Origin of the sequence: Vreelandella maris (genome assembly GCF_013371085.1) — a bacterium.
Classification (GTDB): Bacteria; Pseudomonadota; Gammaproteobacteria; order Pseudomonadales; family Halomonadaceae; genus Vreelandella; species Vreelandella maris.
In genome coordinates, this window is sequence record NZ_JABWCV010000014.1 from 1 (window position 1) to 57,325 (window position 57,325).

General features: G+C 55.8%; 51 protein-coding genes, 2 pseudogenes and 1 riboswitch (1 of these 54 cut by a window edge). Of the genes and pseudogenes, 18 read left to right on the forward strand and 35 right to left on the reverse strand.

Annotated features, from left to right (window positions below; genetic code table 11):
- Window positions 1–112 (forward strand): annotated as a pseudogene (locus HUO07_RS13100) (IS630-like element ISHsp2 family transposase); the annotation flags it as partial.
- An 8-nt stretch (window positions 113–120) separates the two neighbouring features.
- Here HUO07_RS13100 and HUO07_RS13105 read toward each other — a convergent pair.
- Window positions 121–321, reverse strand: a complete 201-nt coding sequence (locus tag HUO07_RS13105) for a DUF1127 domain-containing protein (protein WP_176303946.1) — start codon at window positions 319–321, stop codon at window positions 121–123.
- A gap of 164 nt (window positions 322–485) precedes the next feature.
- On the opposite strand from HUO07_RS13105, the gene HUO07_RS13110 reads away from it, so the two are divergent.
- On the forward strand, window positions 486–1,928 hold the full coding sequence (locus tag HUO07_RS13110; protein WP_176303947.1) for an aminotransferase-like domain-containing protein: 1,443 nt from the start codon (window positions 486–488) through the stop codon (window positions 1,926–1,928).
- A 16-nt stretch (window positions 1,929–1,944) separates the two neighbouring features.
- Here HUO07_RS13110 and HUO07_RS13115 read toward each other — a convergent pair whose 3' ends face one another.
- The 3 genes and pseudogenes from HUO07_RS13115 to HUO07_RS13125 all read right to left on the reverse strand — a co-directional run bounded on the left by HUO07_RS13115 (window position 1,945) and on the right by HUO07_RS13125 (window position 4,088).
- Window positions 1,945–2,637, reverse strand: coding sequence for a uracil-DNA glycosylase family protein (locus HUO07_RS13115; protein WP_176303948.1), 693 nt, complete (start codon window positions 2,635–2,637; stop codon window positions 1,945–1,947).
- Between the two features lie 34 nt (window positions 2,638–2,671).
- The gene (gene pcsA / locus HUO07_RS13120) at window positions 2,672–3,397 is read right to left on the reverse strand and encodes a phosphatidylcholine synthase (protein WP_422822697.1); all 726 of its coding nucleotides are present in this window, start codon (window positions 3,395–3,397) and stop codon (window positions 2,672–2,674) included.
- A gap of 84 nt (window positions 3,398–3,481) precedes the next feature.
- A pseudogene (locus tag HUO07_RS13125) lies at window positions 3,482–4,088 on the reverse strand (DNA-3-methyladenine glycosylase I).
- Window positions 4,089–4,192: 104 nt separating this feature from the next.
- Between HUO07_RS13125 and HUO07_RS13130 the strand changes: the two are divergent.
- Complete coding sequence (locus HUO07_RS13130) at window positions 4,193–4,642, forward strand: GNAT family N-acetyltransferase (protein WP_176304034.1); 450 nt, start codon at window positions 4,193–4,195, stop codon at window positions 4,640–4,642.
- A 48-nt stretch (window positions 4,643–4,690) separates the two neighbouring features.
- Here HUO07_RS13130 and HUO07_RS13135 read toward each other — a convergent pair whose 3' ends face one another.
- The 4 genes from HUO07_RS13135 to HUO07_RS13150 all read right to left on the reverse strand — a co-directional run bounded on the left by HUO07_RS13135 (window position 4,691) and on the right by HUO07_RS13150 (window position 8,716).
- Window positions 4,691–5,188, reverse strand: coding sequence for a 6,7-dimethyl-8-ribityllumazine synthase (locus tag HUO07_RS13135; RefSeq protein WP_176303950.1), 498 nt, complete (start codon window positions 5,186–5,188; stop codon window positions 4,691–4,693).
- 105 nt (window positions 5,189–5,293) lie between these two features.
- Window positions 5,294–5,453: riboswitch (FMN riboswitch) on the reverse strand.
- 32 nt (window positions 5,454–5,485) lie between these two features.
- Window positions 5,486–6,742 (reverse strand): cytosine deaminase, encoded by a 1,257-nt coding sequence (gene codA, locus HUO07_RS13140; RefSeq protein ID WP_176303951.1) that lies wholly within the window; start codon window positions 6,740–6,742, stop codon window positions 5,486–5,488.
- 16 nt (window positions 6,743–6,758) lie between these two features.
- Entirely contained in the window at window positions 6,759–8,024 is a 1,266-nt protein-coding gene (codB, locus tag HUO07_RS13145) for a cytosine permease (RefSeq protein WP_176303952.1), read from the reverse strand.
- A gap of 62 nt (window positions 8,025–8,086) precedes the next feature.
- Window positions 8,087–8,716 (reverse strand): TetR family transcriptional regulator, encoded by a 630-nt coding sequence (locus tag HUO07_RS13150; protein WP_176303953.1) that lies wholly within the window; start codon window positions 8,714–8,716, stop codon window positions 8,087–8,089.
- Between the two features lie 177 nt (window positions 8,717–8,893).
- Between HUO07_RS13150 and HUO07_RS13155 the strand changes: the two genes are divergently transcribed.
- Together HUO07_RS13155 and HUO07_RS13160 are read left to right on the forward strand one after the other, a co-directional pair.
- Window positions 8,894–9,988 (forward strand): efflux RND transporter periplasmic adaptor subunit, encoded by a 1,095-nt coding sequence (locus HUO07_RS13155; protein ID WP_176303954.1) that lies wholly within the window; start codon window positions 8,894–8,896, stop codon window positions 9,986–9,988.
- A gap of 2 nt (window positions 9,989–9,990) precedes the next feature.
- Window positions 9,991–13,035 carry an efflux RND transporter permease subunit gene (locus HUO07_RS13160; RefSeq protein WP_176303955.1) on the forward strand — a complete coding sequence of 1,015 codons (3,045 nt, stop codon included), beginning with the start codon at window positions 9,991–9,993 and terminating at the stop codon, window positions 13,033–13,035.
- Between the two features lie 6 nt (window positions 13,036–13,041).
- On the opposite strand, the gene HUO07_RS13165 is transcribed toward HUO07_RS13160, so the two are convergent.
- From HUO07_RS13165 to HUO07_RS13185, 5 genes are all read right to left on the reverse strand, one after another.
- A complete protein-coding gene (locus HUO07_RS13165; protein WP_246286639.1) occupies window positions 13,042–13,923 on the reverse strand; it encodes an ABC transporter substrate-binding protein in 882 nt (293 codons plus the stop codon).
- A gap of 158 nt (window positions 13,924–14,081) precedes the next feature.
- Window positions 14,082–15,425, reverse strand: coding sequence for an NAD-dependent dihydropyrimidine dehydrogenase subunit PreA (gene preA, locus HUO07_RS13170; RefSeq protein ID WP_217908893.1), 1,344 nt, complete (start codon window positions 15,423–15,425; stop codon window positions 14,082–14,084).
- Window positions 15,422–16,801 (reverse strand): FAD-dependent oxidoreductase, encoded by a 1,380-nt coding sequence (locus HUO07_RS13175; RefSeq protein WP_176303956.1) that lies wholly within the window; start codon window positions 16,799–16,801, stop codon window positions 15,422–15,424. The genes preA and HUO07_RS13175 overlap by 4 nt, the downstream gene beginning before the upstream one ends.
- Before the next feature lie 40 nt (window positions 16,802–16,841).
- Entirely contained in the window at window positions 16,842–18,281 is a 1,440-nt protein-coding gene (gene hydA / locus HUO07_RS13180) for a dihydropyrimidinase (protein WP_176303957.1), read from the reverse strand.
- Window positions 18,282–18,312: 31 nt separating this feature from the next.
- Window positions 18,313–19,179, reverse strand: a complete 867-nt coding sequence (locus HUO07_RS13185; protein ID WP_176303958.1) for a nitrilase-related carbon-nitrogen hydrolase — start codon at window positions 19,177–19,179, stop codon at window positions 18,313–18,315.
- Window positions 19,180–19,799: 620 nt separating this feature from the next.
- Here HUO07_RS13185 and HUO07_RS13190 point away from each other — a divergent pair.
- Window positions 19,800–21,317: an NCS1 family nucleobase:cation symporter-1 gene (locus HUO07_RS13190; protein WP_058578183.1), complete on the forward strand. Its 1,518-nt coding sequence runs from the start codon at window positions 19,800–19,802 to the stop codon at window positions 21,315–21,317.
- A 61-nt stretch (window positions 21,318–21,378) separates the two neighbouring features.
- On the opposite strand, the gene HUO07_RS13195 is transcribed toward HUO07_RS13190, so the two are convergent.
- The gene (locus HUO07_RS13195; RefSeq protein WP_176303959.1) at window positions 21,379–22,284 is read right to left on the reverse strand and encodes a LysR family transcriptional regulator; all 906 of its coding nucleotides are present in this window, start codon (window positions 22,282–22,284) and stop codon (window positions 21,379–21,381) included.
- A 190-nt stretch (window positions 22,285–22,474) separates the two neighbouring features.
- Between HUO07_RS13195 and HUO07_RS13200 the strand changes: the two genes are divergently transcribed.
- Complete coding sequence (locus tag HUO07_RS13200) at window positions 22,475–25,525, forward strand: bifunctional diguanylate cyclase/phosphodiesterase (RefSeq protein WP_176303960.1); 3,051 nt, start codon at window positions 22,475–22,477, stop codon at window positions 25,523–25,525.
- On the opposite strand, the gene HUO07_RS13205 is transcribed toward HUO07_RS13200, so the two are convergent.
- From HUO07_RS13205 to HUO07_RS13225, 5 genes are read right to left on the reverse strand one after another with little or no spacing between them, the layout of a single operon-like run.
- A complete protein-coding gene (locus tag HUO07_RS13205; RefSeq protein ID WP_176303961.1) occupies window positions 25,505–26,533 on the reverse strand; it encodes a CobW family GTP-binding protein in 1,029 nt (342 codons plus the stop codon). The genes HUO07_RS13200 and HUO07_RS13205 overlap by 21 nt on opposite strands.
- Window positions 26,534–26,536: 3 nt before the next feature.
- Window positions 26,537–27,577 (reverse strand): GTP 3',8-cyclase MoaA, encoded by a 1,041-nt coding sequence (gene moaA, locus HUO07_RS13210; RefSeq protein ID WP_176303962.1) that lies wholly within the window; start codon window positions 27,575–27,577, stop codon window positions 26,537–26,539.
- Entirely contained in the window at window positions 27,574–28,845 is a 1,272-nt protein-coding gene (gene moeA / locus HUO07_RS13215) for a molybdopterin molybdotransferase MoeA (RefSeq protein ID WP_176303963.1), read from the reverse strand. Before moeA ends, moaA begins: the two co-directional genes overlap by 4 nt.
- Window positions 28,842–29,453 (reverse strand): molybdenum cofactor guanylyltransferase MobA, encoded by a 612-nt coding sequence (gene mobA / locus HUO07_RS13220; RefSeq protein WP_176303964.1) that lies wholly within the window; start codon window positions 29,451–29,453, stop codon window positions 28,842–28,844. Before mobA ends, moeA begins: the two co-directional genes overlap by 4 nt.
- A complete protein-coding gene (locus HUO07_RS13225) occupies window positions 29,450–30,319 on the reverse strand; it encodes a formate dehydrogenase accessory sulfurtransferase FdhD (RefSeq protein ID WP_176303965.1) in 870 nt (289 codons plus the stop codon). The genes mobA and HUO07_RS13225 overlap by 4 nt, the downstream gene beginning before the upstream one ends.
- A 176-nt stretch (window positions 30,320–30,495) precedes the next feature.
- On the opposite strand from HUO07_RS13225, the gene HUO07_RS13230 reads away from it, so the two are divergent.
- From HUO07_RS13230 to HUO07_RS13280, 11 genes are all read left to right on the forward strand, one after another.
- Window positions 30,496–30,933 (forward strand): DUF3305 domain-containing protein, encoded by a 438-nt coding sequence (locus tag HUO07_RS13230; protein WP_176303966.1) that lies wholly within the window; start codon window positions 30,496–30,498, stop codon window positions 30,931–30,933.
- Complete coding sequence (locus HUO07_RS13235) at window positions 30,933–31,559, forward strand: DUF3306 domain-containing protein (protein ID WP_176303967.1); 627 nt, start codon at window positions 30,933–30,935, stop codon at window positions 31,557–31,559. The genes HUO07_RS13230 and HUO07_RS13235 overlap by 1 nt, the downstream gene beginning before the upstream one ends.
- A 198-nt stretch (window positions 31,560–31,757) precedes the next feature.
- Entirely contained in the window at window positions 31,758–33,485 is a 1,728-nt protein-coding gene (locus HUO07_RS13240; protein WP_176303968.1) for a 4Fe-4S dicluster domain-containing protein, read from the forward strand.
- 4 nt (window positions 33,486–33,489) lie between these two features.
- Window positions 33,490–34,104: a TorD/DmsD family molecular chaperone gene (locus tag HUO07_RS13245; RefSeq protein ID WP_176303969.1), complete on the forward strand. Its 615-nt coding sequence runs from the start codon at window positions 33,490–33,492 to the stop codon at window positions 34,102–34,104.
- Between the two features lie 83 nt (window positions 34,105–34,187).
- Window positions 34,188–34,388, forward strand: a complete 201-nt coding sequence (locus HUO07_RS13250; protein ID WP_176303970.1) for a twin-arginine translocation signal domain-containing protein — start codon at window positions 34,188–34,190, stop codon at window positions 34,386–34,388.
- 24 nt (window positions 34,389–34,412) lie between these two features.
- A complete protein-coding gene (locus HUO07_RS13255) occupies window positions 34,413–37,265 on the forward strand; it encodes a molybdopterin-dependent oxidoreductase (protein WP_176303971.1) in 2,853 nt (950 codons plus the stop codon).
- Window positions 37,266–37,371: 106 nt separating this feature from the next.
- Window positions 37,372–37,986, forward strand: coding sequence for a formate dehydrogenase FDH3 subunit beta (gene fdh3B, locus HUO07_RS13260; protein WP_022521832.1), 615 nt, complete (start codon window positions 37,372–37,374; stop codon window positions 37,984–37,986).
- An 11-nt stretch (window positions 37,987–37,997) separates the two neighbouring features.
- Complete coding sequence (locus HUO07_RS13265) at window positions 37,998–39,098, forward strand: formate dehydrogenase subunit gamma (RefSeq protein ID WP_176303972.1); 1,101 nt, start codon at window positions 37,998–38,000, stop codon at window positions 39,096–39,098.
- 105 nt (window positions 39,099–39,203) lie between these two features.
- The gene (locus tag HUO07_RS13270; protein ID WP_176303973.1) at window positions 39,204–39,536 is read left to right on the forward strand and encodes a DUF1244 domain-containing protein; all 333 of its coding nucleotides are present in this window, start codon (window positions 39,204–39,206) and stop codon (window positions 39,534–39,536) included.
- A gap of 5 nt (window positions 39,537–39,541) precedes the next feature.
- On the forward strand, window positions 39,542–40,063 hold the full coding sequence (moaB, locus tag HUO07_RS13275) for a molybdenum cofactor biosynthesis protein B (RefSeq protein WP_176303974.1): 522 nt from the start codon (window positions 39,542–39,544) through the stop codon (window positions 40,061–40,063).
- Window positions 40,056–41,261 carry a molybdopterin molybdotransferase MoeA gene (locus HUO07_RS13280; protein ID WP_176303975.1) on the forward strand — a complete coding sequence of 402 codons (1,206 nt, stop codon included), beginning with the start codon at window positions 40,056–40,058 and terminating at the stop codon, window positions 41,259–41,261. Before moaB ends, HUO07_RS13280 begins: the two co-directional genes overlap by 8 nt.
- Here the strand turns inward: HUO07_RS13280 and HUO07_RS13285 are convergent.
- The 16 genes from HUO07_RS13285 to HUO07_RS13360 all read right to left on the reverse strand — a co-directional run.
- The gene (locus HUO07_RS13285; protein WP_340162500.1) at window positions 41,236–41,718 is read right to left on the reverse strand and encodes a hypothetical protein; all 483 of its coding nucleotides are present in this window, start codon (window positions 41,716–41,718) and stop codon (window positions 41,236–41,238) included. The genes HUO07_RS13280 and HUO07_RS13285 overlap by 26 nt on opposite strands.
- On the reverse strand, window positions 41,693–42,253 hold the full coding sequence (locus HUO07_RS13290) for a chemotaxis protein CheW (RefSeq protein WP_176303976.1): 561 nt from the start codon (window positions 42,251–42,253) through the stop codon (window positions 41,693–41,695). Before HUO07_RS13290 ends, HUO07_RS13285 begins: the two co-directional genes overlap by 26 nt.
- Window positions 42,243–43,916 (reverse strand): diguanylate cyclase, encoded by a 1,674-nt coding sequence (locus HUO07_RS13295; protein WP_176303977.1) that lies wholly within the window; start codon window positions 43,914–43,916, stop codon window positions 42,243–42,245. The genes HUO07_RS13290 and HUO07_RS13295 overlap by 11 nt, the downstream gene beginning before the upstream one ends.
- A gap of 69 nt (window positions 43,917–43,985) precedes the next feature.
- The gene (locus HUO07_RS13300) at window positions 43,986–44,342 is read right to left on the reverse strand and encodes a response regulator (RefSeq protein WP_176303978.1); all 357 of its coding nucleotides are present in this window, start codon (window positions 44,340–44,342) and stop codon (window positions 43,986–43,988) included.
- Window positions 44,343–44,384: 42 nt separating this feature from the next.
- A complete protein-coding gene (locus HUO07_RS13305) occupies window positions 44,385–46,490 on the reverse strand; it encodes a hybrid sensor histidine kinase/response regulator (RefSeq protein ID WP_176303979.1) in 2,106 nt (701 codons plus the stop codon).
- Between the two features lies 1 nt (window position 46,491).
- Window positions 46,492–47,913 carry a CheR family methyltransferase gene (locus HUO07_RS13310; protein WP_176303980.1) on the reverse strand — a complete coding sequence of 474 codons (1,422 nt, stop codon included), beginning with the start codon at window positions 47,911–47,913 and terminating at the stop codon, window positions 46,492–46,494.
- Complete coding sequence (gene cheB, locus HUO07_RS13315; RefSeq protein WP_176303981.1) at window positions 47,910–48,977, reverse strand: chemotaxis-specific protein-glutamate methyltransferase CheB; 1,068 nt, start codon at window positions 48,975–48,977, stop codon at window positions 47,910–47,912. Before cheB ends, HUO07_RS13310 begins: the two co-directional genes overlap by 4 nt.
- Window positions 48,978–49,000: 23 nt before the next feature.
- Window positions 49,001–51,037 (reverse strand): methyl-accepting chemotaxis protein, encoded by a 2,037-nt coding sequence (locus tag HUO07_RS13320; RefSeq protein ID WP_176303982.1) that lies wholly within the window; start codon window positions 51,035–51,037, stop codon window positions 49,001–49,003.
- A 229-nt stretch (window positions 51,038–51,266) separates the two neighbouring features.
- Window positions 51,267–52,433 (reverse strand): glutathionylspermidine synthase family protein, encoded by a 1,167-nt coding sequence (locus HUO07_RS13325; protein WP_176303983.1) that lies wholly within the window; start codon window positions 52,431–52,433, stop codon window positions 51,267–51,269.
- Between the two features lie 18 nt (window positions 52,434–52,451).
- Window positions 52,452–53,060 carry a DUF1190 domain-containing protein gene (locus tag HUO07_RS13330; RefSeq protein ID WP_101148104.1) on the reverse strand — a complete coding sequence of 203 codons (609 nt, stop codon included), beginning with the start codon at window positions 53,058–53,060 and terminating at the stop codon, window positions 52,452–52,454.
- Between the two features lie 26 nt (window positions 53,061–53,086).
- Window positions 53,087–53,500 carry a DUF350 domain-containing protein gene (locus HUO07_RS13335; protein ID WP_101148103.1) on the reverse strand — a complete coding sequence of 138 codons (414 nt, stop codon included), beginning with the start codon at window positions 53,498–53,500 and terminating at the stop codon, window positions 53,087–53,089.
- 20 nt (window positions 53,501–53,520) lie between these two features.
- A complete protein-coding gene (locus HUO07_RS13340; protein WP_176303984.1) occupies window positions 53,521–54,243 on the reverse strand; it encodes a DUF2491 family protein in 723 nt (240 codons plus the stop codon).
- 36 nt (window positions 54,244–54,279) lie between these two features.
- Complete coding sequence (locus HUO07_RS13345; protein ID WP_176303985.1) at window positions 54,280–54,975, reverse strand: PspA/IM30 family protein; 696 nt, start codon at window positions 54,973–54,975, stop codon at window positions 54,280–54,282.
- Between the two features lie 83 nt (window positions 54,976–55,058).
- Complete coding sequence (locus HUO07_RS13350) at window positions 55,059–55,517, reverse strand: DUF2170 family protein (protein WP_246286640.1); 459 nt, start codon at window positions 55,515–55,517, stop codon at window positions 55,059–55,061.
- Between the two features lie 143 nt (window positions 55,518–55,660).
- Entirely contained in the window at window positions 55,661–57,196 is a 1,536-nt protein-coding gene (locus HUO07_RS13355) for a malonate--CoA ligase (RefSeq protein ID WP_176303987.1), read from the reverse strand.
- Window positions 57,193–57,325, reverse strand: the final stretch of a protein-coding gene (locus tag HUO07_RS13360) for a malonyl-CoA decarboxylase (protein WP_176303988.1). It continues 1,244 nt past the right edge of the window; the window shows 133 of its 1,377 coding nt (coding positions 1,245–1,377); its start codon lies off the right edge, out of view — the gene reads right to left on this strand; it ends in the stop codon at window positions 57,193–57,195. Before HUO07_RS13360 ends, HUO07_RS13355 begins: the two co-directional genes overlap by 4 nt.

Sequence of the window (57,325 nt, forward strand, 5' to 3'; positions counted from 1 at the left end):
GAAGTACACCTGGCTGCCCTTGAGTGCCTATCTCTCGTTTGAACGTCTACATGAAGAGGTACACCGCTTACTCGGTGGTTACGGAACTGATCACGCGATTAATTTTGAATAGGCACTTATTCAGCGGCTTTCATCAGGCCCCCTTTTAAATGCTGTCTGTTGCCAAAATGATTTGCGGCCCTCTTTTAGCGCCTGTGTACGGCTGATACCGATATCTTCGAGTAGCCGATCCTCGAGCGCCAGCAACTGGCGGCGGCTACGGCGATACTGGCGGTAGCTTTGTAACTGAAAGCGAAGCTGGGTCAGGCTAAAGCGTGGCATGGCGAATCCTCCGTGTTAAGTGCCCCACCAGATTACTCAGTGCTACTCCTTCGATACAGATATAGATATTATTATTTTAAGGATACAGATTGCTGTGTTATATCTCTGTATGGTCGCTTAAGAGTTCATCTGTATTGCTTTCAGGCTGGGGGTGGGAGGGTGTCATGACGCGCTACGAAGAGGTTGCTACCATTTTGCGGGAGCGTATAGAGCACGGTATTTACCGTGTGGGTGATCGCCTGCCCTCTATTCGTGCGGTTTGTCAGGAACTAGACGTCAGCATTTCGACGGCTCAGGAGGCCTATCGGCAACTGATGGACGTTGCATTGATCGAGTCTCGACCAAAATCCGGCTACTTCGTACTGCCAAGCCGGGCACCAGCGGTGCTGCCCTCCGTCTCTCGGCCAGCGCAGCGCCCATTGGATGTTTCCCAATGGGATCAGGTGCTTGAACTCGTCGCCACCCAGCGAGATGACGAGCGGCTGCTGCTTGGGCGTGGTGTACCGAATTTTGAGTACGAAACGCTGCGGCCGTTGTCGAAAATCCTCGCTGGCCTGCATCGCAGTAATGACCTGCACGGGTTCAACTACGACAAGCTAAGCGGTAGCCCTGAGCTGCGACAGCAGGTGGCGCGATTGGCCATTGCCTCGGGCTGCCTGCTGCACCCGGATGACATTGTGATTACCACCGGTTGCCAAGAGGCGCTGGCCATTTCCCTGCGCACCCTTACTCAGCCCGGCGATGTGGTGGCCGTTGACTCGCCCAGCTTTTACGGCACCATGCAGATCCTTAAAGCCAACGGCTTGAAAGCGCTGGAAATTCCCACCGACCCACAAACCGGTATCAGCCTGGAAGCCCTGGAGTTGGCGCTTGAGCAGTGGCCGATCCGCGCGATACAAATCACGCCGACCTACAACAACCCACTGGGCTACACCATGAGTGAGGCACGTAAACGGGCGCTGTTTCAGCTTGCCCAGCGTTTTGACGTGGCGATTATTGAAGACGATATCTACGGCGACTTATCATTTAGCCTGCCCAGGCCGCGCACCGTTAAATCCTTCGATGACGATGGTCGGGTGATGCTGTGCAGCGGCTTTTCCAAAACGGTAGGGCCTGGTTTGCGGGTGGGCTGGCTGGCGCCGGGCCGCTATCGCGATCAGGCGCTGCATATGAAGTATGTCTCTACCGGCGCCTCAGCCACGCTGCCGCAGCTGGCAGTGGCGGAGTTCGTCGCCAAAGGGCACTACGAGCGCCACGTCCGTTACGCCACCCGCCAGTATCAGCGCCAGCGCGATATCATGATCAGTTGGGTACAGCGCTACTTCCCCAAGGGTGCGGGCATCAGCTATCCCCAAGGCAGCTTTTTACTGTGGGTAGAGTTACCCGCTGCGGTGGATTGCGTGCGGCTCAACCAGCGCTTGGCGCAGCGTGCGATTCATGTGGCACCGGGCTCGCTGTTTTCGGCCTCGGGTAAATTTCGCCAGTGCCTGCGCCTGAACTATGCGTTTACGCTAACCCCTGAGATCGAAGCGGCCGTGCGCACGGTGGGCGAGTTTGCCACTGAGATGGTGGAAGAAGCGCAGGCGCATGAAGCCGTGCTGGGATGAGGATCGGTCACAAGCCTTACAAGGCGAGGTTGTCCTTGCGCACATCCAATTGCTCTAAGCGCTGGTTCAGGAGACCCGGAAAGCGGGCATACCAAGTTTGATTGAGCGGAGAGGGGTGAGGCAGCGGATAGAGTTGAAAGGTTTGTGCTTCGCCCCGGTCATCCTCTAGCGTTACTTCGATACTACTTTCAAACCGATCCTCGCGCTGCCAGAACGCCTCCAGGCGTGCACGCTCCTCCTTTGAGCGGCCGATACCGAACCATAGGAAAGCTTCGCGACCCAAGGTGATTAGGGTTCGCCCTTCCCAGCGGGAGATCAGGACTTCGTTCATCAGGCCGTGAAAGTGGCGCTTAACCTTCATGGACCACGCTTTATTGCCGACGGGCTTGTAAGGCACGGTGTTGATCCAGAAAAAGTGCTCTCCCACGGCGCGGGAGGCCTCGAAGTCGGGCATTTTCTCATCATAAAGGTGCTCATACAGCGCCTTTCTGACCAACTGCCCGCCAGTGCCGATAAAGGGCTCCCCATGGCGAACCTCGTCGCGCCCAGGGTCGCGTCCAAAAAAGCCAATGCGCTGGTTAGGCTTGCCAAGGCCGATGATGGGCTCCAGTGGGTCGCGCTCGAAGCGCTGGTAAACCTCGACATCGATTCCTTCGATTTCTGCCGCTAGCGCCCTGAATTGTTCCTGTTGCTGCGGGGTCAGTGACATCGTCCATGCTCCTTGCTGCTGTCGTTTGGCTAGTTCAATCAAACCACTCTTGCGCCGTACGCCATAAGCACATACCACCGAAGTACACAGAGGCCACGCCCCACCCCCATACGGCCCAGGCGGTGTGTGCAGGGCTGGAAAGTATCAGTGACGTTGCACACACGCACCATAGCAGTGTGACGGCGATATTGAGTGGCATGAACAAACGCACGCGAAAGGGGTGCAGAAACTTCATTTTAGTCACGGTGAGAATGGCGAGAACAACGATAGTGGCAAAGGTAATAAAAGGAGGTAAATCAATAATGTAAAAATAGGCGGCGGTGATGTTCCAGGCGGCTGGAAAGCCAACGAAGTAGTTGTCCTGGCTTTTCATATCGACATTGCAAAAACAGAACATCGACGACAGCAGAATAATGAACACTGAGAGCAGTGCAAAATAGGGCGGCAGTTCAATAAAGTAGTAGATAAAGAGGGCAGGAATAAAGGCCCAGGTCAGGTAATCAATGACCATATCGAGCGTTGAGCCATCGAAGTTGGGCAGTATCGTCTTCACTTCATACTTACGCGCCAGAGTGCCATCGATACCATCAATCATCATCGCAGCACCCAGCCAGAGGAGGCAGGCGACGGGATTATTATCGACCAGTGCAAGCAGTGCCATGGTGCCGAGTAGTACACCGCTGGCGGTGAATATATGCACACTCCAAGCTTTATATCGTGAGGTGCGGGATTCTGTATGCGAAGAGAATGATTGAACCACGTTGACCCCATTGGGAACGTGTTGTCCCCTTGCTGTTCGGTTTATTGATAAGCGTGTCAAAAACCATACCCTATCACTGTTTTTTTATATCGGTCGCTTAAATTGCTGCCGCGCCTGTGCAACCTGCACGCGGGTGATGCAGTTTAGCGAGTGGTCATTGATCAGCCCCATCGCCTGCATAAAGGCAAAAGCGGTTGTTGGGCCAACGAATTTCCAACCGCGCTTTTTTAACGCTTTGGATAGAGCGATGGATTCAGGCGAGGTGACCTGGGTTTGCGGCGGGGGGGAGGGAGTCGGCGTCTGGCTCGAAACGCCAGAAGAACGCGGCTAACGAGCCTTCATGTTCGACCATTTCTTGCGCTCTTAAAGCATTATTAATGACCGCTTCGATTTTTCCGCGATGGCGAATAATGCCTGCGTTCTGCAGCAATTGCTGCACATCGTCTTCGCCAAACCGGGCAACCTGATGAAAATCGAAATGGTGAAAAGCGGTGCGGAAGTTCTCGCGTTTATTGAGAATGGTGCGCCAACTCAACCCCGACTGAAAGCTCTCCAGGCACAGCTTTTCGAACAGCCGCTGGTCGTTAGTTACTGGAAAGCCCCACTCATTGTCATGGTAAGGCAAAAACTCCGCCGCGCCCCCACACCATAGGCAGCGGGGATGACCATCAGGGGCGATAAAGTCGGACATAGAGCATTTCCTTAGCAGGTGATAAAAGCTGTTTTCAGTTAGCAATTAGGTGTTAACTCACTATAACGTTATTGGCGTGATAGCAAACGAGCCTGGAGATGAGTATGACATTTGTTCGCCCTGCCACGATTAATGATCTTGATACGCTAACGGAGCTGCTAGATGGTTATCGGCAGTTCTACGCCCAGCCTAGTAATGTGGAGGCCGCTCGTGCCTTTTTGCGCCAACGATTTGGGCAGGCGGATTCACGCATCCTCGTTAATGAGGGTGGGGATGGTCAACTGACTGGCTTTGTGCAGCTTTATCCGGGCGTTTCCACAGTGGGTTTAAATGCACGCTGGACGCTAAATGATCTGTTTGTGTTGCCAGAGTGTCGTGATAAAGGCACCGGTAGGGCGCTAATGGAGGCTGCCGCACAACTTGCCCACGAGCATGGCGTAGCACGCTTGATATTAATGACGCAGGTAGAGAACGAGCGTGCCCAGCACCTTTATGAGTCATTGGGCTGGCAGCGTAATACGGCGTTTTATGGTTACTTGCTTGATGTGAAGTGAGTTAAGCAGTTCAGGCTCGGCACCTAGCCGAGCCTGAACCGCAGTGCATCAAGCCTCGCTTAGCTTGCGCGCTCTATGCAGGTTTTCCATCGTGTTCAGGCACGCCTGGGCGGCTTCTTTCCCTTTGGTAACAAAGTGTTGGGTGTAGAAGTCGTGATGCGTGGCGTGCTCATGGAAGTGGTGCGGTGTTAATACTGCAGAGATCACCGGCACTTGCGTGTCTAGCTGCACCCGCATCAAGCCATCAATCACCGCATGGGCGACAAAGTCGTGGCGATAAATACCGCCATCGACCACAAAGCCAGCCCCTACAATGGCACCATAGCGGCCACTTTGAGCGAGGATCTTGGCTTGCAAGGGAATTTCGTAAGCACCTGAAACGGTGAAGGTGTCTACTTGTTCGGCGTTAAGCCCACAGCGTTCTACTTCAGCAATAAAGGCTTCATAGGCCTTCTCGACGATATCCTGATGCCAGTGGCCTTGAATAAACGCGATGCGTTGAGACGTGGTGTGGGTAGAAAGTGTCAGCGGAAATGTCTGATTCATGGTCATTCTCTTGGCTAAGGTGTACCAGAATCAGGGCACGCGGAACCGGTCGTCAGGCAGCCGTAACAGTTGGCATCAGCCACTGTTAACGTTGCGTGTCTAAGGTGCCGTTCTCTTTCATCCGGACTATCACCGTCGGCTTCGGTTTCTCACCGAATCTGCTGACCTCAAGCAATTGCTTGCTTGAGCGCTCGCGGGCTTAGCGGCCTGGTTCAAAGGCCGTATCACCGCCGGTGGGGACTTTCACCCCGCCCTGAGAACTTTGCTGAATATCAGCCCAACCATTTTACGCTTATTCTAAAAGCCGAGCCAAGGCGGTGTGGTTATTTTGGCGGGTTCACGCTGCATGATGATCTCGCCGTGGCGCACCGAAAGCAGCACCTCGCCTTGATTGCGCAGCACGCTGTAATCATCTTCCCCCTCCAGCAGGTTGAAGCTGGCCGGTTTGCCCACCTCAATGCCGTAGCGTTCTTCGATGTTAAGCGTGCGAGCGCTATTGTCAGTAATCAGCGAAAGCGCCTGACTGAAATCCTGATAACCCATCATTTGGCAGATATGCAGGCCGAAATCCAACGTGCGTAAGAGCTTGCCATTTCCCAACGAATACCAGGGATCAAAAATGGAGTCTTCAGCAAAGCAGACGTTGATACCCGCTTCGTTGAGTTCCTTTACCCGTGTGACGCCGCGCCGTTTGGGGTAGGTGTCGAAGCGCCCTTGCAAATGAATACTTTCGGTGGGGCAAGAAACGAAATTAATGCCCGAGCGCTTGAGCAGCAGAAACAGCTTGGAGCAGTAGGCGTTATCGTAAGAGTGCATCGCCGTGGTGTGGCTTGCGGTCACGCGGCTGCCCAAATCATTAAATAGCGCTTCACAGGCCAGTACTTCAAGAAAGCGCGAATTGGGGTCGTCGATCTCGTCGCAGTGCACATCCACCAAGCGGTCGTACTTGATCGCGAGTTCGATCACTCGCTTCATGGACGCCACGCCCAGTTCACGGGTGTATTCGAAATGGGGGATGCCGCCCACGACGTCGGCACCGAATTCCAGCGCCTCCTCCATTAGCTTTTCTCCGCCGGGGTAGGAGAGCAGGCCGTCTTGCGGAAAGGCGACTACTTGAATATCGATTTTATCCTTCAGTTCATCCCGCAAGGTACACAGCGTTTTAAGGCCAATCAGGCTTGGGTCGCTGGTGTCAGCGTGGGTGCGCACGAACTGAACGCCGTTGCCGATTAATAAATTAAGCGTTTTCAGAGCGCGCTCGCGAATATCGGCTTCGGTGAGCATGGGTTTGCGCTCACCCCAGCGCTCAATGCCTTCAAACAGCGTGCCGCTTTGGTTCCAACTGGGCTCGCCCGCGGTAAGCGCTGCGTCTAAATGAATATGGGGCTCGATAAACGGCGCGCAGACGAGCTTAGCGCCTGCATCAATCTGCCCCACGCTTGCGGTTTGTGGCGCATCTTGTGCGGTGATGGCGGTGAACGTGCCGTTCTCAATTTCCAGCCGATAAAGCTCTGGGCGCTGGCGTAGACGGGCGTTAATGATCTGCATGGACATATGAAAAAGGGCTCACTTATTGTTTAGCGGGTGAAGGAAGCGTATCGCTCAGCGTAGCGTGGTTTAAACGCAGCAGCATGGCATAGCTGCCTGCTGCCACCGCGACCCCTACCAATGGCGGCAGTAACGGGGAAACGTAGGCAGCCCCGGCGCCCAGCGCATAGGCAGCCAGCCCTCTGCGGTTGAAGTCAGGCAGTTGAGCGATATCCAAAGCGGGGTAACAGCCTTTATGCTTGAGCCAGAAGTCCGCCATGATGACCCCACCCATGGGCGGAATAAACGTGCCGAGCAGTACCAGGAACGGAATAAGCAGGTTGTACATGCCGCCTACCGCGAGCACCGTCCCAATGGCCGCACCTGCTACGGTGACCAAGCGGCGCTTTTCAGTACGCAGCAAATTGCAGCCCGCCACCGCGAAGTTGTAAATAGTGTTGTCCTGTGTAGTCCAGATATTGAGAAACAGCATGAGTACGGCGATGGTGACAAAGCCCTGGGCAATCAGCACATCGACAATATCCGCCTGCTGGTAAATCATGGTGCCAAGCGCACCAGTAAGCACCATTAAACCGTTACCCACAAAAAACGCTGCCAGGGTCGCAATAACAGCAATTTTCGGCGTTTTGGCGAAGCGGCTCCAGTTAGTGGCTTGGGTGCCGCCGCTGATAAACGTGCCGATGATGATAGTGATCGCTGCCGCCACGCCCATACTTTCCGTAGGCGTTTGCTGGCTTAGTCCTGTAAATCCGCGCACATCCACCAACCCAGTGAACAGGCTAATCAGAATAAACAGCATCATGGCGGGGACGGCAACGCGCGAAAGCCAGTCCATGCCCTTATAACCAATCATCGCGGTGATACAAAAACCAAAACCAAAAAGCACCATTAAGGGGATTTCCAGCCATTCAGGCATCCCCGTGGTGCGTACTAATACCAGCGCGATGGTCGCTGTGCCCCAGGCGTACCAGCCAATCTGTGTAAAACCGAGGATAAAATCAGAAAGTTTGCTGCCCTTCTCGCCAAAACAGAAGCGCCCCATCAGCACCGAATTAAGCCCACTTTTGCAGGCGATATAAGCAAGGGCTGCCGCATACGTTCCTAGCAACAGGTTACCAATTAGTATGATCCAGAGCAGTTGGCCAATCGGAAACGCTTGGCCTAGCGAGCCACCGGCCCACATGGTCGCGGTAAAAAAGGTAAAGCCGAGCAGTACGGCTGACGTGGAGAGTAACCCTTTGCGGGCACGGGTAGGGACTTCGCTGAGCGGGTAATCAGATTGGTTCATGGCAGGCTCCGGTTGAAAACGGTTCTCTTGAAAATATAAGCAACCGGCATGCCAAGTTTGCTTTATTTATTAGGACTGTTTTCCACTAACAACCCGCGCATTAACGTTTCGACGATAGCGTCGCACTCCTCTGCTAGTGAGTACTGCTGTGGGTCTTGCAGCCAGTCAAAGCAGACGCCAATCAAAAAGCCATGAAACTGGCGGCGCGCGCTGGTGGGGGAGAGCCCCGCACGCAATTGGCCTGCCAGTTGTGTTTGTTCAAACAGACGTTCTACCTGAACTTCAGCGTGCTCTGAAAGGCGGGTGATCATGCTGATGCGCGGGTGATCATCTTCCAGTTTCTCGCAGCGGTGCAGCACGATGGTGGCTGCCCGCTGCAGCGGCAGGTCATGGCAGATGCCTGCCAGCGAGCGCTGGGCAATCTCGCGTAAACAGGCCCCTGGCGTTGCACCAAGGCGCTGGGTTGTATCATCCACGATTTCATCTAAAGGGATGCGTACCCGCTCCAAGAGCGCATTGAATACCGCTGCTTTATCTTCAAAGTGCCAATAAATGGCGCCCCTCGTCACGCCCGCCGCCTCGGCAATATGGGCCAGGGTCGTGCGCGATACACCCTGGGCTAAGAAGGTGGTCTCAGCCGCATCCAGGATCGTTTCTCGAGTGCGTTCAGCGTCGGCCTTACGACGGGACATAGCGCCTCCTCTTAATAGATTGGCCGTATTTTGGCACTGATCGATAGCAAAGTCGCCGGATGGTGATTAGTATACATTTCACTGACATTCATGAATGTCAGTGAAATGTATACTACGCCCCTTATTGCTTGAATTCAGGTTTGCATCGCTGCATTGATCGTCCTCAAGGAGCCTGCCGTGCCCGTTACTCTTCTTCGTTTCCTGCCCGCCGCACTGGTGCTGCTTATGCTGATGGGCTGCGATCAACCCCAGGCGCAGTCCACCGACACGGCCAGGCCGGTGAAATTGATGACCTTACAGTCGGCCAATGCTACTGCCCTGCGGCAATTCCCGGCGCGGGTAGAAGCCACCACCCGCAGCAATTTGTCATTTCGTATGGCAGGCGAGTTGCTGGAGCTCAATGTCAGCCCCGGACAGCGGGTGAGCGAGGGCGAGGTACTCGCTCGAATTGACAACCGTAACGCGCAAAGCGAACTCGATAGCGCCCGCTCGCGCCTGGAGCTTGCCAAGGCCAACCTGGAGCGCATGCGCTATACCCTCGAACGCGGGGCGGTCAGCCAATCCCGGTTTGATGAAGCAGAAAGCGAATGGCGGGCAGCCCGCGCAACGTTTGAACAGGCCGAAGAGCAGGTAACGCACACGCAACTGCGCGCCCCCTATGATGGCGTGATCGCTCAAGTGCCGGTGGATAACCGCCAGATTGTTCAGGTGCAGGAAACGGTGGCAGTGATTCAGCAGCCGGGCCAATTAGATGTGGTGTTTCATCTGCCCGAGCAAATTGTTCAGCGTATGCCGCGCAGCAACGGCACCCCCTTTGGGGATGAATTAGCGTATGAAGTACGCTTCGGAAATAGCGACAAACCCTATCTCGCCCAGTTAGCGTCCTATACCACGCAAGCCAGCGCGCAGAGCTTGGCTTATGAAGTCACGCTGACACTCCCTCAGCCCGACGATATCACCCTACTGGATGGTATGAGTGCCAACGTGCGACTGGATTTAAGTGCGCTGCAATCCGACCACGCTTCGCCGGTTTGGCACCTGCCGCCTGAAGCCGTGAGCTATGCGGGCGAAGACGCTAATCAAGCCTTGGTATGGCGCTATACCGGCTCAGAACATGTAGAAGCAGTGCCGGTGAGTGTTGGGCCATTAACGTCGAATGGGTTGGAAGTTAGCGGCGATTTGGCGGCGGGCGATCGTATCGTGGCGGCCGGTGCTCACCGTATAACGGCGGATACCAAGGTCACGCCGTGGGAAAAAGAGCAGGGGCTATAAGCATGGTCGACTACTTTTTACGCCACCGGGCGGCTAGTTATTTAATGACCGTAGTGCTGCTGGCGGGCGGTGCACTATCTTTTCTAGGTATGGGCCAACTGGAGTTCCCCGAATTCACTATTCGTAATGCCCTCATCACCACGCAATATCCAGGCGCGACACCCGAAGAGGTCGAGCAGGAAGTGACCTCTACGCTAGAGCAATCTATCCAAGAGATGTCGTCGATTAAGCGAGTGAGCTCGGTGAGCTCCGATGGCCTTTCGCAAATAACCGTTGAGCTGGAGAGTACGGTTCAGAACGAAGAGCTGGAGCAGCTGTGGGATTCGCTACGCCGCAAAGTTCAGGATGCCCAGGCCGCATTGCCGCCGGGCGCCAGTCAATCCCACGTTAATGACGATTTTGGCGATGTCTTTGGCTTTATGGTCAACCTGACCGGCGAAGGTTACAGCATGCCTGATCTGGCCGATCATGCCGACTTTCTCAAGCGCGAGCTGACCCTGGTGGAAGGCGTCGAGAAAGTCTCGCTGGGCGGTGAGCATGAAGAGCGCATCTACATCGAAGTCGACCGTGAGCGCCTGCGAGCGTTGAATATTCCGCTCAGCCGGCTGCAGCAATTGCTGGATACCCAGAATGCCGTGGCCGATGCAGGGCATCTCAAGCAGGATGGTCGCCGTTTTCGTATTACCCCAACCGGCAGCGCGGCGAATATCGATGACCTGCGCGCGCTAATCGTCAGCGAAGGTGACGGCGAGCTGGTGCGGCTGAGTGATATTGCCGATGTAAGCCGAGAGCTGACGGAGCAGCCCCAGCAGCTCTATCGTGATATGGGCAGGCCGGCCATCTCGATGGGCGTCTCGTTTGAAAGCGGTGTGAATGTTGTGGCGGTCGGTCAACAACTGCAGCAACGTCTGGACGAGCTTCAAGCCCGTACGCCGCTGGGCATGGAGCTGAATATCGTCTACAACCAGCCCCAAGTCGTGGATGACGCGGTCTCCGGCTTTCTGGTGAGCCTGATCCAGGCGGTGGCCATCGTGATCGTGGTGTTGATGCTGTTTATGGGCTGGCGCAGTGGTCTGTTGATGGGATTCATCCTGCTGATCACCATTATCGGCACCTTTATGCTGATGCGCTTTCATGGTCTGCAGCTGGAAAAGATCTCCCTTGGGGCGCTGATTATCGCCCTCGGTATGTTGGTGGATAATGCCATCGTGGTGACTGAAGGGATGCTGGTGGGCCTAAAGCGTGGTAGCTCGATTCGTGATTCGGCCCATCAGGTAGTGCGGCAAAACGCCTGGCCGTTGCTGGCCGCCACGCTGATTGCGATTGCTGCCTTTGCACCGATTGGTTTATCGCCAGACACCACCGGTGAATTTATCGGTTCACTGTTTTTTGTCCTGCTCTATTCGCTGCTGCTGAGCTGGATTACCGCGCTGACGTTAACGCCCTTCTACTTCAAGCTGTTTTTCCGCAACGTGGCACCCGGCGACGGTCAGGATGACCCCTATAGAGGCGTTGTCTATCGAGCGGTAGGCCGCGTCATCACTGCTGGCATCCGCTGGCGCTGGGTAACGCTGGTCTTAGTAGTGGCAGTATTGGCGGGCGCAGTGGTCGGTTTTGGTTCGGTCAAGAACGCCTTCTTCCCAGCCTCGAATACGCCGATCTTTTTTGTCGATTACCGCACCCCGGAAGGCACGGATATTCTTGAGACCCAGCGCCGTGTCAGCGAGCTGGAAGAGAGCGTGATGGAGATGCCGGGCATTCGCCACCTGACCACCACCGTGGGCGGCGGGGCCCAGCGCTTTACCCTCACCTACTCGCCGGAAGACCGCTATGCCAGCTACGCACAGCTGATTATCGAAACCGACGATAAAACCACTCAGCGTGAACGCATGGCCGACGTGGAGAAAGTGCTCAAGCGCGATCACAGCGATATTGACTATAAAATTGCCCCGCTGGAAGTCGGCCCCGCGCCGAAAGCCAAGCTGGAAGCGCGTTTCTACGGCAGCGACCCGGAAGTACTGCGCCAGCTGGGCGATCAGGTGGAGGCCATGTTCCGCGAGACGGCCAACATGACCAGCGTGCGCACCAGCTGGCGAAACCGGGTACAGGCGATCGAACCGGTATTCATGGAGGACACCGCCCGCCGGTTGGGTGTTACCCGCGAAGGCCTGGCCGCTACGCTCGCACTGAGTACCAGCGGCAGCCAGGTAGGCGTTTATCGCGATGGCAGCGACCTGATTCCCATGGTGGCGCGAGCGATTCCCGAGCAGCGTCACGATGTGGATAACCTGGGCTCGCTCAATGTCTGGAGCGAAGAGCAGGGCCGCTATATCACCGCCGACCAGGTGATCAGCGATATCACCACCCGGGCCGCGGATCCGCTGATCATGCGTCGTAACCGGGAACGCATGCTGGCAGTGTACGGTGAGCCGGACCCGTTAAGCGGGGTGACCGCCGCTAGCGTATTGGCGGAGATTCGCCCTCAGGTAGAAGCGCTGGAGCTTCCCCCCGGCTATCGCCTGGAGTGGGGCGGCGAGTTCGAGACCGCTGGCGAAGCGCAAAGCGGGCTGTTTTCCTCGCTGCCGCTGGGCATCGTGATGATGTTCATCCTTACCGTGGTGCTGTTCAATAACTTCCGCCAACCGTTGGCGATTTGGTCGCTGGTACCGTTGACGATTATCGGTGTTGTCGGCGCGCTGCTGCTCACCGGCTTGCCGTTCTCGTTCATGGCCTTGCTGGGCACGCTGAGCTTGATCGGCATGGTGATCAAAAATGCCATCGTGCTGGTGGAGGAGATCAACGTGCAATTGCCGCTGCATCAGGATCGCTATCATGCGGTAGTGCGCGCAGCGGTGAGCCGTGTACGTCCGGTATCGATGGCGGCGCTGACCACCATGCTGGGGATGATTCCGCTGATCAGCGATGCGTTCTTTGCCAGCATGGCGGTTGCTCTGATTGGTGGTCTGGGCGTTGCCACGCTGTTAACGCTGGTGGTGCTGCCAGTGGTCTACTGCGTGCTCTACCGGATCAAGATTCATGCGGATTAACCAGGGTTAATTCAGCGCCGCGGCGATCTCTTCAATCTGCAGGCGCAGGCTCTGTAGACCGCCGCCGGAGAGGTACCACAGCGCGGGTGTTAGCATAACGACCCGCGCGTTTTCGGCACCGGCGTCTGAAAGCGTTTGGCTCAGGCTGTCAGCGTCGCCGGGTTCATCGCCAATAGCCGCGCTGCGGTCAACCACCAACACGAACTCTGGATCAATTTCGGCAATGGCATCAGCAGAAAGCGGCGTAAAGGTGCGGGTGCCGCGGGTTTCGCTCGTTACGCTATCCGGCATTTCGAGTGTGTCTACGCCCAGCACGTCGTGCACGACCGGGTGCTGATTGAGCATCAGGTTACCGCCGTTATGGGTCACGACTAGCGTGCGAGGCGCATCGCTTAGCGCTTCGCGCTGGGACTCAATCTCGGCGTGCAGGATTTCAAGCGCCTCTTCCGCTTGGCTATCCGCGTCTAATTGGCCGGCCAGTTCGCGCACATTGGCGTCAAAAGCGGCCAAGTAGTCGTCACCTTGCAGGCTGGTGTTAAGTAGTGGTGCGATGTCGCCAAGCTCGGCTTCCCAATCGCCCTGGCGACCGGTGTAGAGAATCAGGCTAGGCTCGCTTGCGCTTATGGCGTCCATATCCGGCGAGCGCAGGCCGCCAATATCGGTGTATGTCTCTGCTGCGTACTGTTCCAGGTAGTTCGGCAAGCTGGCTTTTGGCACGCCCACCACCTGTTCGCTAAGGCCAAACGCATCCAGGGTGTCCAGGCTGCCTAGATCGAAGGTGGCTATACGCTGGTCGGCAGCGGCGCTGACAGCTGAAAACAGCAGCGTAGCGGTGGCAGTAGCGACGAGTGTTGTGGAGAGTGCTGTGGAGAGAAGCTTAGACATCATAGCCATTCCTTTTATGAGAAAATATTCTATATGCAATAATTTCTCATCATCGCAGCAAGCCGTGGCGTTGTCTCGTTTAGCATGAGGAACGGTGCGTTGCGGTAAACGCGACCGCCTCCTTCAAGGGAGGCGGCCGTTACAGTGATAACCGTGGGTGGTTAAGAGGCGACCCGGAAAGGGTTACGTGGGTCGTTATCCCAGGCCAGGAAGGGTTGACCTGTTTCTTGAGGCACCATGGTGATGCAGTTTTCCACTGGGCAGGTGATCTGGCACAGGTTGCAGCCTACACACTCCTCTTCAATCACCTCATAGCGGCGCGCGCCGTTCAGCTCGGTGAGCTTGGCAATCGACTGGTGGGAGGTATCCTCGCAGGCGATATAGCAGCGGCCGCACTCGATACACAAATCCTGATCTATCTTGGCGATCGTTTTGAAGTTGATATCCAGGTGTTTCCAGTCGGTGGTTTGCGGGATCGCCTTGCGGGAAAATGCCTCAATGGAGTCGTAGCCTTTTTCCGCCATCCAGCGGGAGAGGCCATCTTTTATCTCCTCCACAATGCGAAAGCCGTTAAGCATCGCGGCTGTGCACACCTGTACGCTGCCTGAACCGAGGGCGATAAATTCCGCCGCATCCCGCCAGGTGGAAATGCCGCCAATGCCGGAAATCGGCAGTGTAGGCGTGGCCGGGTCGCGGGCGATTTCCGCCACCATATTCATCGCAATAGGCTTCACGGCGCTGCCGCAGTAGCCGCCGTGGGTGCTTTGGTGGCCTACCGTGGGCTTGGCGACCATGTTGTCCAGGTCAATGCTGGTGATCGAGTTGATGGTGTTAATCAGCGACACCGCATCGGCGCCACCTCGCAAGGCTGCCTGGGCGCCTACGCGAATATCGGTGATATTCGGCGTGAGTTTTACAATCACTGGCTTCGAGTAGTGCTTTTTACACCAGTAGGTGACTTTCTCGATCAGGTCCGGGTTTTGGCCCACCGCCGCGCCCATGCCGCGCTCCGGCATGCCGTGGGGGCAACCTAAGTTGAGCTCGATGCCATCGGCACCGGTAGCTTCCACCAGCGGCAGAATGTAGGCCCAGGCTTCTTCATTACAGGGCACCATGATGGAAACGATCAGTGCCCGGTCAGGCCAATCCTTCTTCACCTGGGTGATCTCTTTAAGGTTGATCTCCAGCGAGCGATCGGTAATCAGCTCGATATTGTTAAAGCCGATCACCTCGCGGTTCTTGCCGTAGTGGGCGGAGTAGCGGGAGGAGACGTTCACCGCCGGTGGTTCTTCACCCAGGGTTTTCCATACCACCCCGCCCCAGCCCGCTTCGTAAGCGCGCACTACGTTGTAGGCTTTGTCGGTGGGCGGGGCAGAGGCTAACCAGAACGGGTTAGGGGCTTTGATACCGGCAAAGTTTACCGATAGATCAACGCCGTTCACCACGCTGTCGCCGCTGTTTTTCTTGCCTGGAAAAGAGAGGGTGTTGAAAGGCGTGGTGTTCATGCGGCCTCCTGCTGGGCGGCGAGCGCTTGATGAATGGCGTGAGCCGCCAGCTTGCCGTGCTGCACGGCTTGTACGGTGAGGTCCTGGCCGGGTTTCACACAGTCGCCTCCGGCGTAAACGTTGGGCAGTGAGGTTTGGAACATCTCATTGACGTGGATGCGCTCGCCGTCGCGGGCTAGCTCGGCAGCGGTGGCATCAGCGAGACTGGTGTTATCAAAACTTTGGCCTATGGCTTTGAAGATGGCGTCGGCGGCAATCTCAATCGTTTCGCCTGTCGACGTTAATTGGCCCGCTTGCTCAACGGTCTTGGCAAAGCGCATGCCCGCTACGCGGCCCTGGTCATCCAGCAAGATTTCATCGGGCTGCGCCCAGGTCACCATGTGTACACCGTTGGCTTTGGCGATCTCCTGCTCGTGGTCGGTGGCGGACATCGCCTCCACGCCGCGACGGTAGACCAGCGTCACCTCGGTGGCTCCCAGGCGAGCCATTTGCGTTGCCATATCGATCGCAGTATTGCCTGCACCAATCACAATGCAGCGTTTGGCCACGGTGAGGCTGCCCAGGTCATCGGTTTGACGCAGGGTTTTGATGTAATCCACTGCAGGCATCAGGCCCGGTGCATTCTCGCCGGTTAGGCCCAGGGCGCGGCTGGCACCCAGGCCTAAACCGAGAAACACGCTGTCATACTGCTGTTGCAGCGTGGAAAGCTCGAGGTTATACCCGAGCCGCTGGCCATACTGGAGGTCAATGCCGCCGACCTCCAGTAAAAACTCAACTTCCTTGCGGGCAAAGTCATCGGTCATTTTGTAGCGGGCGATGCCGTACTCGTTTAGCCCGCCGGGCTTTTGCTCCGCTTCAAAAACCGTCACTTGGTGGCCGAGCATCGCCAGTCGATGGGCGCAGGAGAGCCCCGCAGGCCCGGCACCCACCACAGCGATGTGGCGGCCAGTGCTGGCGGCGCGCTTAAAGGGGTGGCTCTCAAACTGCATATGGTCGGTGGCGTAGCGCTGTAGCAAGCCGATCAGCACAGGCTGACACTCGGCGTCGTGGTTGCGCACGCAGCTGCGCTCGCAGAGGATTTCGGTGGGGCATACGCGGGCGCAGCTGCCGCCTAGGATATTGGCTTCCAGAATGGTTTCCGCCGCGCCATTGATATTGTTTTCGCTGATTTGGCGAATAAAGCTAGGGATATCAATGTCCGACGGGCAGGCCTCGACGCAGGGCGCGTCATAGCAGTAGAGACAGCGCTGGCTTTCGATAATGGCCTGGCGCGGCGTCAGCGGTGGGTGAAGGTCGCTGAAATTATGCGCCAACGTCGCTGGGTCGTAGGTGCCGACCTCTTTTGCGCTGGGCAGGTGATCAAGTGAATGGGTCACGGTCGTTTCTCCATTGCTCTGTTCTTGATGAGGGCCGGGGTTAGCGCTTAACGGCCATTGGCGCATTCAGCTCGGCGCGCTTGGCGAGCAGCTCGAACACGCCGGGGTAGGCGGGGCGTTCCAAGTAGCGCCCTGCGCCGCGTTCGGCATGGAGTTCGCCGTCCCGCCATGTCCACTTGCCCTGGCTGATGGTGTGGCGAGCAATGCCGCGCACCGTTTTGCCCTCGAAAATGTTGAAATCGACATTTTGGTGGTGGGTTTTAGCGGAGATCGTGCGGGTGCCGTTAGGATCCCACACCACAATGTCGGCATCGGAACCCACCTGAATCGCCCCTTTACGTGGGTAGAGATTGAAGATCTTGGCGGTGTTGGTGGAGGTGACGGCGACGAACTCCTGGGGCGAGAGCTTGCCGGTATTCACACCTTCGTCCCACAGCACGGCGAGGCGGTCTTCTACACCCGCGGTGCCGTTAGGGATCTTAGTAAAGTCATCTTTCCCGGCGGCTTTCTGCTCTTCGCAGAAGCAACAGTGGTCGGTGGCGGTGGTTTGCAGATTGCCGGATTGCAGGCCGTGCCAAAGCGCTTCCTGATGGCCTTTGGGACGGAAGGGCGGGCTCATCACATGGGCGGCGGCAGTTGCCCAGTCGGGGTTTTGATAAACGCTGTCGTCGATTACCAGATGGCCCGCTAAGCACTCGCCAAACACCGGATGGCCCTGCTGTCGGGCGTAGGCGATTTCGTCCACCGCGTCCTTAGTGGAAACGTGTACCAAATAAACCGGTGCACCCAGGGTGCTGGCAATACGAATCGCCCGGCTGGCGGCTTCGCCTTCCACCTGAGGTGGTCGGGAAAGCGGATGCGCTTCTGGCCCGGTCATCCCCTGGGCGAGCAGCTTTTGCTGCATGTGGTAGACCAGCTCGCCGTTTTCCGCATGTACCGTGGGGATCGCCCCAAGCTCTAAACACCGCGAGAAACTCTCCACCAGGATATCGTCGGTGGCCATGATCGCGCCCTTGTAGGCCATAAAGTGCTTGAAGCTGTTGACCCCATGCTCCCGAACCAGCGTCCCCATCTCTTCTTTGACGCTCTCGTCCCACCAGGTAATGGCCACGTGGAAAGCGAAATCGGTGGCAGCTTTTTCGGCCCAGCCTTGCCAGGTGTTAAACGCTTCCAGCAGCGACTGGCCGGGGCTTGGGATCACGAAGTCGATGATGGTTGTCGTGCCGCCCGCCATGGCCGCGGCGGTGCCGGTGTAGAAATCTTCGCTGGCCACCGCGCCCATAAACGGCATCTGCATATGGGTGTGGGGGTCGATACCGCCGGGCATCACCAATTGGTGGCTGGCATCGACAATCTCGCAGCCTTCCGGCACGTCTAAATCGGTGCCAATGGCGTGGATTTTTCCATCGACGCAGAGCACGTCAGCGCGATAGGTGTCGGCGTGGGTGACGACGGTGCCGCCCTTGATCAATAAACTCATGATTCACTCCTGGGATAATTGACTGAGGGGCTTATTCGCCGTCGGTTAAGCGGGTGTAGGTTTCCGGGCGGCGGTCACGGAAGAACTGCCAGTTGTTGCGCACCTCGCGCACCATGTCTAAATCGATCTCGTGTACCAGCAGCTCGTCTTCCGTTTCGCTGGCCTGGGCTTCGATTTTGCCGCGTGGGTTAACGATGTAGCTGGAGCCGTAAAAGTCGCCGATATTCCAAGGCACTTCGCTGCCCACGCGGTTGATGGCAGCGATAAAGCAGCCGTTAGCGGCGGCCGAGGCGGGTTGTTCAAGCTCCCATAAATATTGGGATAGCCCGGCCACAGTCGCGGAGGGGTTGAAGATGACTTCGGCACCGTTAAGGGCCAGTGCTCGCCAGCCTTCAGGGAAGTGGCGGTCGTAGCAGATATACACGCCGATCTTGCCGTAGGCGGTATCGAACACCGGCCAGTTAGATTGGCCAGGCTTAAAGAAGAATTTTTCCCAAAAGCCAGCCACTTGGGGAATGTGTGTTTTGTGGTATTTGCCCAGATAGCTACCATCAGCGTCGAATACCGCTGCCGTGTTGTAGTAAACGCCGGTCTCGGTCTCTTCATAGATAGGGACGATGATCACCATGCGGTGCTCAGCCGCGAGCTTCTGCATCATCTGGCAGGTGGGGCCTTCCGGCACCCGCTCGGCAGCGGCGTACCATTTGCTGTCCTGGCTGGGGCAAAAGTAGGGTTGGTTGAATACTTCCTGGAAGCACAGTACTTGCACACCTTGTTCAGCGGCTTGTTTTATCAGCGGCAGATGCGCTTCGTTCATCGCGTCTCGAATAGCGGCGGGTTCCAGTTCGGTACTGGTTTTCAGGCCCATTTGAATCAGGCCGATTTTCATCTTCTGCATACAAAGCCCTCTCGTGTCATACGCACCAACCGTCTGCTAACGCATAACGGTGATTAACGGTCAGGTAAAACCATGTATTGCTAATATGGATTAGCAAATACGGCGGTCGCTTGGCGTGTAGTGACATCGGCTTAAAGCCAAATGTTTATTGTTATGAGTAAAAGTTGTCATATTTGACAGCTTTTTGAACATAGACCTTTACGTAGTCACTTTTCAAGGTTTTTTTATGGGGTGTGCGGCTATGTATTAACCAATTGATTTTATTTGTTTTTATTTTTTATGTGATCTTTTTTTGCTAATTTAGTGAGTGTTTGCACATATTTGGTGGTTTTTAAATTCTTTTAAAATCAGTGATTTGATTTTTTATTGGCTGGTTTGTGCACTTTTTATGGTGCTTTTATGGTGCAATATTTTTTTAACGAACTAAGGTTTTTAGTGGGTTTGCTATACATTGGCGAAAACAATAACAAGCGCGTAGTTAGTGACTGCCTATCTGTCGATCAAGTCAGCTTTTTGTTCAATAAGTTAACGATCCTGTCTTCAGTTTAGGCATGCTTATTGCTGCGACAAAAGCTGAACCCGTACATGCGGTCGGCAATGTCGCTGCTGAGGAGAATAAAATGACTGGCTCAAGAACCCAGATGGTAGACAGAGAGGGGTTGATTGAACTTAATGTTGGTGAGGACGTGCGCAATAGTCCCCGCTTCAATAAAGATATTGCACCTACCCAGGCAAGTGAGCGTACCTGGAGTAAGTGGAATATCGCGGCACTATGGGTGGGGATGTCGATCTGCGTGCCCACGTATACGCTGGGTGGGGTGCTAACCGCCTACTTCGGCTTGAGCGTGGGTGAGGCGCTCTTTGCCATCTTGCTCGCCAACGTGATCGTACTGATTCCACTGACGCTGAATGCCTTTCCCGGTACTAAGTTCGGGATTCCTTTTCCGGTGGTATTGCGCTCATCCTTCGGTATTTTGGGCTCGAATGTGCCGTGCCTAGTACGCGCGCTGGTGGGCTGCGGCTGGTTCGGTATTCAAACCATGTTTGGCGGCTTGGCCATTCACCTGCTGTTGTCGGAGCTAATTCCCGCCTGGGCTGCTTTGGGTGGCGTGGGGGAAGTGATCGGCTTTTTTGTTTTCGGCGCGATGAACCTGTATGTGGTCATTCGCGGAGCGGAGTCGATTAAGTGGCTGGAAACGCTGGCTGCACCGCTGCTGTTGGCCGTAGGCGTTGGCCTGATGATGTGGGCGTGGCCGCATATGTCGATGACCGAGCTGCTGGCTCAACCGCCATCGCGCCCTGAGGGGGCTTCCGTTTATGGTTATTTCTTTGCCGGTTTGACCGCCATGGTGGGTTTTTGGGCGACTCTCTCACTAAATATTCCTGACTTCAGCCGCTTTGCCAAAAGCCAAAAAGATCAAATTGCAGGCCAAATTATTGGTCTACCGCTGACGATGTTCTTCTTTGCTGCCCTTGGGGTCGTGCTAACCGCTGCGTCTGAATCGCTAGTAGGGCAAACCGTTGCAGATCCGGTGAGGTTAATCGGTTATATCGACAGCCCCTTCTGGGTCATTATGGCGATGTTATTGATCATTATTGCCACTATTTCGACCAACACCGCTTCTAATATCGTCTCCCCTACCAATGATTTTCAGAACATAGCGCCAAAAGTGATCAATCAGACGCGTGGCGTGCTGATAACCGGTGCGGTGGGAGTGCTGCTGATGGGCTATGACCTGTTACAGAAGGCGGGCATCATTCCTCCTGGAGTGTCTCTTGAGCAGATGTACTCCAATTGGCTGCTGGGTTACTCCAGTCTGTTAGGCCCCATTGCGGGCATTATGGCGGTGGACTACTTCCTGATTAAAAAGCAGCGCCTGGATGTGCCCAGCCTGTACCTGGATAGTCACGCCTATCCCGCGGTCAACATGGCCGGTTTTATCGCTTTCGGGGTTCCTGTCGTACTGACCTTACTGTCACTGTTAACCGGCACGATGAACTGGTTCTATGACTACGGCTGGTTCACTGGCTCCGCGCTGGGGGCGATTGTTTACTACGTCGCAAGCCAGGTATTGGCGTCATCTCCAAAGGCGGGGCCTGCGCCAGTGATGGCCAGCGAGGTGACAGAGCAATCCTGATCGGCTGTCGATGATAGTGGCTGTATGACAAAGCTCGGCAATTAGCCGAGCTTTGTCAGGCTTAGTCTCCCCCACTGATAAACCCCAAAAACGCATCCACCACGCGATTGGGGCGGCGGTCATGGCGGGTAATCAGTACAAACGGGATGCGGTAGTGCTGAGTAGCGGTGTGAAGCGCGCGCATCTTGCCTGCTGCCACCCACTGCTCGGCGACATGTTCGGGTAGAAAGCCCATAAAGCGTCCGGTCAAAATCAGAAAGGCGGCCCCTTCTCGGTCCGAGGCAGAAGCCTGTAGGTTGAGTGCTTCGTGGGCTTGGCGTGCAGCATCAGGTAGTGGGTAGCGCGGGCGAATCGCCGGGTGGCTGGCGATTTGTGCAAGGCTCAATGCCTCATCGGGCACGCTGAACAGTGGATGTTCGGCGGAGCAGTATAAGTAAGAGGGTTCGTCGTACAACAGCCGCGTTTCTAAACTGGTGGGCAAATTCACCGCAGGCACTACCCCCACATGCAGGTGACCATCCATCACGCCGCGAATCACCGCGTCCGATGGCTCCATATGAATATGGACCGTTACCTCGTGATGAGGGGCGGTGAGTGCTGCCAACGCATGGGTCACATCCATGGCGGGTAGCGTGACGAGGTTATCGGTAATACCGATATTCAATTCGCCTTTGATAGTGTGATGCAGCGCGTTAACGTCGCTTTTAAAGGTCTCCAGCGCCGTAAGCAGTGTTAGCCCTGCCTGATAAATCTCTTTCCCCTCTTCTGTTAGGCTGAATCCGCCGCGTCCTCGCTGACAGAGGGAAAACCCCAGCCGTCCCTCCAGGTCGTTCATATGCTGGCTAATGGCCGAGCGACTAATCCCCAAGGTGGTTTCCGAAGCGGTAAAACCGCCGCACTCAACGACCGTCTTAAAAATGCGGATCAGGCGTATTTCGTAGTCGCTCATTTGGCCTAGTGATGCCATAGCTGTCTCTTGATCAGGAAAAAGGGGTTTTTTTGCTGCATTGCGTTTAACAAAAAATTGATATACATCAAAAAAGCGAAGCGTCACTATCTGGCATTGCGCCCATAAAGTCGCGGTGGTGTATCTTCCACTGTTATTTTTACACTGTATCAGGTGCGCTTGCGCGACACTTGAATAAGGCCAATATTTGATGCGCTCCTCTCGCAGTGATGAGTTAGCCCACAAAACTCAAGCAGTGCCGATGTATCGCCGACAGCAGCGGCAAGCCATCGTCATATTTGCGTTGGCTCTGTGCGTCATGTTGCTGCTATTCGGTTGGTTATTGGAAGGGCAGTACCAGCAAGAGATACGCTCGGCTGAGTCTCGAGCCATTTCGCGTTCGAATGTAGTGGCCGAGTGGGCAAAGGGTATGCTGGGGCAGAGTGGGCAGGCACTTTTTACCTTGGCGGAGCGAGTGGAGAGTGTCGGAGGGGCGGGCCTCAATAATACGGCGAGCATACAGTATGCTTTAGAAAGTTTGACTGGCTATATGCCACTAATTGATGAGCTTGGCGTTCTCAATGCCCAAGGGCGTGTCTGGGTAAGTAGTAGCAATAACCGGCATGCGGGTCTTGATATTAGTGAGTCTGATTTTTTTCGCTCTTTCCAGCAAGGCAAGCAGCAAGAGCTGGTCACGCCGCTTTACTGGTCATCACAGAACCAGCAGTTCTACCTCTATCACGCTCGGCGGGTGAATGATGCAAGCGGTAATTTTAACGGTTTGGTGGTTGCTCGGCTGGTGCCGCAGACCCTGATCGAAGCGCTGCAGCAAATGCGCGTCTATGACGGCGAAAGCATGGCCTTGATAGACGCCAACCTCAAGTTAATTGCCCGCCATCCCATGCCCACAAACGGCGCTACCGTGGGCAGGCAAATTGAAGATTCTGCTACGCAACAGTGGCTCAAGACGCAAGAAGCGTCACAAACATTTACCGCGCTTTCATCCATTGATGGGCGGGAGCGCCTGTTCCATTTGCAGCGAGTCAGTCACTACCCGGTACTGGTGGCGGTGGGCGTGGATGTGCAGCGGTTATTAGCAGGTTGGCGCCAACGAACACTGGTGTTAACGGGCGTTATGGCGATCATTGCGCTGTTGGGAGCGTGGGGAGTGCGCCACTATTTGAACCGCCTCGCACTCTCTTATCAGTTGCAGACCCGTGAGATGCGGCTGGATGCGCTGATTAACTCCCTACAAGACCTGATTTTTGTATTTGATGGTGAGGGTCGGTTTCGCTTTATCCATGCCATCGAAAAGGACAAGCTACTCTTGGGTAGCCAGCAAGCGCTAGGATTGCACTATCAGCAGGTGTTGCCCCCCGCGTTGGCAAACACCTTTGACGCCATCTTTCATCAAGTTCAGCAAACCCGTCAGGTGGCGACGTTTGAATACCCGCTGATGCTAGGCCAACAGCAACGTTACTTTCATGCCACTGTTAGCCCCTTGGCAAGCAAAACAAAATACTTTGAAGGAGTGCTTTCTGTGACCCGCGATATTACCGACGCGAAGCAAGCCGAGGTTGAACTGCAAATCGCCGCTGCTGCATTCCAGGCGCATTTAGGCATTATGGTGACCGATGCGCGGGGCAATATCCTGAAGGTTAATGATACTTTTAAGCGTATTACCGGTTACAGCGATGAGGAGATGATTGGCAAAAACCCGCGTATGTTTAGTTCCGGCCACCATAACGCTGCGTTTTATCGTCGGCTGTGGCGTAGCGTTATGGCAACGGGTAACTGGGAAGGGGAGATCTGGAATCAGCGCAAAAACGGCGAGCTGTTTCCTGAATGGCTGACCATTAGCGCTGTGTATGGCCACGGCGGTGAATTGACCCACTACGTGGCGACCATGAGCGATATTAGTGAGCGTAAAGCGGCCGAGCAGGAGATCCACCAGCTTGCCTTTTATGACCCGTTAACCGGCTTTGCTAACCGTCGACTGTTTATTGATCGTATTGGTACAGCGTTAAAAGAGCTTAACCGCCATCAGCGCTGCGGCGCGTTAATCCTGATCGATATTGATAACTTTAATCATGTTAACGATACCCTAGGCCACCATGCGGGCGACCAGCTGTTGCAAAGTATTGCCCGGCGCTTTGGGCGAATGCTGCGAGATACCGACACCTTGGCAAGGTTGGGAAGCGACGAGTTTGCGGTGCTGATTGAAGGGATTGATGGTAGCCCACGGCAAACTCAGCAACTGGCTGAACATATCGCGTATAAGCTGCTGGCGGCGCTGGATGAGCCGATCAGCGTGGGGGAAGAGAGTGCGTTAGTCACCGCTAGCGTAGGTATTACGATCATCGCAGATAGCCAGCGCAGCGCAGACGACTATCTTCAACAGGGAGATATGGCACTTTCTCAAGCGAAAGCCAGCGGCCGACGAGCAGTGCGCTTTTTTGACCCTTCCATGCAGGCAAAACTGCTAGCTAAGGTAAAACTAGAGTCGGAGCTTCGCCAAGCGCTTGAGCATCAGCAATGGCGGCTGCATTACCAACCTCAGGTTGATCGTCTGGGTAGATTAATAGGCGTTGAAGCCCTACTGCGCTGGCAGCACCCTGAGCGTGGGTTAGTCTCGCCGGGCGAGTTTATACCGCTGCTAGAGAGCACAGGGCTGATTAATGATGTCGGAGAGTGGGTGCTGGAAGAGGCTTGCCAGCAGTTAGCCCAGTGGGCAGGTTCGCCGCTGCTGAATAGGCTCACGATTTCGGTGAACATCAGCCCACTACAATTCCGCGAGAACAACTTTCTGCAGCGGGTCGAGCAGGTATTTCAGCGCACTCAAGCGCCGCTAGAGCAGCTGAAATTAGAAGTCACTGAAACTCTGTTTGTAGAGGCGCGTGACGATGCACGCGATAAAATGCTCAGTCTAAAAGCCTTGGGCGTTCGTTTCTCGCTGGACGACTTCGGCACCGGCTACTCGTCGCTGGCTTACTTGGCCCAACTGCCGTTGGACCAGCTGAAAATTGACCAATCCTTTGTGCAGCAAGTGCTAGAGAGCAAAGCAAACGCGGCGATTGTGGAAAGTACCATTGCCCTGGCGAAGAGCTTAAACCTGGATGTGATTGCCGAGGGGGTGGAAGTGGAAGCGCAGCAGGCGTGGCTGATGGCCCATGGCTGTCACGCCTTTCAGGGCTATCTGTTCGGACGGCCGGTGTCCGTTAATGACATTGAAGCAGCCGTGCTAGCTCAGTCCTACGCTTGAGGCATGCAGCTTGATGAGTAACGCCGCGATCAGCGCGGCGTGCTCAAAGCTCTCGGGGGTAATCACCTCAAGCCGCGAGTCCTGCCGCCAAGCGCTGCTGGCAACGCTTAGGGCGCCATCCGAGCGGTTGAACCGTTTCCAGCCGTCGGTGGTGTGGAACACTCCCTTTACCCGCGCCGTAGTGGGCAGCTCGCTAACACAATGGGCAAGATGGTCTAGGTCGAAGCGCTCGGTAGGGTGCCAGCGCAGGCCTGTGCTGGTGTAACCCAGCGCATTGGCGGTTTGCTGTTGGGGCTGGCCAGGAGGGGGCGGAAAATCGAAAAAAGCGCCCTCTAGGCTAGGGCTGGCTGCCAGAGCCTGATGCTCGGCAGGCATCGCAGGCTGATCTTGTTGGCGCGCCTGGCCGCTGTCCAAGATGAGCGACACCGGCAGCACCCCTTCCTCAACGGTGTACACCCATTTACGGGCAGGCCATAGCGTGCCGATAAACTGCTGCGCTTGTTGATGCTGGGCTACGCTTGCCTGCTCGCCCATGGTGATAGCGATGGCGTCGGCCATATTTAGCTGGTCCTGAAACGTGTCGTGCTCGCGCACGCGGGCTTCATCTAGGCGGCGGGGATCAAGCGTAGCGATGATATCCTGCACTGCCACCACGTCTTGAAACGCCTCGCCGCGCAGTAAATCTAATAACCCCGCCGGATGGCCAAGGCCCGATGGCTCGATAATCACCCGATCGGGCTTGCTGCGCGCCAATAAATTGACCAGCGCCGCCTGAAGCACGAACGCTAGCTGGCAGCATAGGCAGCCGCCGGGCAAGCCTTTCACCACCACATCATCGCGCGCATCAAACATCGCCTGATCAATGCCGATCTGGCCAAATTCGTTGACCAGAATGGCCCATTTCTCACCCACAGGCTTTTGTTCAATCAGGCTGTGGATAAGCGTGGTTTTGCCGCTACCTAAAAAGCCGGTGACGATGTGAACGGGAACGCGTGAAGCGGCTGCCAACGGTTAACCTCCGGTCATGTTCATAAAGCGCACCACCTGCACGTCGCCATCGGTGGTGAAGTGGTGGCGTTCGGGCTTAAGCGGTAGGGCGTTAATAATGGCGGTTTTGAGCGCCTGCATATCGCCAGGATGGCGGCGCAATACGGCGCGCAGGTCTACCGAGTGCTCATTACCCAGGCAGAGCAGCAGGCGTCCTTCTACGGTAACCCGTACGCGATTGCAGCTATCGCAGAAATTATGGCTATGAGGCGAGATAAAGCCCACCCGACTGTCGCTGTCGGCCATTTTGAAGTAGCGCGACGGCCCCGGTGTGCTCTCCGTCGTGGGCATCAGCGGGTAGCGTGTTTCGATCAACGCCTGAACGTCGTCGCTGGAGTAGAAGGTCTCTGCCCGGGAGTGGTCCGACACATCGCCCAGCGGCATCTCTTCGATAAAGCTAATATCGAGGCCTTCCCGGCGGGCAAAAGTGACCAGTTCGATGACTTCGTCGTCATTACGCCCCTTCAAGATCACCGCGTTAAGCTTGATACGCTTAAAGCCTGCTTCCTGAGCGGCATGAATACCGTCGATGACTTTGGCTAAATCACCGGTGCGGGTGAGTTGCTTGAAGCGTTCGGCATCCAGCGAATCCAGGCTGATATTTAGCCGTCGTAAACCGCCGGCGTAAAGCTGCTTGGCGTGTTTGCGCAGGCTGGCGCCGTTGGTGGTCATGGTGAAATCGTTAAGGCCTGGCATCGAGCCGATTTCGTCGACCAACTGGGTGATATCACGGCGCACCAGCGGCTCACCCCCGGTCAGGCGAATTTTTTCCACGCCGAGTTCGGTAAAGGCGCGGGCGACCATAGCCAGCTCTTCCAGCGTGAGTACCTGGGCGCGGGGCAGGAACGTCATCTCCTCGCTCATGCAGTACACGCAGCGAAAATCGCAGCGATCGGTGACCGAGATACGCACATAGCTAATGCGCCGACCAAAGTCGTCGATCAGTTGCTGGTCAGTGTCTGGCTGGGCAGATCGCTGTGGATTAGCGTGTCGTTGCTCGGTCATAGCCATCCCGTAAGTGGTTGTATGCTGACTACCTCGCCTGATTGTGCGCCGTCTTGGTCATCAGCAAGCTCAATCAAACAGTTAGCAGCCACCATCGAGGTTAAAATGCCCGAACCCTGGGCGCCGGTACTGCGCACGTGTAGCTGTCCATTCTTATCAGTATGGTAAACGCCGCGAATAAAGTCAGTACGCTTTAAGCGACTTTTTAACAGGTTATCGGCGATCGCATGCAGGCGATAGGGTAGCGCCATGGGCTGCCCATGAAGGCGGGCCAGCAGCGGTGTCACAAACTGTCCAAAGGTTACCATGACAGCGACCGGGTTGCCGGGCAAACCGACAAATGGGGTGCGCGATTCGCCTAGCCAGCCGCAGGCCATGGGGCGCCCTGGGCGCAGTGCCACGCGCCAAAAAGCCAGGCGGCCCAGTTGTTCCAGTGCAGCGCGAGTGAAGTCGGCCTGACCCACTGACACGCCGCCGCTGGTAATCACTAAATCGCTCTGTTCGGCGGCTTGCTTTAGCGCCGTTTGGGTCGCGTTTAAGTCGTCCGGCAGAATGCCCAGATCGATCACCTCGGCCCCCTGCTCGGTGAGTAAGCCGATCAGCGTGAAGCGGTTAGCATCGTAAATGCCGGCCTTGGGTAGTGGTTCGCCGGGGGCCGTGACTTCATTGCCGGTGGAAAAAATCGCCACCCTGGGGCGCTGGCACACGGTAACCTGTGCGTAACCCAATGATGCTAACAGTCCCATTGAGGCGGCATCGAGCCGTGCTCCCGCAGGTAGCGCCGTGTCGCCAGTGGCAATATCTTCACCGGCCTGGCGAACATGTTGGCCGTGTTTGAGAAGCTCGGGCGACTCAATAATCACATGCGCAGGCTTATCATCTAACGGTTCGCGCAGCTGTTCACTCATCACCACGGTATCGGTGCCCGGCGGCAACGGGGCACCGGTGGTGATGCGCACACAGTGACCGGCAGGTACTAATTCGCTGCGATACTGCCCGGCCAACACCTCACCGGCCAGCGGCCAATGGGTTTGCTTGGCCCCAACACCTTCTTTAGCCAAGGCGAGCGCTACGCCATCCATGGCCGCATTGGTATTTTGCGGCACGTTAATGGGGGCCTGGATGGCCGCAGCCAACCGACGGCCGTGAGCCTGCGCTAGCGGAATCTGTTCGCTGCCCAGCGGGCGCTCAATCAAGGTGGTGAGTGCCTGGCGCGCTTCATCCACGCTAAGCATGCGCTCGCCAAGGTCAAAGCAGGAGAGCGTCATGTCGACACCTTCCCTGAGACGGCTGCCAGCAGACTTTCCAAACGCAACTTCTCTTCTTCGGTATTAAGGTTGGCAAACGCATCGGGGCAATCCGACATGTCGACCTTGCACCACGCATGGCGGGCGTACCAACGGTCAATCTTGCGTTCGCCTTCGGAAAGTGTAGCGGCCAAATCGTCCGCCAGCGAAGTGCGCAGCAGGGCAACCACTGGATGCAGCCGTTCGCCGTCAAAGGCCACGGCGATGTCATGATCGCCAACCCCAGCCACCATGCGCGCCACTAAATTGTCAGGCAGGGCGGGGGAGTCGCAGGGGGCGACCAGTAACCAAGGCGTTTTTGCCGCGCGTAGGCCGCTATAGATACCCATCAGTGGGCCTTTAAAGCCGCCTTCTTCATCGGCAATCACGCGATCGGCGAAGAAGCGGTAGGCGTCAGCATTGCGGTTGGCGTTAATCAGCAGTTCGGCTACTTGGCCTTCAAGGCGTTTTACGACATGGCCGACTAATGGCAGGCCCGCGAACGGCTCAAGCCCTTTATCCCGGCCACCCATTCTGCGCCCTTCGCCGCCTGCGAGAATCATGCCGGTGAGTTCGTGAGTGGGAATCATGAGCTTGCCTCTTTAGATGAACGGGCATGAGATGGTCGATTAGGTATCGCATCCAGCGCCAAGCGATTCTGCGTATTAATCGCTTGAAAGTGGCGGCCTTTGGCGCGGGCAATCAGCATCACGCCGAAGCGTTCAGCCAGCTCGACGCCTTTTTGGGTAACACCGGAGCGCGAGACCAGTACGCTAATGCCCATTTGCGCCACTTTGAGTACCATCTCAGATGTCAGGCGCCCTGTGGTATAGAAAATATCAGCATCGGCACTGTCGGCTTGTTGCAACCATTGGCGCCCGGCCAGGGTATCCACCGCGTTGTGCCGCCCTACGTCTTCAACAAAATCGAGCACCTCGGTTTGGCGGCAAAGCGCACAGCCGTGAACAGCGCCCGCGCTGCGGTAGGTCTCATTATAGGCGTTGAGATTTTGCAGCAGTTGATAGAGCGTGGACTGTGCTAACTGCGTATCGGGAAGCACCGTCAGGGCGGTTTGGTCGAGCAGTTTACCAAAGACCGTGCCCTGGCCGCAGCCGGTCGTCACCGTGCGGGTGCTTAAGCGCGCCTCTAAATCCTCGGGCAAGTGGCGTGTAATGACGACCGCTGCTTCTACTTCCCAATCGACCTGAACGGCGGCTAAGTCAGCCGCGGCACGCAGTAAACCTTGGTTACGTAGATAGCCCACCACTAGCGCTTCAGGGTCATCGCCGAGCGTCATCAGCGTGACGATTTCACGTTTGTTGAGATACACGGTGAGTGCCCGTTCAGCGGCGATGGCCTGCTGACGCGCATCGCCATATTCATCAACGATGCTGATCTCGGTGGTGGCCGGTAAGCGGGCTCGGCTTATCTGAAGGGCAGGCTGAAGGGCGGGCATGGTAATCCTCGCGAAATAGTTCTCGCAAAACGACAGGGTTGACGATGATGGCGCTGGGGATGCTTACTTGTCTACCCATTCAAGCGCTATCCTTATAGGTGCGTTTTTTCTAAGTGCTATTTTCTAGGTGCTATTTTTCCACATGTCATCCATGCAAGGTTCAGGGTTTTTAAAATATGAGCGATAACCTACGCCCTATCAGTATTACCTTGGTAGCTGAGCCCAAGCAGGTGAAGCGTTTTACACTGACGCAGTGGCGCATTGCTGAGATAACGCTGGGCGATCAGGGTGATAATGTCCTTAACCTGCAGCTGTCGATGACCGAGCGTGCTGCTTACCGCTTCAATCTAACCTCGACTACTCCGCGACTGTTTGTGCGTGCAGGCTTTACCGGACAAACACCCAAGCCGGATGCGATTTCCGCTAGTCAGGACGTTGCGGCTGGTTGGATGGATGGCGAGCAGCAGGTGCTAGAGGCACCTATGCCAATGGCCATTCAGGTCTGGCTTGAGAGTTATCTGGCACGCCATGGGGAAGCGCCACTGGAAATGCGCAAGAAAAAACGCAAAGGGGCTGGGCGCGCCAAAGACACGCCCTCCAAGGAGCAGCCGTAATGAGTCGCCTGGAACGCTGGTCGCGACTAAAGCGCCATGTTCAAAAAGAAGAGGACGCATCGGCGTCCTCTTCACCAGATTCTACGCCCGTTGATGAGGCATCTGTTGACCATGAGGCAGCGCTTCATAATGAGGCCGAGCAACCTAACGCTGAGAATGACCAATCTCTGGCAACGTCAGCCGAGGAGCCAGAACCCGGCAGTCTCGATCACACCTTGCCAGACCCTGACACGCTGGAAGCAGGCAGCGATTTTAGTGCGTATATGGCGCCGGGCGTTAGCGGCCCTTTACGCCGACAAGCATTGAAACGCCTATGGACCACCGGTAACTACAACGTACGCGATGGCTTGGACGACTACGACGCCGACTACAATAAGCTGTTGAAACCGATGGCGGCAGATCTCGCCGGTAAACTGCGCCGCTGGACGCATAAAGTGGAAGAGGCGCTTGATAAGCCAGTAGACGAGGGCCACACCGAGTCCCCGGCTGAAGTGGCAGCCAGTGAGCCATCGACAGCTGCTGACGAAGAGCACTCCGCACCTTGCACGGCCAGTAACAACGTTGTAAAAGAGCCTTCAGTAGACGACCAGTCTGATTATTTATCTGACACTCATACCAAACTATGACATTATTCCTTAGTACATAAAAATCAATAAGTTGAGCATTGATTTAGTTGCTAGCGTTGGCAGCGTTGACGGTAATTAAGTTGGCAAATATCAGCATTGCACATAGGCTGAACTTAGCTTCAACGTATTGTTATGCCACAATAGTTAAATATATAACTCAAAAATATAATAAGAATGATTCCCAGACCGTGAGAGCGCATGAACCAACGAATCCAACTGGCGTCGATAGACGACCAGCGCAATGCCGAGGCTCGGGAAACGGTACGCCGACGTATCTCGTGGCCAGCTAACCTAACGCCTGCCAATGTGACCTATCACAGCCGTGGTCATGCGCTGTTAATCGGTACCGAAGCCGACGTTTACCCTGCCGCTCGCGCTCTACAGGGGCGCGGCTTGGCATCGCTGACGTTACTTGTTACTAAGTCTGACGCGAACAGCCCAGGAAACGATACTGTCGATCCTCTCGGGGCTAGCGAACCGCTGGTCGCCCAGACGCTGACCCAGGGACAACTCAGCCAACTGCGTATCAATGGCTATCTAGGTGCCTTTAACGTTCAACTTGACGATGAAGATGCGCCGCTGGATATTGCTCGCGCACTGATTGAGCGTGACGGCTTTGACTTAATCCTCGATCTTGCTCCGGCTTCGCATACCCAGCGCTGGGAGCTGCCGCCTCCTGGCTATGTAGTGATGCAGTGGCAGGACGTTGAGCAGCGCAGCGATATTCTCGACGATTTTGTGGGGCTAGTGGGCGAATTCGATAAGCCGCGCTATTTCCAAGTCAACAGTGATTTATGTGCCCATTCCACCAGCGGCAACATTGGTTGTACCCGCTGTTTAGATGTTTGCCCGGCGGATGCCATCTCCAGCATTCAGGGGCGCATTGAGTCTAATATTGAGATTGATCCCTTCCTCTGCCAAGGCGTAGGCAGCTGCACCAGCGCTTGCCCTACGGGCGCTATCGAATTTCGTCTACCGGAAACGCGCCGCCAGCAAGACACCCTATCCGCTTGGCTGGCAGCCTACCGTGAGGCCGGTGGTCAGGTGCCGGTGCTGCGTTTTATTACCCATGACTCCCAAGATGCCGAGCGGGCTGCGGGTGTAGTGCCCGCAGGCCATATCATTGACGCACCGTTAGAAGAGCTGGGAGCTGCAGGCCACGACCAGTGGCTAACCGCCTTGGCTGCCGGTGCCGCTGAGGTGCGTATCCAACTGCACCCTGATATGCCTGCCCGCTTGAGTACCTTTTTGACCGATCAAGTCGCCCAGGCACATGCCTTGTTGGAAGCGCTGGGCCATGATCGCGCCCGTGTAACATTGATTGAGATAGCTGACCACGCCGCACGCGATGCGCTACCGGCGCTTACTCCACTGACTGAGGCGCCGCTTAGTCTACCTGAGCCCGAAAAGCGGGCACGCTTGAACCGCGTGCTGGCACGGTTAGCCGAGTTGGGTAACCCCAGTGATGAGCGGGTTGCTATGCCGGTGGGCGCTGCCTACGGCGCCATTCAGGTGGACCGCGATGCCTGCACGCTGTGCCACGCTTGCGTCAGCAACTGCCCAACCCCCGCGCTCAAGTCAGGTGGTAAAACCCCCGCGCTGAGTTTCCTTGAGGCGGATTGTGTGCAGTGCGGCTTGTGTGAACAAGCCTGCCCGGAAGATGCGATTACCCTGATGCCCGGCTTCCTGGCATCGGAGGCTCGCGAAACACGCCATATCTGTCACGAAGAAGCAGCCTTTGAATGCATCAACTGCGGCAAGCCGTTTGCTACTGTCAGCACGGTAGCTACTATTAAAGAAAAGCTGGCCAACCACCCCTACTTTGCTGGCGAAGCGATGATTCGTCTGGAAATGTGTGAAGACTGCCGCGTTAAGGATGTTTGGAAAACCATGATTCGCGATCCCGACGCGCAACTGAAGGTATAAGCCGATGACGGATGCACTGCCCACGCTGAAAGAAGCGGATGCGCTACGTGGCGATATTTACCGGCTATTGGCCACATTATTACGCCAGACTCCGGATGCCGAGTTGCTAGATTGGTTGGCTGAACTGGACATCGAACAAGACGGCAGCCGTTTGGCCGAGTGTTGGCATGCGCTGGCAGCCGCCGCCAAGAATACCGATGTTGAAAGACTGCAGCGTGCTCACTTCCGCCTCCTGGTCGGCGTCATTCAGGGTGAAGTGGTGCCATATGCTTCTTGGTACCGCAATGGCGAATTGATGGAAGCGGCGCTGGTGGCGCTGCGTCAGGATTTGAAAGTGCTCGGTTTTGTGCGCAGTGAACATACCCGTGACCCTGAAGATCACTTGGCGGCACTATGCGAAGTGATGGCAATGCTGATTGACTCAGCCAGTCACGAGCAGGCCTATTTCTTTAGCCAACATTTAGCCCCTTGGGCGGCCAGCTGTTTTGCCGACCTGGGGCAGGTAGACACCGCTTTCTATGCAGCGCTGGGGCAGTTGGGTGGCGCTTTTATGGAAAGTGAGGAGGCTCGCTTGAGTGTTGATGCGGGTCATACGCCGGTGCGTATTGTTGAGCCTTAACGCAGGCTCCATAAAAAAATCAGTAAAAATCAAAAAAACAGCATAAAAAGACCCGCTATAAAGGCATGCAAGAGGAGAAACCCATGCACCCGTCACACAATCCTGAGCGCCGCCGTTTTATGAAAACCGTTGGGTTGGGAACTGCCGCTGCTGGCGCTGCAGCGGCAGTCGGTCATGTCACCCTGGCACAGGCTGACACTGCCCCGGTGAAAAACGAAAAACAAACGGTTAACTACCGTGAGACCGACCACGTCCGCGCTTACTACGCCTCGTTGCGTGACTGACGGCGGAATGCCAGGAGATTTGCCATGCGTTTAACTCGCAAAACAGACACCCCCAAGGCCTCTGGACTGGGAATTTCCCGCCGTCAATTCCTCAAGCGCACCGGTGCAGCCACAGGCGGCGTGGCCGCTGTCGGCTTCATGGGCGCGCCGATGATGCAGCGCTCGGAAGCCGCGGACAAAACACCGGTACTGGACTCTCCGGTAGAGACCAAACGTACCATCTGCTCCCACTGTTCAGTGGGTTGTGGCGTTTATGCCGAAGTTCAAGAGGGTATTTGGACTAAGCAAGAACCCGCTTTTGATCACCCCATCAACCGCGGCGCACACTGCGCAAAAGGCGCTTCACTGCGCCAGCACGGGCACTCCACGCGGCGCCTTAAGTACCCGATGAAGCTGGTGGCTGGTGAGTGGGAGCGCATGAGCTGGGAAGACGCCATTAACGAAATCGGCGACAAACTGCTTGAGCTGCGCGAAGAGCACGGCCCGGACAGCGTTTACTGGTTGGGCTCTGCGAAGTTTAGTAACGAGCAAGCGTACTTGATGCGCAAGCTTGCATCGCTGTGGGGTACCAACAACACTGACCACCAGGCACGTATCTGTCACTCCACCACCGTGGCGGGCGTGGCGAACACCTGGGGTTACGGGGCGATGACCAACTCGCTCAACGACATGCATAACAGTAAGGCGATTCTGTTCATTGGCTCTAACCCCAGTGAAGCGCACCCGGTCGCGATGCAGCATATCTTGATCGCCAAAGAGCGTAATAATTGCGACATCATCGTTGCTGATCCGCGCTTTACCCGTACTGCCGCCAAAGCCAACAAATACGTGCGTCTACGTCCTGGCTCTGATGTGGCGTATATCTGGGGCCTGCTGTGGCACATTTTCGAGAATGGCTGGGAAGATAACGAGTACATCAACCAGCGCGTTTACGGGATGGACGAAGTGCGCGCCGAAGTCGCCAACTTCCCACCCAGCGTCGTCGAGGAAGTCACCGGCGTGCCCGAAGCCGAGATGTACGATGTCGCCAAGCGCCTCTCCGACAACCGGCCTGGCTGCGTGGTCTGGTGTATGGGCGGCACCCAACATACCACCGGCAACAACAACACCCGCGCTTACTGCATTCTGGAGCTGGCGTTGGGCAATATTGGTGTCGCTGGCGGCGGCGCCAACATCCTGCGTGGCCACGATAACGTGCAGGGTGCGACTGACCTTGGCCTTGGCTGTGACTCGCTGCCGGGCTACTACGGCTTGGCGGAAGGCGCATGGCAACACTGGGCGCAAGTATGGGATGTCGACTACGAGTGGATTAAAGGCCGCTATGACGATACCGAATACGCCGATGGTAAGCCCATGTACAGCCCCGGCATTACCGTGTCGCGCTGGGTTGATGGCGTGCTCGAAGACGACGAAAACATCTCTCAGCGCACCGCGCTGAAAGCGATGTTCTACTGGGGCCACGCGGTTAACTCCCAAACCCGCGGTGTGGAAATGCAAAAGGCGATGCAGAAGCTGGAAATGATGGTCATCGTTGACCCTTATCCCACCGTCGCTTCCGTCATGCATGACCGTACCGATGGTGTTTATTTGCTGCCAGCTGCCACCCAGTTTGAAACCACCGGCAGTGTCACCGCCACCAACCGCTCAATTCAGTGGCGAGACCGCGTGATTGAGCCGCTTTTTGAGTCTAAACCCGACCACGAAATCATGTACCTGTTTGCCCGCAAACTGGGCATTGGTAATGAGCTGGTGAAAAACTATCAGATGAACGGCGACGAGCCGTTGATCGACGATATTCTGCGCGAAATTAACAGCGGTATGTGGACGGTAGGCTATACCGGGCAAAGCCCCGAACGCCTCAAAGAGCACCAGAAAAACTGGCACACCTTCAGCTTTGAGAACTTGCGCGCAGAGGGTGGCCCGGCGGATGGTGACTACTACGGCTTGCCGTGGCCCTGCTGGGGCACGCCTGAGTTTAAACACCCGGGCTCGCCCAACCTTTACGATACCAGCGTTCCTGTAATGGAAGGCGGCATGGGCTTCCGCGCCCGTTTCGGTATCGAGCGTGACGGTGTCAACCTGTTGGCGGAAGGTTCAGCGCCTGTCGGCGGCGATATCGACGACGGCTACCCGGAGTTCAACGACCAACTGCTCAAGGATCTGGGTTGGTGGGACGACCTGACCGCCGAAGAGAAGCAGGCGGCGGAAGGCAAAAACTGGAAAACCGACCTCTCCGGCGGTATCCAGCGAGTCACGATTGAGCATGGCTGTGCACCTTACGGCAACGCCAAGGCCCGCGCCGTGGTCTGGACCTTCCCCGACCAAGTGCCTAAGCACCGTGAGCCGCTTTACACCACGCGCCGCGATCTGGTTGAACGCTTCCCTACCTGGGACGACTTCGACTCGATCATGCGCCTGCCGACCATGTACAAAACCATCCAGGATCGCGACAACACCGGCGAATATCCGATGATTCTCACCTCCGGACGTCTGGTTGAGTACGAAGGGGGCGGTGAAGAGACGCGCTCCATGTCGTGGCTTGCCGAGCTGCAGCAAGAGATGTTTGTCGAGATCAATCCGGCCGATGCCAACGACCTCAGTATCAAAGATGGTGATGATGTCTGGGTTGAAGGGGCTGAAGGGGGCCGTGTGAAAGTTAAAGCACTGGTCACGCCTCGCGTTGATCGTAACGTCGCATTCATGCCGTTCCACTTTGGCGGCATGTTCCAGGGCGAAAGCCTGCGCGACCGTTACCCGGATGGGTCTGACCCGTACATCATCGGTGAAGCGGCTAACACCGCCACCACCTACGGCTACGACCCGGTGACACTAATGCAAGAGACTAAGTGCACCATTTGCCGCATTGAGCGCGCCTGAATCTAGAAAACTTGAGTCTAGAAAACTGAGTTTAGAACAAAAGACGCGATCGACCTGACAGCACGACGGTGCGGGAGCCATCCCGCACCGGCATGAGGAGAACAACATGGCTCAAATGAAATTTATGTGTGACGCAGAACGCTGCATTGAATGCAACGGCTGCGTCACCGCCTGTAAAAATGCCAACGATGTCGAATGGGGCATTCAGCGCCGCCGCGTGGTTACGCTCAACGACGGCGAAGCGGATGAAATGTCCATTTCCGTCGCTTGTATGCACTGTGACGACGCCCCCTGCATGGCGGTGTGCCCCACCGACTGCTTCTACAAGACCGATGACGGCATCGTGCTGCACGATAAAGACCTCTGCATCGGTTGTGGCTACTGCCTCTACGCCTGCCCGTTTGGTGCCCCGCAGTTTCCCCAGCAGGATGCGTTCGGCGAGCGCGGCAAGATGGACAAATGTACCTTCTGCGCGGGCGGCCCGGCCGAAAGCAAAGAAGAAGAGTACGAGAAGTACGGTTCCAACCGCATTGCCGAAGGCAAACTACCGCTATGTGCAGAAATGTGCTCTACCAAAGCGCTGCTTGCTGGTGATGCCCAAGACGTTGCCGATATTTTCCGCCAGCGCGTTGTACACCGTGGCCATAAAGATGGCGCCTGGTCCAACAATCCCCAGGCCAGCGCCGACAACCTAGCCTATGATGCTGCCCATAAAGGGTAAGGAGGCGTGTCATGAACCTGTTGACTGCACAGGCACCCGGTGGGGTGCCAAGCTCAGGTAAAGGGCTCGCCCTGGGCATTTGGCGTTTTATATTGGTGGCGCTTGCTTTGGTGCTAAGCCTAGGCTTTACGCAAGTGGCAGTAGCTCAAGCAGACCCTGATCGCGAAATGACCACCGCTGCCCCCGGCATTACCGCTGACCAGTGGCGTCAGGTGCGTAGTGGTGAGACTGGCCCCAACTACCGCGACTCGCGCTATGAAAGCGACTACAGCCTGATCAACTCAAGCGGTGAAACCTGGCGGGAGATTCGTAACCGCTGGGTATCGCCGTTTGGATTGATTGCGGTATTTGGCATGGCCGCGCTGATCGCCCTATTCTACTTCATTGTGGGCCGTAAGGAGCTTGAAGCACCGCGCACGGGTCGGCTGCTGTTGCGCTGGACGCTGATGAAGCGCGCACTGCACTGGACGGTAGCGACGCTGTTTATCATTCTGGCACTGACCGGCATGACGCTACTGTTCGGCAAGTTCGTGTTCCGCCCCTTGTTTGGCGATGGGATTTGGGCGTGGATGATTGCGGCCACGAAAGTGCTGCACAACTACCTAGGGCCGATCTTTGGCATTCTGCTCGTCATACTGCTGGTTAGTTTGATTAAAGAGAACATTCCCAAAAAGCACGACTGGGTGTGGTTTAAGAAAGGCGGCGGCATGATTGGCAAAAAGCATGTAGATGCGGGTTTTGCCAACGGTGGGGAGAAGGCGTGGTACTGGATATTGGCGACGGTCGGTATTCTTGTCATCGCCAGTGGCTTTGTGCTCGACTTCCCCAACTTCAATCAGGGGCGCGACACCATGCAGTGGGCTAACATTATCCACGCAGTCGGTGCGCTAGGACTCACCGCCATCTCCTTAGGTCATATCTATATCGGCACGCTGGGTACTGAAGGTGCACTTGAGGGTATGACCACGGGCTACGTGGATGAAACCTGGGCCAAAGAGCATCACAACCTATGGTACGACGAGGTCAAAGACCAAACGCTATCCGAAGAAGAGGTGGCGGCGCGTAAGTCATCTGGCGGTAGCAGTGAACCGTCGGCAACGCGAACCAGTTGATACGTGCTTTATGGTAGCGAGGACACCGCCTTTTGGCGGTGTCTTTTGTTATGCTTCACCTTAAGTTCTTAAATAGCCAAATGTCATTTTAGGAGAGCAACGGTTATGTCAGCATTTGATGAGTTAGACCCAGCGACGCGCACTGAGCTGGAAGCCGCCGCATTTCGTCGCTTGCTTCAACACCTGGACGATAACAAGGATGTCCAGAATATCGATCTGATGATTCTGGCGGACTTTTGCCGTAACTGCTTATCTAAGTGGCTGGTGAGTGCCGCTGAGGCGCGGGATGAAAGCCTCAACTACGATGAGGCCCGTGAGTACGTTTACGGTATGCCTTATAGCGAGTGGAAAGAGCTTTATCAACCGGAAGCCACGCCAGAGCAAATGGCGGCTTGGGAAGCACACCACGCTAAGAAGAAAGCAGCCAAACAGGGGTGACGTCAATGAGCGAACCAATGGTGCCCCTCAACATAGCCGTATTGACGGTCTCTGACACGCGTAATGAAGAGACCGATCGCAGTGGGCAAGCCCTTGTGGAGCGCTTAACCAAGGCGGGCCACACGCTGGCTGAAAAGCGCATTGTGCCTGACGACGTTTACCGCATTCGTGCGGTAGTAGCGAACTGGATAGCCGACTCAACCGTGCAGGTGGTGATCACCACTGGCGGTACCGGCTTTACTGGTCGCGACTCTACGCCTGAAGCTATCTCTGTGCTGCTGGATAAGCATATCGAAGGCTTTGGTGAGCGCTTTCGCCAGCTAAGCGGTGACGAGATCGGCAGCTCCACTATCCAAAGCCGTTGCCTTGGTGGCTTAGCCAACGCCACGGTGGTGTTCTGCCTACCGGGCTCAACCGGCGCCTGCCGCACCGGCTGGGACGGCATTTTGGCTGAGCAGTTGGATAGCCGTCACAAACCTTGCAACTTCGCCAACCTGGTCATCCCAGGCCGGGGGCAACATGGCTGATTTGCAGCCGATTTCAGCCGCGCTTGAAGCGCTATTGGCAGATGTGAGCGCACTAAAAGCAGAGAGCGTTCCACTGGAAGCCGCCGCCGGGCGTGTGCTGGCCGAAGCAGTGACAGCACAGCTGGATGTGCCGCCGTTTGATAACAGCGCGATGGACGGCTACGCCTTACGCGCCGCCGATGCAGGGCAGTGGCTATCCGTGAGTCAACGCATTGCGGCTGGTACGCAGGCTGAAGCGCTTGCGCCCGGCAGCTGTGCACGGATTTTTACTGGCGGCGAGATCCCTTCGGGGGCTGACTGCGTAGTGATGCAAGAGCGTGTGGAGGTTGATGGTGAGCGTGCGCTGATTCCTGCCGATATTCCAGTGGGTGATAACGTTCGCCGTAAAGGGCGTGACGTGCGCCAGGGCAGCATACTATTAGAAGCCGGTGAGCGGCTCGAAGCGGCGGCACTGGGCCACTTGGCGGGGCAAGGGGTTACCCACGTCAGTGTGCGTCGACGGCCCCGTGTGGCGCTGCTTTCGACCGGTGACGAGATCATTGATCCGGGCACGCCGCTCAAGCCGGGTCAGCTCTACAACTCCAACCGACCAATGCTTAAACGTCTGTTGGAGAACTTTGGCGCCGAGGTAGTAAGTACCGTTAGCGTGCCGGATGACTATGCCCGCACGGTGGCACTGTTAACGGCTGCCGCTGCTGAGGCAGATTTAGTCGTCACCACCGGCGGCGTGAGCGTGGGCGAAGAGGACCACGTTAAAGCTGCGCTGGAAGCGATTGGACAGCTTGATATGTGGAAACTGGCGATTCGGCCCGGTAAGCCGCTAGCACTCGGTCGCTTGCCTCGCGATGATGGCAGCCAGGCTCGGTTTGTTGGCTTGCCGGGTAATCCTGTCTCTGGGTTTGTGGGCGCCTGGCTTTTTTTGCGGCCTCTACTGGGCGCGATGCAGGGTTGTCCTGCGCTCGCAACGCTGCCAAACATTACCGCCAGCGCAGGGTTTGCCACGACTACCGGCCCGCGCGAGCATTATATGCGCGTGACGCTGAAATTTACGCCCCGCGGCGTGACGGCGATGGCCTTTGAGGATCAGAATTCTGGCGTGCTTTCATCGTGTATCAACGCGGACGCCTTCGCGGTGATTCCCCCCGATAGCGAAATCGCAGAAGGCGATGTGATTAGCTGCTTATGGCTGGCGGGCTAGGGCTGGTGGAGTAGGGCTTGTGAAGGCTAAGCTTGCCTGCATCCAGCAGTAGCACAAGTTGCTGCTGCTCAAAGGTGAAACCGCATAGCGCTGGCGAGAAGAGGCGGGACTGGAGCAGCTTAGGCAGTGGATAGAGCGTGCTGGCGGGCAGTTGCTGAAGCGAGATGTCTCCGTCCACGCCCAATTGCCAAGTGCTGGCGGTTTGGCCCTTGGCTGTTTGAGTATCGCGCAAGGTTAACCAGCGGCTAGGCTGGGGCTGATCGCTACTCTCGTCATAAAGCAGGGAGTGAGCGTTGGCAGTGCGCAATGCCGTAGGGTGATCCGTCATGGCGAGCACGTGACACGCTTCCATAGCAGCACGATAAGGTCCTACCCAAAATAGCACCAAGGTGACTTGGGCTTGCTCATGATGCTCGCGTTCCAGGGGCACCTTAACCCAACCCTTGCTGGTAGGCACTAAACAACGCCTCCGGGTCAAGTAGGGCCAGCGCTTGGCGTTCATCAATCTGCCATAACGCGCTGACGTAAGGAAGCAATGTACTGGAAAGCGTTTCGGGGGGTGGCTGTAGCAGGCTCTGGGCGACTTCACACACATCATCAAGCTGCTCTATCCGCACGCCGCTGCGAATACCCGATGCACTGACCAACAAAATCATGCCACTAGGCGTGCCTTCCGGTGTGGGTAAATCGAGCAGCGGCTGCAGATTTATTACCGACTCGATTTTGCCGCGCAGGTGCAGGACACCCTCGGTAGAAGCTGGTAAGCCCGGCACATAATAGACAGGCTGGTCGCTGGGTAAAATCTCACTCACTGCGCTACCGGGCAACGCAAAACGCTGGCCGTTAATACGAAATAACACTAGCTGCTGCGTGGGCTCATCAACATCTACTACGCTTTCGTCATCATGGTGGGCAGCTAACGCTTCTTCCAATGTCTGGGAGATCTGCTGCTGATCATTAGCGTGGCTGTCGCGGGAGGTTTCAGAATTCATCAGCTAACTCCGTACTCACCTGATTACGACCCAGCTCTTTAGCGCGGTAAAGTGCCTGGTCGGAGCTTAGGCGCAGCGACTCGGTCGACGGTTGCTCGGGAAAACTGCTAACACCCGCGCTGAACGTACAGCGAAAGCGAACATCACCGGCGTGAAAATCAACCAGTGCAAAGTCTTCACGTAAGCTTTCGATGAGCCTAGCAGCCTGCTCCCCACTAACGCCTTTCAGCAATACGACGAACTCTTCACCGCCGTAGCGGCCGATAATATCCGAGAGCCGCAAGCGACTTTTAAGCAGCCTTGCCAGGGTGATAATCACTTGATCACCCGCTAGGTGGCCATGGGTATCATTCACTTGCTTGAAATGATCAATATCAATCATGGCCATGGCGTGCTGGTTCTCTTCGCGGTGTGCCTGCGAGAGGGTTTTCGTGATCAGGTCGGTCGTCGTACTGTGGTTATAAAGCCCGGTCATGCTGTCGCGGGTCATTAGAGAACGCAGCAAGCGCAGGCGTTCTGCGCGCAGTCGCACGGCAGAGACGAGCTCTTCGGGTTGCACGGGTTTGGTAAGAAACGCTTCAACGCCGGCAGCCATGGCGGAAATCTGCTTTTGGCTATCGGTCTCGCTGGAGAGATAAATAATCGGTAGCCCAACGTGCTCTGGCTGCTGACGAATAATCGTTGCCAGTTCTTCACCCGAACACACGGGCATATACACATCGACCAGCACTAAATCAGGGCTAAAGCGTTCTAATGCATTGAGTGCATCGGCAGGGTGGTGCACCTGCTGCACAATCATGCTGGCTTCCTCAAGCAGCAAGGCGTGATAGGCAGCTACTTCGGGCTCATCATCGACAATAAGCACTTTCAGCGGTTCATCCGCCGCTGGGGCAGTGAGCTCATCCACGGCGAGCATCAGATCCAGCGGTTTCACCGGCTTGGTAAAGTAGCCACCGCAGCCAGCGCGAACGGCGCTAAGGCGCGAGTGAAAATCGCCATGGGCTGACAGCACGATAGCGGGAAGCGGCTCGCCGGTTAGCTTGTTCAAACTGGTTAAGGTTTCCGTACCGGCGGTTTGGCCTTGGGGGAAGTGTACATCCATAATCACCGCATCGGGACGGCGGGTGAGAACGGCATTAAAGAAGGTCCCTGTGTCAATAAACTGGACGACCTCATGGCCAAAACAGCGCAGATGATGAATAAGGTGACTGACCTGTTCTGGTTCGTCATCACATAAGTAAATAAGCCGCTGGCGTTTATTGCGTAGCGGCTCTGCTTGGTTGGTAAGCTCGAAGCTATTCACTGCCGCCAGGGCTTGCTGCTGGCCATGATGAGAACGCAAGTGCTGCTGCTCACGCTCCATCTGTTGTAGAAGCTGAGTGATATAGGTATCGATATCGCTGCGTGTGGGGCAGGAGATCAGGGCCGTTTCAGCTTGGTCGGCGAGCAGGGCTAACCGTTCAAAGCCCAGTGAGCGACCGGTGCCTTTTAGACTGTGAAAGAAACGGTGCAGCTCTGGCGCAAGCCGCGTCTGCTCTTCCTCCGAGTTACGGCTTTGCTGCCACTGCACAGCGGTTTGAGCTAAGCGGTGGGGCAGTTGCTCAATAAAGCGCTCACGAAGCTGGTTCAGCTTATCGTGCAGCGAGGGGGCGGGCTTAGACATCAAACTACCTGCGTGAGTGATCGAAAGCGGCGATCCATTCCATCCATTATTTCTTCCATCTTGCGTTACTTACTTGTTAAGCGCCTGTTTTATGGCGGTTTCCAGATTACTAGCCAGCTCTGCATCTTTGCTTAGACAAGCGTGGAGGCCTGGCGTCTGGCGCAGCTCATCATCTGGAGTATCTCCGGTGAGTAAGATAAACGGCAGGTCATTATCTTGCTCGCGGAGCATTGCCAACAGCGCTAACCCGCTAATCAAAGGCATATGCATGTCGCTAACAATCAGTGCGATATCACTGTGTGTGTCCAGTTGCTCGACGGCACCCATCGCATCAAAGGCCATTAAGGTTTCATAACCTTGTGATCCAATCAGTGCGGCCGTCATTTCCCCTGCAAGCGGATCGTCGTCTACGACCAGAATGTGCATCCCATAACCTCGTAATGATTGTTCTGTAAGTGATAGTCGCGGTTAGCCCAGCAGGGCTTGAAGTGTCTCTACCAAGTTGTTTTGGTCAAAGCTGCCCTTGACGATATAAGCGTCAGCGCCGACCTCAATGCCGCGCCGACGATCGGCCTCTTTTTCCCGCGAGGTGATAATAATAATGGGCCGATGACGGTAATCCTCATTTTCGCGCAGTCGGGCAGTCAGCGCAAAGCCATCCATCACCGGCATTTCCACATCGGTCAGTACCGCGTCAAACGGCTCAGCCAGTGCTTTGGCTAAGCCGTCACGGCCGTTTTCGGCAAGTGTCACATGATAGCCCCATGCTTCGAGGACATCTTTTTCTATTTCACGGGTATTCAGCGAGTCGTCGACCACCAAAATTCGCTGCGCACTGGTTGATGATGGGCGCTCAACGCTTGGATGCAGCACACTACGCCGGGTTGCCTCCAATAAAGCGGGTACGTGCAGCAGGCTCACCAGCGCATTGCGCCCCATGGACACCATCCCCGATACCAGCGGTAAATGGCGTAGATGCACAGGCAATGGCTTGATGACCATATCGCGTTCATCAATCAGTGAATCAATGATTAGGGCAAGTTTTTGATGACGTTGGTGAACGACAAGTAACAGAGTAGATCCATTATTTGAGGTGGTATTAGGCAGTTTAAGTAGCTGAGCCAAAGACACGACGGGCACAAATTCATTGCGTAAAATTAGCGTGCGCTGCCCAGCGGTATCAATAAAGGTATCTGTTGAACACTCGACGAGTTCCGATACGTAAGGCGCCGTCACCCCCAAAGTGACGCCAACGACACGGACCAGCAATACCCGCATCATCGCCAGCGAAAGCGGCAAACGTAGAGTGAAGCGTGTGCCACGGCCACTGACGCTTGCAAGCTGTAAATCACCGTTAAGCTCATCTACCACGGTGCGTTTTACCACGTCCATACCTACGCCGCGGCCAGAAAAGTCGGTAATCATACTTTTGGTAGAGAAGCCGGGCAGGAAAATAAGTTCTAGCGTTTCCTGTTCGCTGAGGGCATTCAACTGTTCTTCGCTGACCAGCTGCTTAGCGAGCGCTTTTTGGTGCACCGCGTCCAGCGCAATACCGGCGCCGTCATCATGCATCTCAATTACCACCCAGCCAGCGTCTTGTCTCGCTTCGATGACTAGCTGACCCCGAGGCGGCTTACCTGCCGCCTGGCGCTCGGCGGGGGGCTCCAAACCGTGGTCTAACGCATTACGCAGCAGGTGAATGAGCGGGTCAGACAGACGGTCAATCATTTGGCGATCAAGTTCAATCTCGCTGCCGCGTACACGGCAGTCGACCTGTTTGCCAAGAGACTGGGCTAATTCACGCGACATCTGCGCGAAAGGATCCAATACCACGCTGAGCGGCAGCATCCGCATTTGCAGGGCGCGATCATGCAGGTCGCTCATCAACGAATCATGCGTCAAAACGCTATCTTTCAGCTCCCGGTGAAAGGCTTGAAACGGCGACTGTTGGTCGGCAGGGAGTGTAGCGCTCAGCTCGCGCGCCTGATCTACGAGTGAGTGCAGGTGATGGTGGCCAGAAAGGACTTCGCCCATCAAACGAATCACGTCGTCCAGTCGGTTCAGGCGCACGCGTACCGTATCGCTAAGGCGTAATTCACTCTCCGCCACTGGCGTTGAGGGAGAGGTTGGCGCGGCGGCCGGTGCAACGGGAACGGGTGAACTAGGCTGAGTGGGCAGTTGGCCATGCGCTGCGTTTTCCAGCGCGCTGCATAGCGCCGCATTCGCCTCGGGTAGCTCTTCTCCCGTTGCTCCTTCGGCCAGCCGACCAACAAAGTCTGTCAGCTCATCAACCGCTTGGTTGAGCAAGCTTGTCATCTCAGACGTTATGGTGAGCGTGCCTTCGCGTAGGGCGCTGAGCAGTTCTTCGGTGCTATGCGCTAGTGCCGTGATGGGCACCAGTTTCAGCATGCGCGATGAGCCTTTCAGTGTATGTGCAGCGCGAAACAACTCGTTGATCTGCTCGCGATCAGCGTTACCCTGCTCCAAGGCATGAATCCCTTCGCGCAGGCGGGGTAAATGATCGGCAGCCTCCTCCACAAAGCGCTGTATAAAGCGGCGAATATCCAGCGCCATATTAACCCACTCCCTGTGCGTTGCTGGTCGTTGCCAGTGTAATGTTAAGCGCTTTTAAATAGCGCTCAGCTAAAAAGCGCGCATCGCCTGGTGGTAGCGGTGGGTCGATGGTCTCTAACCCGCCACTCGCGGTGGGCGCGGCTGTTAATAGACGAACGACGGCGGCATAGCAACGTTGTTGCTGTAAGGGCGCATCGGTCAGTTCGCCCTGGCGATAAAGTTCAGCTAAATAGAAGTGTGCAGGCCAGCACTCCGGGGCTGCATAAATAGCCCGTTTAAAGTAGTCGTAGGCGAGCTCAGGCTCGTGCTGCCAGCGAGAGACTAACCCGGCCAGTACCAGCGCATCGATTGACCACGGCTGTTGCTTAAGCAGGGCCTCAAGTAGCTTGGCGGCGTCATCAAAAGCGTTTTGATTGAGCAACCTATGGGCGGTGTGCAACTGGTGGGTGAGGCTGTCAGCTGGTTCACTTTGCGTTGCGAACTCCATTGACGTATGGGGGGGTAAGCCAGTGCCGCTGGCTAACCCTTCGCTCGCGTTCTCACTGACATCAGCACTGCCATTAGTCGAATTACCCATCGCGAGCAAAGGGGGCTGAGAGGAAGCGACTGGCATTGATATGGACTGCTCTGGATGACGAAAATAAAAAACTCCCTGGGCTTCGGTAAGTTCAAACACGCCTAGATCATTCCCCAGGGTTTCGGTGACCCCGCAGAGTAAAATGCCATTGGGCGCCAGTAACTGGCTGAGCTGCTGATGAATTTGACGCCGAGTCTGCTGATCAAAATAGATCGATACATTGCGAAATAGAATGACATCGAAAGGACCACCTGGGTGGGTCTCTGCGGCGTTTAATAGATTGAAGGAGTGAAAGGTAACCCATTGGCGCAGTGATTCGCGGAGCTTAAAGCGGCCCTGGTGAGGGCAAAAGTAACGCTCTTTAAAGGAGGTCGAGAGGGCGCGAAACGCCATGCCGCCATACACGGCTTGGCGGGCCTTAGCGAGAACTTGTTGATCAAGGTCGCCGCCTGAGATGTTAAATAGCGTTTTGGCTCGTTCTCCAAAGCACTCATATAGCATCATGGCGATGCTATAGGGCTCTTCGCCAGAAGAGCAGCCAGCACTGAAGATAGAGATGGGGCCATTTTCAGTGGCTAAACGCTCAGGGAGATAAGTGTCAATCAACCAGTTTAAGGCGTCTGGCTCGCGACAAAAGTACGTTTCGTTAACCGTCAGCTGACTGACAAAATGGTCAAATAGTGTCTGGTCTCGGGTTAAAAGCGCAAGTAACTGCGAGGTGTTAGTGAGTCCTGTGGCGGCTTGTAAACTGGCGACTGCCCGAAATAGCCGAGCTTCGGCTAAACCCTCCAGGTGTAATCCACAGCGTTGATATACCAGGGTTTTAAAAGCGGTAAAGGTGCTCATGCGAAAGGCTCCGGTCGGCCATGATGACCGAGTACCGCGCGTAAAAGCCGGTTAGGCAGGCTATCGAGCGGCAATTCATACTGAATGACGCCTGCTTTAACCGCTTCTTGATTCATGCCGTATATCACTGAACTGGCTTCATCTTGCGCAAAGGTGGTGCCGCCTGCCTGAGAGATCGCCCGCATGCCATTAACACCGTCACGCCCCATACCGGTCAAAATAATGCCAATCGCATCACCGCCATAGACTTCGGCGACGCTTTGCAGCAGTACATCGCAGCTGGGATGGTAAAGTGAGCTTTCGGGGCTGGGTTGAAGCTGGAAGCGATGACGTGGCGTCACGCATAAATCACTTTCTGATGGCGATAAGTAAATATGCCCAGGGCGCAATTGCTCGCCTTCCTGGCCGACACTGACTGGCAAGGCACACAGCGATGCCAGCCATTGGGCCATGCCGCCAATAAATCCATGACTGATGTGCTGAGCAATCACAATGGGTGCTGGAAAACCGTCGGGTAGTGTCCGCAGCACGCGTACTAATGCTTGTGGGCCGCCGGTAGAGCAAGCAATCGCGATAACGTGCTTAAAATCGCGGGGGACACCTCGCAGTGGCGTCATCAGTGTCGAGTGAAACGATGTTGTTGGTGAGGAAACCGTGCAACGCCGGCGCAAGCGAGTAATCACCGATACCCCCGCCAGTAGGCGAACCCGCTCTAACAGACGTTCGGCGTCTGCCTCATCCAGAGAGGGTTTTGGCATGACTTCTAGTGCGCCTACTTCTAGCGCGTGGTAGGCCGTTTGAGCATCGGAGCGGTCACTAATCACCAAAATCGGTACGCCTTTGGTGTACATGATCTCTTCGATGGCGCTTAGGCCATCCATCACCGGCATGTTGAGGTCCATGGTGATTAGCTGCGGCGCTAAACGTCTGGCCAGCTCAACAGCCTCACGGCCGTTAGTGGCTTCCCCGACGATGTCAATGTCACCGTCTCGGCTGAGAATATCGCGTAGCACGTCGCGGGCTACTTGGCTGTCGTCGGCAATGACTACCCGAATTACACTCATCCGATATCCTAATCAGCGGTTTTTTATTTATCGTTGTTAACTGTTTTTGCCTGAGCGATGGTGAACTCCTGCACCAGCGCGTTGAGTTCGGTCGACATATCAATCATGTCCTGGCTAATGTCGGTAATGCTGCGCACCGAGTGCGCATTACGAGAACTGGCCGTATCGATATCACGCAGTGCCATGACCACCTGGCTACTGGCGGTTTTTTGCTGCTGAGTAGAGAGTGATATCTGCTGTGCCGCGCTGCTGGTTTGGCTGGCCGCTTTGAGCAGCGCTTCCAGATCTTGTGCGGTGCTCATACTTGCCTCAACGCCTTGCTCAATAGAAGAGGCGCCTTTTTCAGACGCGACCACCAAACGATTGATTGCCGTCTGGATATCATCGGTATGCTTTTCAATTTCCTGGGTAGAGTCCGTCACACTGTCAGCTAAGCGGCGTATTTCATTGGCCACCACTGAAAAACGGCGTCCAGACTCGCCTGCGCTTGAGGCTTCCAGCGCGGCATTAAAGGCGATCAGTTTGGTCTGGGCTGCCAATGTGTTGATCAGTTCCATAACCTTATTAATCTGTTTGGATTTAGCTCCGAGGGTCATTATTTCGGCGAGGCTCTGCTCGCTGTCGCTACGGATATCCTGCATTTTCGACTGCAGAAGCTGCATAGCAGTGCTGCCTTTACGGCTACGCTCTAACGTTTGGTTGGCGACATCTACCACCGACTGGGAGTGATCGGCTATTTGGGTGGATGAGGTGGAAAGCTCTTCCATCGTTGAGGTGATTTCAGCCACCGACGACGCCATCTCTTCAACGGCCGCTGCCATGGTTTGGCTAGCTTCATGGTGAATATCACTACCGTGCACACCCGAAAGCCCTGCGGTTTTTGCCAAACGCTCCGCTACGTGTGTCAGCGCCTGGGAGTTCTTGGCTACCGCGGCAATAGCACGGGAGAGGCGCTCAAGCAGTTCGTTGGTTTGATCCGCTAAATCGCCCAGCTCCGCTTTGTCGTCGGTACTGACCCGCCGCGATAGATCCAAACTGTGAGTAATGTCTTTAAGCTGACCCTGAAAATCAATCAACGGGCGAATAAGTCTCCCCGTTAGCGGGTAGAGCACCAACAAACCTGCTAGCAAAATGAGCAGTCCTATACCGCTGGACGCCAGGAAGCGCTCGCGGGTAGACGCCAAGTACGCCTCTTTATTGACTTCAACCATGAGGTAGCGCTGCAATTCCGGTATCCAGCGTGTGCTGATCAGTAGGGTTTGGCCGTTGCGCTCAATCTCGTCTACTTTTAGCTGTTCGTCACGTTGCAGGCGCTGCGCTGCTTGTGGGGGTAGGGCCTTCGCTACGTCAACACTACTAATGGTTTCACCACTGTGAACGAGCATCTCACCTTCAGCACTCAGCAGAGAAGCGCGGCCATCGTCACCTAGCCGAAAGTCTTCAATAAGCATGGCCATGTCAGAAAGATCAAGCCCTGCGCCTGCCACTACCAGCGGTCGACCGTTGGCTGCATTTGCCACACTGCGGTAATTAACATATACAAAGGCTTCATCTGTTGAAAATGTATCGCTATCCAAATTCAACTCGTACATGGCATTACCTTCCGTGAAGCGGTAGTACCAGTCGTCTTCGTTACCCGGCGGTTGGATAATACGCTGAAGAAATTCACCGTCGCGCAATTGAAAATAGTAGCCCCTGCCCTGGTATTGAGCGGCAATAAAGAGCAGTTCCGTATCCAGCTGTGCCATCAAACGCGAGAGATAAGTCGTGATCTCGTCCTGGCGCTCTTGGGGCATGCCCTCCTGTACCCACTGCTCAACAAAGTAGCTGTTAGCGAGGCTCTCAGAAACGGCTAAGTCCTGACTGAGGCTGAGGTTGATATGGGCAGCAAGCCCTTCGATTTGAGCGGGCAGCTCATTATTTAGCAGGTTATCAAGCCGCGCCTGACTATGGGTTCGAGCCTGAAGGTAGAGCGCCAACAGCATTGCAAGCGCGAGCACCGTTCCAAAAGAGAGAAATAGCCGAAGCCGTAGGGGTAGATGTTTCCAGCGCGCCATCATATTCGCCGTTGCTCCAAAGTAAACGGTGTCCCTGAAGACGCGGCAAGACTCGCATCAACGCTGTTGGGTAACGCTCAGGGTAATAAAGGTGAAGAGGTGAGTGCTACTCTATTGATTAGATCGGCTCATTAGATCTGCTCTTTAGAGTAACCCCCAAATTAGTAACCTCGATTTCAGCTTTTTTCGGTAGAGATGTCCAGCGTTTGTCGGAGGGATTTAGTCTTTGCTTTTATACAATCGCGTGGGGCACAAAGCAGGAGGAGTCTTTGGTAATCCGACCAACGTCTTCGCGAATGCCCATGCCACAAGCGCGGTCACCCACGACCCAACTGCCAATCAATGCGTGATTGTTACCAAAGCGCGGCATAGGGTGATACGCCTGACGAATCCAGGGGCTGTCAGTGTAGGGGCCGTCTACTGCCTCGCGATGGCCGGTTGGTGTGATCAACTCAACGTTGCTGCCTTCTCGAGAGAAGAATGGCTTACGCACCCAGCCTGCTGGCAGCGGCGGGCTATTGGCATCCTCGAAAAACGCCGGTAGCAGGTTGGGGTGGCCCTCAAAGTGCTCCCATAGCAGCGGCAGAATTCCCTTATTAGAGAGAATCGCTTTCCAGGGCGGCTCAAACCAGTGGGTGTTTAGCTGCGGGATGTACTCGCCAAACGCATCGTCAGCCATCTCTTCCCAGGGGTAGAGCTTAAACAGGGCATGAATGGGCTGGTTATCCAGATCAACGAAATGCTCGGCACCGGGCCGCAGACCAATATCTTCGGTGTAGATAAATGGCGCTTTGAGCCCCGCTTGCACTGCGACATCCTGTAAGTAGTGCACGGTGGCGCGCTCTTCGGCGTTATCCTTGATACAGGAGAAGTAGAGCGTGCGCGCTTCAATGCGATCACCAAGGTGCGCCATGGCATTGATCAGTCGCTCTTGGATCGAGTTGTACTGGTCAGCATGGCGGGGAAGAATGCCTTGCTGGATCGCTTGCTCAAGCCACACCCACTGAAAAAAGCCCGCTTCGTAGAGCGAGGTAGGGGTGTCGTAGTTGAGCTCCAGCAGTTTCGCTGGGCCATCGCCAGAGTAGGCAAGATCCATTCGCCCGTAGAGATGCGGCTGACCCGACTTCCATGAGTTGTGGATGCTGTCCCACATATGTTCTGGCAGTGCTAAGCGCTGCATTAAGGCATTGGAGTGGCAGACTTTATCGACCAACTCCATACACATCTCGTGCACCGCTTCGGTAGGGCCTTCAATATCCCGCTCTACCTGCTCCATGGTGAACTGGTAGTAGGCGTCTTCTTTCCAGTAAGGCTCACCATCGATGGTATGAAAATGAAAGCCCAGCTCGTGAGCCAGGGCTTTCCAGTTGCTTCGTTCAGGGATATCGATTCGCAGCATGGTAGTATCCGATGAAGGCTAGGAGCCCCAGCCACCCCGGGCTGAAGAGCGTGAGCCAAATCCTCGACGCTGAGAGGTCGCTACCGAGTTACGCATGGCATCGTTTCGCTGGTTTACCCGCTGGGTCGCCTGATTAGTGGCCGTATTCCAGTTGCCCTGATTTTGCCGGTTGCGGTACACGGGCTCCTGGTAAACCCGTTCAAAAGAGCGGCCACGGTTGGTGTTGGACATCATGCTGCCCACCATATAACCCATCATGGCGGGCATGAACCAACTGCCACCAGTGCTCCCCGTCGCCGCTTGAGACTGCTCGTCGGTTGGCGCGGTACAAGCGCCTTCACCATTCTCAGCTTCGCACTCTTCCAGGGTGCTATAACGCGGCACCGCTTCCAAAGAGGCTTCGTAGGCGTCTTCGCAGGCGCTACGGGTATAGACATTCTCCGCGACACAGGCTTCTACGCTTTCAAAGCTACGTGGCTCGTCAAATTCGATCTCAGTGATCTGCTCTTCCTGGGGCGGCTGGCCACAGGCGGTGAGTCCAAAGGCGCTGGCGCCCATCATCGCCAATGACAGACGCGCACTACGTTTACGGCGGGGCAGATGGGGTGTGTGATCGTGTTTAGACATGCAGGCTCTCCTTTACCACGTCGTCGTTACCAAGTCATCGAAGCGGCGTTGAGCAAGCCGACTGCCACGGCCACACTGGCCATTAAAATGCCGTAGGCCTGATGGCCTTCGGTGATGTGCTGGGAAAGGCTTTCGCCCTGTTTGCGCAGAAACAGCTTAACGCCAAAGAAGGTGGCTAACTGAACGATAAAAGCGACGATGCCCCAAAGCACAAAATCGATAAAGTTGATCGAGTGCGCCATTGCGCTATACAGCGGAATGGTAAAGCCCAGAATGGAGCCGCCGTAGGCGGAGGCCGCCGCCGCATTTCCTTCGCGAATCAGTGTCCACTCGTGGTGCGGGGTAATGCGGCTGTAGCAGTACATAAAAGCGGCAAGCAGTACAATTGCGGTCACTAGATAGGCGATAAATGACGGCAAGCCGTAGAGATAATTCACCATGGTGGTCGTTTCCTTTTAAATTACATAGCGTCGATATCGATGGAGGCCACGTCAACCCCCACGTTTTGAACCAACATAAAGCTGCCTTCACCGTCGTTTTCAGCGCTCAGCAGCAGGTATTCCATGCGTTCAGTATCTAGAATAGTGCGCTCATAGAGCATCGCATGATGGGTCACATGGCGTGCAGACACGCTCTCGGTGGTCATTACTTGCTCTTCAAGAACCACCGGTGGCGACCAAAGGCTGTCGCTATCCCCCCACACTCGCTGATACGTACAGGTGCGTGGCTCCTCAGTGGTCGAGGTAAGCGAGACGGTTTGAGCGCCAAGGCTGTCGGGCTGCTTATCTTCCCCGTTGATCAAATTATCAAATTCGGCATCCGAGAGATGGGCAACACGGTAAAAGTCGAACAGCTTATATTCAAGCACCTGACCGTTCTCAATATTGGCCTGCAGCCACGTATCGTTATCCAAATAGAAACGCACGAGGTGCGCCCCCTGGCCTAGATCGACATGCCCGACGGCGGCAATGTGGTGATAGGCATCGTCGTCCCAGTGAAACAGCGCATCGGCATGAGCGCGCAGGCCAATCAGCTTAATATTGACGCGACCATCCAGCCGCAAGCCTTCAAGATCTTCCTGGCTGACACCCATCGGCAGGCCTGCGGCTACCGGGCGGCCCGTTGCCTGCTCAGGCTGCTTCTGTGTAGTCGCGCGAAAAAGTGCTTTCAAGTTGTTAAGCATGGCCTGCCTCGCTAATGAGCTGGTTTTAGAGAGAACTTACTCTTGTGGAGCGTTTTTCTTGGCTTTCAGGCGCGCTAACACATCATCCGCTTTACGCTCTTGACCGCCAATCCCGGCTGCCTTGAGGCGGGCTTCCAGCGAACTACCGCTCTCTTCCGCGGCCATGTCGTCAGCGGCCTGCATTTGCGCCGAATTAAGCTGCTGACGCTCTTTGATGCGATCGAGTGATTCCATAGCGCTGCTCATCGCGCTGTTCTGGCCTGAATGGCGAGACGCGACGGCAGATTGGGCTTTTTGCGCTGACTCGGTGGCTTTAACGACGCTCACCTGCTGCTTGAGCTGGCGAAGCTGGTTGTCGGTACCGCGAATGGCACCACGCAGTTTTTCGATACTGGCGTCGTACTCGCTAACAATCGCGCGCTCTGCTTCCAGGTCATCCTGCAGCGCGACCATGCGTTCAGCCACCTCTACTGCAAGCGCTTCCTCGCCTTTATCCAGCGCGGCTTCGGCGCTTTTTTCCAGCTCGGCGATTTTGCTTTCCAGCGTGTCGGCTTTATTGCTGTTCAGCTGGCGCTGGCCCATCAAGCGGGTGAGCTCGGTTTTAGACTGACTCAGGTGATTTTCCGAGTCGCGGATCTCCTGGTCTAAAATGCGCAGTGCCTGGGAATCTACCACTGTTTGACCGGTTTCAGTCGCTTTGCCACGTAGGGCGGTCATGATTTTGCTTAACATAAATAATCTCGCTTATACGTCACCTGGGTGGTGACACTAATTGATAACGGTGATTTGGATAATAGACGAACAATGGGTAAACGTTAGGCGAAGTGCGTTTGTATCAGTTCGGCGACGTCCATGGCTGCGCTGGCCGTGGCGTGCAGCTCAGCGCAAATTGACTCAAGCTTGGAGTCGCCAAACAGCTGTCCGTATGCCACATAAAAGTCGTGCCCGTCGATCTCGACAATACCCACAGAGGCCAGCGGTAACGAGATGCCCTGGCGCAGCAGCACTTCGTTAAGTTCGGCGCTGTTTTTGACGCTGTCGACGGCCACAATGGGCGCCATGGCGACCCACTCATTTTCGCTGCGCGAGAGGGTAATCGGCAAGTTGCCGTAGTCGTTGAGCTCCCAGATCAGCGTCTGGTTCGTCTCATCCAGGCTAATGGTCGCTTCGGGCCATTCAAGGGTCGCATTTTCGCTGCTGGCGGGAGCTGGTTGGCTGACTAACTTATAGAGTTCGCTAGCAGTGATGCCGCTTGTGACGGTAGGCGTAGTCAAGGTGATTTGCTCCATCGTTCGTTAAGTAGTTTCACCTTAACACTTAGTAGAGCAAATGGTTCCTTTTCCCAGCAAAGCGCTGGTAAAAGCCCCGCACGCGGCGGGGCAAAAGGACGGCAGGCGTATACAGGCAGGAAAGAAGGCTATGGCGTGCGATAGGTATCGTTAAATTGTTTGCGCAGCTCGTTTTTCTGCACTTTGCCCATGGTGTTGCGGGGTAGTTCATCGACAAAGAAGACCCGTTTGGGCTGCTTATACTTGGCTAGCCGACCGTCTAGATGGCTGATCACCTTATCTTCATTAAGCTGATTTTCTTCAATGGTACCTTGCTGGCGCACCACCACAGCGGTCACTCCCTCACCAAAGTCGGGATGAGGTAGGCCGATGACCGCCGATTCAGCGACTTGGTCAAGTTCATCGATCACCTGCTCCACCTCTTTGGGATAGACGTTGTAGCCGCCTGAAATCACCAGGTCTTTGTCGCGACCCACAATATGCACATAGCCCTGCTCGTCGACCATGGCGAGATCGCCGGTAATGAAAAAGCCATCGTCTAACAGCTCCTCGCGGGTCTTTTCGGGCATCCGCCAGTAGCCGATAAAGACATTCGGGCCGCGAATCTGCAGCATGCCAATTTCACCAGAAGGCACCTCTTCGCCGGTTTCACGATTGGTAATACGCATCTCTACGCCGGGTAGCGGCATACCCACGGTACCTGCTCGCCGTGCGCCTTCATAAGGGTTGGAGAGGTTCATATTGGTTTCGGTCATGCCGTAGCGCTCAAGAATTGCATGGCCGGTTTTGGCTTCAAACGCCTCGTGGGTCTCGGCGGTGAGCGGGGCAGAGCCGGAGACGAACAGCCGCATGTTAGCAGTAGCGTCAGGCGTCAGGCGCTCATCCTGAACCAAGCGCGTATAGAAGGTAGGAACGCCCATCATCACAGTGCCACGGGGCAGCTCTTCGAAAATGACATCGGCATCAAACTTCGGCAAGAACAGCATGCTGGCGCCTGCCATCAAAGTGACATTGCAGGCCACGAACAGACCGTGGGTATGGAAGATCGGCAGCGCGTGGATTAGCCGGTCATCGGCGATGAAGTGCCAGGCTGTTACCAAGGTTTCAGCATTGGAGGCGAGGTTCTTGTGCGTCAGCATGGCGCCTTTGGAGCGCCCGGTGGTGCCGGATGTGTAAAGAATAGCGGCCAGGTCACGCTCGCCCAGTGCCACGATATCCTCCCTTGGCGTTGCTGCGCGGGCAGCTTCCATCAGGCTGCCATCGGCGGCGCTGCCTAGAGTGGCCACGGCCGGGCAGCCGGTTTCAGCAGCAAGCGCTCGCGCTTGCTCTTCTATCTTGGGTCGGCAGACAAACAACGCAGGCTCGGCATCATTCAAAAAGTAGCGGATTTCATCGCCGGTATAGCCGGTGTTGAGGGGCAAGTAGACCCCGCCGATGCGCAGGCAGGCCAAATAAAGCAGTATCGCTTCAGGGCTTTTATCCACCTGCACAGCGACACGGTCGCCTTGCTTAACGCCCAGCTCAGTCAACGCACCGGCAAGTTTCGCGCTTATGCTCAGCGCATCGGTATAACTGTAGCGGCGGCCTTCACGAGTGGTAATGAAATCGGCGTCAGCGCGCTCGCGCATCTTGGCCGCAAAGGTTTCAAACAGGTTATGGCTCATTTGGTGGTCTCTCCCTTGGCCAGCTTGCGGGCACGACGAGCGAGGTCGCGCACCTCATTGGAGCAGGCAACGGTGCCCTTGGCGGTATAGTTTTCGTGGTTGCGTTCGATATCGTCCAGTACGTACAGG

What these genes read in the sequence shown, in the direction of transcription:
- HUO07_RS13245 (WP_176303969.1), top strand. Translation starts at nt 33,490, where the DNA reads ATGACGGATGCACTGCCCACGCTGAAAGAAGCGGATGCGCTACGTGGC.
- HUO07_RS13190 (WP_058578183.1), top strand. Translation starts at nt 19,800, where the DNA reads ATGACTGGCTCAAGAACCCAGATGGTAGACAGAGAGGGGTTGATTGAA.
- preA (WP_217908893.1), bottom strand. Translation starts at nt 15,425, where the DNA reads ATGAACACCACGCCTTTCAACACCCTCTCTTTTCCAGGCAAGAAAAAC.
- HUO07_RS13105 (WP_176303946.1), bottom strand. Translation starts at nt 321, where the DNA reads ATGCCACGCTTTAGCCTGACCCAGCTTCGCTTTCAGTTACAAAGCTAC.
- hydA (WP_176303957.1), bottom strand. Translation starts at nt 18,281, where the DNA reads ATGAGTTTATTGATCAAGGGCGGCACCGTCGTCACCCACGCCGACACC.
- HUO07_RS13150 (WP_176303953.1), bottom strand. Translation starts at nt 8,716, where the DNA reads ATGTCCCGTCGTAAGGCCGACGCTGAACGCACTCGAGAAACGATCCTG.
- HUO07_RS13305 (WP_176303979.1), bottom strand. Translation starts at nt 46,490, where the DNA reads ATGGCGCTGGATATTCGCCGCTTTATACAGCGCTTTGTGGAGGAGGCT.
- HUO07_RS13270 (WP_176303973.1), top strand. Translation starts at nt 39,204, where the DNA reads ATGTCAGCATTTGATGAGTTAGACCCAGCGACGCGCACTGAGCTGGAA.
- HUO07_RS13310 (WP_176303980.1), bottom strand. Translation starts at nt 47,913, where the DNA reads ATGAGCACCTTTACCGCTTTTAAAACCCTGGTATATCAACGCTGTGGA.
- HUO07_RS13230 (WP_176303966.1), top strand. Translation starts at nt 30,496, where the DNA reads ATGAGCGATAACCTACGCCCTATCAGTATTACCTTGGTAGCTGAGCCC.
- HUO07_RS13225 (WP_176303965.1), bottom strand. Translation starts at nt 30,319, where the DNA reads ATGCCCGCCCTTCAGCCTGCCCTTCAGATAAGCCGAGCCCGCTTACCG.
- HUO07_RS13265 (WP_176303972.1), top strand. Translation starts at nt 37,998, where the DNA reads ATGAACCTGTTGACTGCACAGGCACCCGGTGGGGTGCCAAGCTCAGGT.
- HUO07_RS13300 (WP_176303978.1), bottom strand. Translation starts at nt 44,342, where the DNA reads ATGCACATTCTGGTCGTAGACGACGATCCGCTTGCAGGGGAAATGACG.
- HUO07_RS13250 (WP_176303970.1), top strand. Translation starts at nt 34,188, where the DNA reads ATGCACCCGTCACACAATCCTGAGCGCCGCCGTTTTATGAAAACCGTT.
- HUO07_RS13295 (WP_176303977.1), bottom strand. Translation starts at nt 43,916, where the DNA reads ATGTCTAAGCCCGCCCCCTCGCTGCACGATAAGCTGAACCAGCTTCGT.
- moeA (WP_176303963.1), bottom strand. Translation starts at nt 28,845, where the DNA reads ATGACGCTCTCCTGCTTTGACCTTGGCGAGCGCATGCTTAGCGTGGAT.
- HUO07_RS13255 (WP_176303971.1), top strand. Translation starts at nt 34,413, where the DNA reads ATGCGTTTAACTCGCAAAACAGACACCCCCAAGGCCTCTGGACTGGGA.
- moaA (WP_176303962.1), bottom strand. Translation starts at nt 27,577, where the DNA reads ATGACCGAGCAACGACACGCTAATCCACAGCGATCTGCCCAGCCAGAC.
- HUO07_RS13115 (WP_176303948.1), bottom strand. Translation starts at nt 2,637, where the DNA reads ATGTCACTGACCCCGCAGCAACAGGAACAATTCAGGGCGCTAGCGGCA.
- HUO07_RS13185 (WP_176303958.1), bottom strand. Translation starts at nt 19,179, where the DNA reads ATGCAGAAGATGAAAATCGGCCTGATTCAAATGGGCCTGAAAACCAGT.
- HUO07_RS13325 (WP_176303983.1), bottom strand. Translation starts at nt 52,433, where the DNA reads ATGCTGCGAATCGATATCCCTGAACGAAGCAACTGGAAAGCCCTGGCT.
- HUO07_RS13320 (WP_176303982.1), bottom strand. Translation starts at nt 51,037, where the DNA reads ATGATGGCGCGCTGGAAACATCTACCCCTACGGCTTCGGCTATTTCTC.
- HUO07_RS13335 (WP_101148103.1), bottom strand. Translation starts at nt 53,500, where the DNA reads ATGGTGAATTATCTCTACGGCTTGCCGTCATTTATCGCCTATCTAGTG.
- HUO07_RS13355 (WP_176303987.1), bottom strand. Translation starts at nt 57,196, where the DNA reads ATGAGCCATAACCTGTTTGAAACCTTTGCGGCCAAGATGCGCGAGCGC.
- HUO07_RS13200 (WP_176303960.1), top strand. Translation starts at nt 22,475, where the DNA reads ATGCGCTCCTCTCGCAGTGATGAGTTAGCCCACAAAACTCAAGCAGTG.
- mobA (WP_176303964.1), bottom strand. Translation starts at nt 29,453, where the DNA reads ATGATTCCCACTCACGAACTCACCGGCATGATTCTCGCAGGCGGCGAA.
- HUO07_RS13290 (WP_176303976.1), bottom strand. Translation starts at nt 42,253, where the DNA reads ATGAATTCTGAAACCTCCCGCGACAGCCACGCTAATGATCAGCAGCAG.
- HUO07_RS13235 (WP_176303967.1), top strand. Translation starts at nt 30,933, where the DNA reads ATGAGTCGCCTGGAACGCTGGTCGCGACTAAAGCGCCATGTTCAAAAA.
- HUO07_RS13110 (WP_176303947.1), top strand. Translation starts at nt 486, where the DNA reads ATGACGCGCTACGAAGAGGTTGCTACCATTTTGCGGGAGCGTATAGAG.
- HUO07_RS13330 (WP_101148104.1), bottom strand. Translation starts at nt 53,060, where the DNA reads ATGTCTAAACACGATCACACACCCCATCTGCCCCGCCGTAAACGTAGT.
- HUO07_RS13165 (WP_246286639.1), bottom strand. Translation starts at nt 13,923, where the DNA reads ATGATGTCTAAGCTTCTCTCCACAGCACTCTCCACAACACTCGTCGCT.
- HUO07_RS13135 (WP_176303950.1), bottom strand. Translation starts at nt 5,188, where the DNA reads ATGAATCAGACATTTCCGCTGACACTTTCTACCCACACCACGTCTCAA.
- codB (WP_176303952.1), bottom strand. Translation starts at nt 8,024, where the DNA reads ATGAACCAATCTGATTACCCGCTCAGCGAAGTCCCTACCCGTGCCCGC.
- HUO07_RS13195 (WP_176303959.1), bottom strand. Translation starts at nt 22,284, where the DNA reads ATGGCATCACTAGGCCAAATGAGCGACTACGAAATACGCCTGATCCGC.
- fdh3B (WP_022521832.1), top strand. Translation starts at nt 37,372, where the DNA reads ATGGCTCAAATGAAATTTATGTGTGACGCAGAACGCTGCATTGAATGC.
- HUO07_RS13130 (WP_176304034.1), top strand. Translation starts at nt 4,193, where the DNA reads ATGACATTTGTTCGCCCTGCCACGATTAATGATCTTGATACGCTAACG.
- HUO07_RS13340 (WP_176303984.1), bottom strand. Translation starts at nt 54,243, where the DNA reads ATGCTTAACAACTTGAAAGCACTTTTTCGCGCGACTACACAGAAGCAG.
- HUO07_RS13345 (WP_176303985.1), bottom strand. Translation starts at nt 54,975, where the DNA reads ATGTTAAGCAAAATCATGACCGCCCTACGTGGCAAAGCGACTGAAACC.
- moaB (WP_176303974.1), top strand. Translation starts at nt 39,542, where the DNA reads ATGAGCGAACCAATGGTGCCCCTCAACATAGCCGTATTGACGGTCTCT.
- HUO07_RS13240 (WP_176303968.1), top strand. Translation starts at nt 31,758, where the DNA reads ATGAACCAACGAATCCAACTGGCGTCGATAGACGACCAGCGCAATGCC.
- cheB (WP_176303981.1), bottom strand. Translation starts at nt 48,977, where the DNA reads ATGAGTGTAATTCGGGTAGTCATTGCCGACGACAGCCAAGTAGCCCGC.
- codA (WP_176303951.1), bottom strand. Translation starts at nt 6,742, where the DNA reads ATGTCCATGCAGATCATTAACGCCCGTCTACGCCAGCGCCCAGAGCTT.
- HUO07_RS13160 (WP_176303955.1), top strand. Translation starts at nt 9,991, where the DNA reads ATGGTCGACTACTTTTTACGCCACCGGGCGGCTAGTTATTTAATGACC.
- HUO07_RS13280 (WP_176303975.1), top strand. Translation starts at nt 40,056, where the DNA reads ATGGCTGATTTGCAGCCGATTTCAGCCGCGCTTGAAGCGCTATTGGCA.